This window comes from Streptomyces sp. NPDC050743 (genome assembly GCF_044456925.1).
Classification (GTDB): domain Bacteria; phylum Actinomycetota; class Actinomycetes; order Streptomycetales; family Streptomycetaceae; genus Streptomyces.
The window spans coordinates 1-57,671 of record NZ_JBITGJ010000048.1; the positions used below are offsets into that span (position 1 = coordinate 1).

General features: G+C 71.5%; 39 protein-coding genes, 1 tRNA gene, 3 pseudogenes and 1 riboswitch (1 of these 44 running past the window's edge). Of the genes and pseudogenes, 13 read left to right on the top strand and 30 right to left on the bottom strand.

Going from position 1 to position 57,671, the window contains the following annotated elements; translation table 11 throughout:
• A partial coding sequence (locus ACIBJF_RS33280; RefSeq protein WP_399179336.1) for a transposase occupies positions 1 to 228 on the top strand: 228 nt, incomplete at its 5' end.
• A gap of 640 nt (positions 229 to 868) precedes the next feature.
• Here ACIBJF_RS33280 and ACIBJF_RS33285 read toward each other — a convergent pair.
• The gene (locus ACIBJF_RS33285) at positions 869 to 1,495 is read right to left on the bottom strand and encodes a hypothetical protein (RefSeq protein ID WP_399179338.1); all 627 of its coding nucleotides are present in this window, start codon (positions 1,493 to 1,495) and stop codon (positions 869 to 871) included.
• 1,000 nt (positions 1,496 to 2,495) lie between these two features.
• Between ACIBJF_RS33285 and ACIBJF_RS33290 the strand changes: the two genes are divergently transcribed.
• A complete protein-coding gene (locus ACIBJF_RS33290) occupies positions 2,496 to 3,581 on the top strand; it encodes a glycosyltransferase family 2 protein (protein WP_399179340.1) in 1,086 nt (361 codons plus the stop codon).
• A gap of 204 nt (positions 3,582 to 3,785) precedes the next feature.
• A complete protein-coding gene (locus tag ACIBJF_RS33295; RefSeq protein ID WP_399179341.1) occupies positions 3,786 to 3,911 on the top strand; it encodes a hypothetical protein in 126 nt (41 codons plus the stop codon).
• A gap of 948 nt (positions 3,912 to 4,859) precedes the next feature.
• On the opposite strand, the gene ACIBJF_RS33300 is transcribed toward ACIBJF_RS33295, so the two are convergent.
• The 4 genes from ACIBJF_RS33300 to ACIBJF_RS33315 form a co-directional block, all read right to left on the bottom strand.
• Complete coding sequence (locus ACIBJF_RS33300) at positions 4,860 to 8,735, bottom strand: kelch repeat-containing protein (protein ID WP_399179343.1); 3,876 nt, start codon at positions 8,733 to 8,735, stop codon at positions 4,860 to 4,862.
• A gap of 102 nt (positions 8,736 to 8,837) precedes the next feature.
• Complete coding sequence (locus tag ACIBJF_RS33305; RefSeq protein WP_399179345.1) at positions 8,838 to 9,029, bottom strand: hypothetical protein; 192 nt, start codon at positions 9,027 to 9,029, stop codon at positions 8,838 to 8,840.
• A gap of 102 nt (positions 9,030 to 9,131) precedes the next feature.
• A complete protein-coding gene (locus ACIBJF_RS33310; protein WP_399179347.1) occupies positions 9,132 to 12,065 on the bottom strand; it encodes an ATP-binding protein in 2,934 nt (977 codons plus the stop codon).
• Positions 12,066 to 12,459: 394 nt separating this feature from the next.
• Positions 12,460 to 12,546, bottom strand: a tRNA-Leu gene (locus ACIBJF_RS33315).
• Between the two features lie 424 nt (positions 12,547 to 12,970).
• On the opposite strand from ACIBJF_RS33315, the gene ACIBJF_RS33320 reads away from it, so the two are divergent.
• Entirely contained in the window at positions 12,971 to 13,795 is an 825-nt protein-coding gene (locus ACIBJF_RS33320; RefSeq protein WP_399179349.1) for an ABC transporter ATP-binding protein, read from the top strand.
• On the top strand, positions 13,795 to 16,323 hold the full coding sequence (locus tag ACIBJF_RS33325) for an ABC transporter permease (protein WP_399179351.1): 2,529 nt from the start codon (positions 13,795 to 13,797) through the stop codon (positions 16,321 to 16,323). The genes ACIBJF_RS33320 and ACIBJF_RS33325 overlap by 1 nt, the downstream gene beginning before the upstream one ends.
• A gap of 64 nt (positions 16,324 to 16,387) precedes the next feature.
• On the opposite strand, the gene ACIBJF_RS33330 is transcribed toward ACIBJF_RS33325, so the two are convergent.
• Positions 16,388 to 17,680: a class I SAM-dependent methyltransferase gene (locus ACIBJF_RS33330; protein ID WP_399179353.1), complete on the bottom strand. Its 1,293-nt coding sequence runs from the start codon at positions 17,678 to 17,680 to the stop codon at positions 16,388 to 16,390.
• 267 nt (positions 17,681 to 17,947) lie between these two features.
• Between ACIBJF_RS33330 and ACIBJF_RS33335 the strand changes: the two genes are divergently transcribed.
• On the top strand, positions 17,948 to 18,544 hold the full coding sequence (locus tag ACIBJF_RS33335; protein ID WP_399179355.1) for a hypothetical protein: 597 nt from the start codon (positions 17,948 to 17,950) through the stop codon (positions 18,542 to 18,544).
• 79 nt (positions 18,545 to 18,623) lie between these two features.
• On the opposite strand, the gene ACIBJF_RS33340 is transcribed toward ACIBJF_RS33335, so the two are convergent.
• The 7 genes and pseudogenes from ACIBJF_RS33340 to ACIBJF_RS33370 all read right to left on the bottom strand — a co-directional run bounded on the left by ACIBJF_RS33340 (position 18,624) and on the right by ACIBJF_RS33370 (position 26,389).
• A complete protein-coding gene (locus ACIBJF_RS33340; protein WP_399179357.1) occupies positions 18,624 to 20,003 on the bottom strand; it encodes an NAD(P)/FAD-dependent oxidoreductase in 1,380 nt (459 codons plus the stop codon).
• A 444-nt stretch (positions 20,004 to 20,447) separates the two neighbouring features.
• Entirely contained in the window at positions 20,448 to 21,404 is a 957-nt protein-coding gene (locus ACIBJF_RS33345; protein ID WP_399179415.1) for an exopolyphosphatase, read from the bottom strand.
• Positions 21,405 to 21,608: 204 nt separating this feature from the next.
• A pseudogene (locus ACIBJF_RS33350) lies at positions 21,609 to 22,010 on the bottom strand (DUF501 domain-containing protein); the annotation flags it as partial.
• 28 nt (positions 22,011 to 22,038) lie between these two features.
• Positions 22,039 to 22,515, bottom strand: coding sequence for a septum formation initiator family protein (locus ACIBJF_RS33355; RefSeq protein ID WP_365330918.1), 477 nt, complete (start codon positions 22,513 to 22,515; stop codon positions 22,039 to 22,041).
• Positions 22,516 to 22,633: 118 nt separating this feature from the next.
• The gene (eno, locus tag ACIBJF_RS33360) at positions 22,634 to 23,941 is read right to left on the bottom strand and encodes a phosphopyruvate hydratase (protein WP_351807373.1); all 1,308 of its coding nucleotides are present in this window, start codon (positions 23,939 to 23,941) and stop codon (positions 22,634 to 22,636) included.
• A 335-nt stretch (positions 23,942 to 24,276) separates the two neighbouring features.
• The gene (locus ACIBJF_RS33365) at positions 24,277 to 24,975 is read right to left on the bottom strand and encodes a transglycosylase family protein (RefSeq protein WP_399179360.1); all 699 of its coding nucleotides are present in this window, start codon (positions 24,973 to 24,975) and stop codon (positions 24,277 to 24,279) included.
• Positions 24,976 to 24,979: 4 nt separating this feature from the next.
• A riboswitch (cyclic di-AMP (ydaO/yuaA leader) is annotated at positions 24,980 to 25,151 on the bottom strand.
• 182 nt (positions 25,152 to 25,333) lie between these two features.
• Complete coding sequence (locus ACIBJF_RS33370; RefSeq protein ID WP_399179362.1) at positions 25,334 to 26,389, bottom strand: transglycosylase family protein; 1,056 nt, start codon at positions 26,387 to 26,389, stop codon at positions 25,334 to 25,336.
• A gap of 289 nt (positions 26,390 to 26,678) precedes the next feature.
• Here ACIBJF_RS33370 and ACIBJF_RS33375 point away from each other — a divergent pair, with 289 nt between their 5' ends.
• Positions 26,679 to 27,362 (top strand): DUF899 family protein, encoded by a 684-nt coding sequence (locus ACIBJF_RS33375; RefSeq protein ID WP_399179364.1) that lies wholly within the window; start codon positions 26,679 to 26,681, stop codon positions 27,360 to 27,362.
• On the opposite strand, the gene ACIBJF_RS33380 is transcribed toward ACIBJF_RS33375, so the two are convergent.
• From ACIBJF_RS33380 to ACIBJF_RS33405, 6 genes are all read right to left on the bottom strand, one after another.
• Complete coding sequence (locus tag ACIBJF_RS33380) at positions 27,356 to 28,666, bottom strand: cytochrome P450 (protein ID WP_399179366.1); 1,311 nt, start codon at positions 28,664 to 28,666, stop codon at positions 27,356 to 27,358. The genes ACIBJF_RS33375 and ACIBJF_RS33380 overlap by 7 nt on opposite strands.
• Complete coding sequence (locus tag ACIBJF_RS33385) at positions 28,663 to 29,724, bottom strand: nucleoside triphosphate pyrophosphohydrolase (RefSeq protein WP_399179368.1); 1,062 nt, start codon at positions 29,722 to 29,724, stop codon at positions 28,663 to 28,665. The genes ACIBJF_RS33380 and ACIBJF_RS33385 overlap by 4 nt, the downstream gene beginning before the upstream one ends.
• 149 nt (positions 29,725 to 29,873) lie before the next feature.
• Positions 29,874 to 30,527 carry a SurA N-terminal domain-containing protein gene (locus ACIBJF_RS33390; protein ID WP_399179416.1) on the bottom strand — a complete coding sequence of 218 codons (654 nt, stop codon included), beginning with the start codon at positions 30,525 to 30,527 and terminating at the stop codon, positions 29,874 to 29,876.
• Between the two features lie 240 nt (positions 30,528 to 30,767).
• Entirely contained in the window at positions 30,768 to 32,258 is a 1,491-nt protein-coding gene (locus ACIBJF_RS33395; protein WP_399179418.1) for a protein kinase, read from the bottom strand.
• Positions 32,259 to 32,296: 38 nt separating this feature from the next.
• Complete coding sequence (locus ACIBJF_RS33400) at positions 32,297 to 32,965, bottom strand: hypothetical protein (RefSeq protein WP_399179370.1); 669 nt, start codon at positions 32,963 to 32,965, stop codon at positions 32,297 to 32,299.
• Positions 32,966 to 33,227: 262 nt separating this feature from the next.
• Entirely contained in the window at positions 33,228 to 35,573 is a 2,346-nt protein-coding gene (locus ACIBJF_RS33405; RefSeq protein WP_399179372.1) for an N-6 DNA methylase, read from the bottom strand.
• A gap of 187 nt (positions 35,574 to 35,760) precedes the next feature.
• Here ACIBJF_RS33405 and ACIBJF_RS33410 point away from each other — a divergent pair, with 187 nt between their 5' ends.
• Both ACIBJF_RS33410 and ACIBJF_RS33415 read left to right on the top strand, forming a co-directional pair.
• The gene (locus ACIBJF_RS33410; RefSeq protein ID WP_399179373.1) at positions 35,761 to 36,462 is read left to right on the top strand and encodes a hypothetical protein; all 702 of its coding nucleotides are present in this window, start codon (positions 35,761 to 35,763) and stop codon (positions 36,460 to 36,462) included.
• Positions 36,463 to 36,730: 268 nt separating this feature from the next.
• Positions 36,731 to 37,450 carry a hypothetical protein gene (locus tag ACIBJF_RS33415; RefSeq protein WP_399179375.1) on the top strand — a complete coding sequence of 240 codons (720 nt, stop codon included), beginning with the start codon at positions 36,731 to 36,733 and terminating at the stop codon, positions 37,448 to 37,450.
• Positions 37,451 to 37,475: 25 nt separating this feature from the next.
• On the opposite strand, the pseudogene ACIBJF_RS33420 reads toward ACIBJF_RS33415, so the two are convergent.
• The 5 genes and pseudogenes from ACIBJF_RS33420 to ACIBJF_RS33440 form a co-directional block, all read right to left on the bottom strand.
• Positions 37,476 to 37,652, bottom strand: a pseudogene (locus ACIBJF_RS33420) (N-acetyltransferase); the annotation flags it as partial.
• Between the two features lie 6 nt (positions 37,653 to 37,658).
• Positions 37,659 to 38,372, bottom strand: coding sequence for an HNH endonuclease family protein (locus tag ACIBJF_RS33425; protein WP_399179377.1), 714 nt, complete (start codon positions 38,370 to 38,372; stop codon positions 37,659 to 37,661).
• 254 nt (positions 38,373 to 38,626) lie between these two features.
• A complete protein-coding gene (mfd, locus tag ACIBJF_RS33430) occupies positions 38,627 to 42,160 on the bottom strand; it encodes a transcription-repair coupling factor (RefSeq protein WP_399179379.1) in 3,534 nt (1,177 codons plus the stop codon).
• A 305-nt stretch (positions 42,161 to 42,465) separates the two neighbouring features.
• On the bottom strand, positions 42,466 to 45,048 hold the full coding sequence (locus tag ACIBJF_RS33435; protein ID WP_399179381.1) for an ABC transporter permease: 2,583 nt from the start codon (positions 45,046 to 45,048) through the stop codon (positions 42,466 to 42,468).
• The gene (locus tag ACIBJF_RS33440; RefSeq protein ID WP_399179382.1) at positions 45,045 to 45,833 is read right to left on the bottom strand and encodes an ABC transporter ATP-binding protein; all 789 of its coding nucleotides are present in this window, start codon (positions 45,831 to 45,833) and stop codon (positions 45,045 to 45,047) included. Before ACIBJF_RS33440 ends, ACIBJF_RS33435 begins: the two co-directional genes overlap by 4 nt.
• Before the next feature lie 460 nt (positions 45,834 to 46,293).
• Here ACIBJF_RS33440 and ACIBJF_RS33445 point away from each other — a divergent pair, with 460 nt between their 5' ends.
• The 3 genes from ACIBJF_RS33445 to ACIBJF_RS33455 all read left to right on the top strand — a co-directional run bounded on the left by ACIBJF_RS33445 (position 46,294) and on the right by ACIBJF_RS33455 (position 50,135).
• Positions 46,294 to 47,817: an MFS transporter gene (locus ACIBJF_RS33445; protein ID WP_399179383.1), complete on the top strand. Its 1,524-nt coding sequence runs from the start codon at positions 46,294 to 46,296 to the stop codon at positions 47,815 to 47,817.
• Positions 47,818 to 48,012: 195 nt separating this feature from the next.
• Entirely contained in the window at positions 48,013 to 48,492 is a 480-nt protein-coding gene (locus ACIBJF_RS33450; RefSeq protein WP_399179385.1) for a DUF485 domain-containing protein, read from the top strand.
• Positions 48,489 to 50,135: a cation acetate symporter gene (locus ACIBJF_RS33455; protein ID WP_399179387.1), complete on the top strand. Its 1,647-nt coding sequence runs from the start codon at positions 48,489 to 48,491 to the stop codon at positions 50,133 to 50,135. Before ACIBJF_RS33450 ends, ACIBJF_RS33455 begins: the two co-directional genes overlap by 4 nt.
• On the opposite strand, the gene ACIBJF_RS33460 is transcribed toward ACIBJF_RS33455, so the two are convergent.
• The 6 genes and pseudogenes from ACIBJF_RS33460 to ACIBJF_RS33485 form a co-directional block, all read right to left on the bottom strand.
• Positions 50,132 to 51,019, bottom strand: a complete 888-nt coding sequence (locus ACIBJF_RS33460; RefSeq protein ID WP_399179389.1) for a cellulose-binding protein — start codon at positions 51,017 to 51,019, stop codon at positions 50,132 to 50,134. The genes ACIBJF_RS33455 and ACIBJF_RS33460 overlap by 4 nt on opposite strands.
• A gap of 150 nt (positions 51,020 to 51,169) precedes the next feature.
• Complete coding sequence (locus tag ACIBJF_RS33465) at positions 51,170 to 51,487, bottom strand: EthD family reductase (protein WP_399179391.1); 318 nt, start codon at positions 51,485 to 51,487, stop codon at positions 51,170 to 51,172.
• Entirely contained in the window at positions 51,484 to 52,041 is a 558-nt protein-coding gene (locus ACIBJF_RS33470) for a dihydrofolate reductase family protein (RefSeq protein ID WP_399179393.1), read from the bottom strand. Before ACIBJF_RS33470 ends, ACIBJF_RS33465 begins: the two co-directional genes overlap by 4 nt.
• Positions 52,042 to 52,157: 116 nt before the next feature.
• Positions 52,158 to 53,078: pseudogene (locus tag ACIBJF_RS33475) on the bottom strand (RNA polymerase subunit sigma-70); the annotation flags it as partial.
• A 60-nt stretch (positions 53,079 to 53,138) separates the two neighbouring features.
• Complete coding sequence (locus ACIBJF_RS33480; RefSeq protein WP_399179394.1) at positions 53,139 to 56,027, bottom strand: SUKH-4 family immunity protein; 2,889 nt, start codon at positions 56,025 to 56,027, stop codon at positions 53,139 to 53,141.
• A gap of 10 nt (positions 56,028 to 56,037) precedes the next feature.
• Entirely contained in the window at positions 56,038 to 57,033 is a 996-nt protein-coding gene (locus tag ACIBJF_RS33485) for an SMI1/KNR4 family protein (RefSeq protein WP_399179396.1), read from the bottom strand.
• A gap of 264 nt (positions 57,034 to 57,297) precedes the next feature.
• On the opposite strand from ACIBJF_RS33485, the gene ACIBJF_RS33490 reads away from it, so the two are divergent.
• Positions 57,298 to 57,671: the 5' portion of a YwqJ-related putative deaminase gene (locus tag ACIBJF_RS33490; RefSeq protein ID WP_399179398.1), read on the top strand. It continues 142 nt past the right edge of the window; only the first 374 of its 516 coding nucleotides appear in the window; its start codon is at positions 57,298 to 57,300; the stop codon falls past the right edge of the window.

Genomic DNA, 57,671 nt, shown 5'->3' on the forward strand with positions numbered 1-57,671 from the left:
ATCCAGTCAACCAATCCGCTGGAGCGGATCAACCGGGAGATCAAGCGCCGGACCGACGTCGTCCAGATCTTCCCCAACCCCGACGCCCTCGAGCGGCTCACCACCGCCGTCCTCGTCGAGATGCACGACGAGTGGATCGCCTTCCCCCGCCGCTATCTACCCGAGGGAAGCATGGACACGATCTACAAAGATCAGATCGACCTCGCTACACCACCACAGGGGACATGACCTGTGCCGCTGTCGTCTGGGTGGTACATCCGGCAGTGCCCACCCGTCACTTACTGGTGCACAACAGCCATTCGAGAGGACGTCATACCGATCGCGCTCGCCGTCCCGGACCGCGAACTCACCGGGGCCGAGGCATGTCTGGACTGGTATCTGCAGATCCCGTGCACACCCCGGCTCTGCCTGACCAGGCCTCGGTAACCGGATGCAAAGGTCCGTGCTGCTGCATGATCGTTGATCGTGCACAGATCGGTGCTGAGGCCCATCGGTCGGGAGCCGCCCATCGCCATAGAGTCCTCGGACAGTTGAATCCACTTGCTTCCGACGGCTCGAATCTCGAACATACCGCCATTGATCTCGTACCACTCCCGAACCATGCCGACCAGCGTGGACTTCGTATCGCGTCCGTCAGCGAGACGCCGCTGTCCGGCCGGCGCCTTGGCAAGGATACGAACGATCGCCTCCTCAGCCAGTTTGGCGGCCTGAGAACTTAAAGACGACCTCCCGCGCGGTGAGTTCAACCCGTACCTCCTCCTTCGTGCCCGTGGCACTCGATGGTGTCCCTGTCTGGCCCTCTGCTCGGCGCGCGATTTGAGGACCTACCCCTGCCTGAGCACGCGTACTCACAGCAACGTCCCCACCATCACTCAAGCGGAATGGGAGCAATCGGGAGCTGCTCGCTGTACGGCCACGTGAAGGTACGGTCGGGTTCGAGATGGGCTTCTCCCCAATGGATGACATGGATGCCGCTCTCTACGTCGGCTGTGAAGAACACGCAGACGAGCTTCGTCGAGGCCCCCAGCTCCTCGAACGCCTCGTGCAGCTCTAGGTACTCCTCCGTCGTCAGGTCGTCGTCGAGCTCGAACAGCCCCTCTGGCGACTGCGGGCCATGTGCCCAGAACAGCCGACGGCGCGTAGGGGAAGCGTTGGAGGGCAACCGAGCACGATCAAGGGACCTCGGCCTGTCCGCGTACCTGTAGGGAAAGAGGGCGTGCTCGTTGATCAACGCGTACTCGTATCCGCGCACGTCGCGCACAGACTCGCCAAGCTCCCGCGCCATGTCCGCCAGGTTCTCGCGCACTGCCTCAGCGAGGGTGACACCGTAGGGGCTTCGCTTCTTCAGTCCGGCTGTGAGGTGCGTAGCGTGAGCCTTCGCGTGCGCCCGAGCCAGTTGAACCGGAACGGCCGCAGCAACCTCGCTGGCCTGCTGCCCGAACCGCTCGATCGACCAAGCCGACGGCTCTACCGGATCCCCACCCCACACGGACATGCAGCATCCCCCTCCGTCCAATCACCCCACCTTTCACCTGTGTGGCAGGTACACGAAGGGCGCACAAGGGAGCGATCCGGCCAAGACGGGTGCATCAGTGTCACTTCCCCAGAACAGCCACAACTGATCACAGGCGGCTGTCACCTGCGGCCGCCGAATCGATCAACGCCCTGACCTGCTGCCGAGCTGTCGGCACCTGACGGCGTTGGTTACCGCGGAGCGCCCTTCCGCGGCCCGAGGGCGGCCCGGGAGGGTGCTCGTGCGTGAGCACCGCATTAGGAGTTCAATCAATGGCACCTCGCGCGCCTCGGACGCCTGGGGACAAGAGGGTGTCCCGAGCCGTTCGTAGCTGCTGCCGTCTGCCGTCATTGATGTCAGATGTGGATGTCAGGAAGGAGCTTGACCCAGGTATCCGTCAACTTTTCGTGCCTACAGCACGGTTGGCATGCCGGGCCTGCCGCTGCGGCTACTCGCCGTGATCTCTGTCACTCAAAAAATGGTTGAAGTGGGACAGCCATGCAGGTGTGTCCCGCTTTGCGGTAGGCGGCTCGACCTCTCCGGATCCAAGTCACAGTGCGGCCTCTCATGGAAACTGCGCGTTACAGTACGATTTGTCGGGCGTCATGTGTAGATCACGTGAAGCCTGTGTGGTAAATGAGGGTGGGGCGATCTGGTCGACCGTCTGGTACGACCGTGATCTTCGCCGTCCGCAATGAAGCAAGAGGGGGACATCATGTACGGACTTGCGGCCACCGGCCTGTCCACCGTGGTGAACGGGGCGCCCTGTACGTCGCTCTGACGCGCTGCACTCAGCCACTCGGCATCGCCCACCATGCCGCGCTGCCCACGCCCTTGAACAGGGGCGAATCACTCTCACCGTCGGCCAACACAGCCCTGTGCCTGAGGAGACGACTTCCGCCGTGACCCCGGAACCGGCCACCGGACTCCTTTCCGAGCCCCCCGCCCATCCCATCTCAGAACGACTCCACAGGAAGCACCCATGGGGAAGCATCGAAGATCGGGCCTGAGGCCGGCCAAGATCCGCAACGTGATCGCCCTGATCCCGGCCCACAACGAGGCCGACGCCATCGCGGACTCCCTCCAGGGGCTGTACGGGCAGACCGTGCCCCCGAAGCGGGTCATCGTGGTCGCGGACAACTGCACCGACACCACCGTGGCCATCGCGGACTCCCTGGGGGCCGAGGTCTTCGAGACCCGGGGCAACCGGCACAAGAAAGCCGGAGGGCTGAACCAGGCCCTGGCCGGCCTGCTGCCCGATCTGCACGACGACGACGTGGTTCTCGTGACGGACGCGGACAGCGCCCTGGACCCCGGCTTCGTGGCCTGTGGGGTGGAGCATCTCGCGAAGGGCTACGGGGGAGTGAGCGGCACCTTCCGGGGAGGACCCGGCGGGGGCTTCGTGGGCCACCTCCAGCGCAACGAGTACGCCCGCTACTCCCGGGACGTGAAGCGCCTGGGCGGCAAGTGCCTGGTGCTCACCGGCACGGCGGCCATGTTCCGGGTGCAGGTGCTGCGGCAGATCTCCCAGGCCCGCCTGGAGGGCCGTCTCCCGGCCGGGGACGGGCTCGGCGGCATCTACGACACCTCGGTGCTGACCGAGGACAACGAGCTGACCTTCGCGGTGCTGCACCTGGGCTATAAGGTGCTCTCGCCGGAGGGCTGCACGCTCACCACCGAGGTCATGCTGACCTGGAAGGCCCTGTGGGACCAGCGACTGCGCTGGAAGCGGGGAGCGGTGGAGAACTGCGTCCAGTACGGCCTGACGCGCATCACCTGGCGCTACTGGGGCCGCCAGCTCCTGAGCATGTCCGGCGTCCTCGTGACCGTTGTGTACCTGGCGACCATCGCCTACTCCCTGGCCTCGCACTCGTTCCACGTGCACGAGTTCTGGCTCTGGATCTCGCTCGTCTTCGTGATCGAGCGGGTTGTGACCGTACGGGAGCGCGGCTGGAAGCGGATGCTGCTCGCCGCGTCCATGTACGAGCTGCTCTTCGACTTCCTGCTCCAGGCCTGCCACGCCAAGGCGTACCTGGACTCCGTGTTCCGCCGTGAGCGCGCCTGGTAGCAGGTCGCTTCAGAAACTGTCAGACATCATTTGGGAGGGACCCATGTACAACAACCCTGCAACGACTGTGGGCGGTGGGGCGTTGGCCTCTACCGGTATCGGACTGATGACCAGCGTGTGGCTGGGCCTGGCGGCCTTCGCCCTGGTGGCGCTGGGAACCGCTGTGATGCGGATCGTGCCCCGGGGCCGGAACCACTCCTGATCGTGATCCGCAAGACGGCCGTGGTGGCCCTTCTGCTCCTGGGAGTGGCCACCCAGGCCGCCTGCCACGGCTCCGAGCACGCGCCGGACCCGAAGGACACGGTGGCCGTCCAGAGCCTGGAGGGGTGATGAACGGCCGAGCACTACCTGCAACTGTGTCGGTGGGGCGATGGGTTGTGTGCGGGGGCGTTCACCCGGGTTCATAGGCGGCTGGGCGTCAGCGCTGGGACGGCTTCGGATCTCGTCTGACGACCGTGAACGGCGCTGAATGAGACGGAAACTGAGACGCGTGTTGCCGTCCGCCGGTACTGGTGTTGTCGCGTACAGGCTGCGAAGTGCCTCGTACGGGTCGCGGTAGGCGCTCCAGCAGGTGACGCTGCCCTCGTCGTTCAGGCTGCCCATGCACCAGTCATCGTCGTTGACGGCTTTCACCAGACAGAGTTCGTGGAATCCCAAGACGATCTCGAGGTGGATCCGCTCGTCTTGTGCCGGCCGGTCCATCACGACCCGTTCGGTGCCGGCAAGTGTGGCCTCCCGGTTGCCGGAGACGTTGCGGATCTCCTCCAGAGTCCAACCTGCCGGTAGCTGCCTGCCATCCAATGCTGATGACAGCCACCGCACACGCCGAGTGTGGGACGCACCCTCTCTCGCATCACAGCAGGTCACGGGCTCTTGATGGGTTTGATCGGCCTGGCCTGTCCACGTCGGCAACGCCCTGTGGGGAAAGTGAGGCCGGCAAGGAGCACAATGCGGGCCTACTCACAGTGGCCCGCACCGTGCGTGACTGTTCTGGTCATATCTAGCTGCCCTACGCGCGCGGCTCCGTTGGACCTTAACGCTCGTCGCCCGCCTGTGTGTCGTGATCAGTTCCTCTGTAGCCAAAGAGAGTCTCCAGTACGAGGGTGGGAGCCGGTACACGACTTCTCAGGACGCAACCTGCGCTGCTCCCCGCGCCCGCGGGAAACCCGCCTACGGGCGCGGTATTGATGTCGCGACGGGGCTCCCGGGTTCGGGTTCCTGGGAGCCCCGTCAGGTCGTGCCCCTTCGGTCGGCTGTGGGCCGGTCAGCTGCCCGCGGTCAGTGCGTGCGGGTCACCTGCATCGTGGCGCCGAGCGCCGGGACGGCGTACGGCGAGTCGGTGTCGACGGTCAGCCCGCTCGTGTAGGTGCCGGCCTGGCCGACCTCGCCCGCGTTCAGGGTGACTCGTACCTTCACCACGGCGCCTGGGGCGACGGTGACGGTGTGCGGAGCCGACAGCCAGGTCGCGGCGCCCGAGCTGCCGCAGTCGCCGTACCCCGGCAGCTGCTCGACGCCGGTGACCGGAACGCTGCCCGCGTTCGCGCCGCCGACGACGTACAGACCGCAGGCGCCGCTGCCGCGGTAAACCAGCGTGTTGGCCGCAGGCAGAGCGGACCAGGAGTCGGTGACCGGGTCGTACTCCTCGGCCTGGTTGGTCAGCTGCCCGCCGGTGACGCCGCTGACCACCTGCAGCCGCCCGCCGGAAGAGGCGGAGGCCATCGCCCAGTTCGGGTACGGCAGGTCGGCCCGCGCACTCCACGCGCCGGTGACCGGATCGAAGGCGTACGTCGCCGTCGTCTCCTTGCCGCTGACCGGATCGGTCCCGCCGGCGCACACGACCTGGCCGTCGATGCCGGCGCAGGAGAACCACGAGTCGGTGATCGGGTAGTTCGCCACCTGGCTCCAGGTGTTGGCCTGGGGATCGTAGACGTAAGTCGCCTGCGAGGCCGGGAAGCAGTTGCCGCCGCAGCCGGCGACCACGTAGAGCCGGCCGCCGAGGACCGCCGTGCCGCCGGCGACGACGCCCGTGGGGAGCGACGCCACCGAGGACCACGAGTCGTGCTTCGGGTCGTAGCGGTACGCCGCGGTCGAGGCGTTGCGGTTGCTGTCCCAGCCGCCGACGACGTAGATCTCGCCGTCGACCGCTTCCACGCCGGGCTTCTCCAGCTTCTCCGGCATGTTCGCCAGCCGCTGCCAGCCGCCGGTGGCCGGGTCGTGGACATAGGCCTTGAACAGCAGGTTCGCTCCGTCGGTCCCGCCGAAGGCGTAGACCTTCCCGTCGAGCGTCACCGTGCCGCTGTCCATGACCGGTGTCGGCAGGGCATCGGCAGTCGTCCACGCGGTGGCGCCCGCCACGGTGGTCGCGTCGGTCGAGCCCGACGGTACCCCGGCTCCGAGCGTCTTACCGGCGAGCAGCGACCCACGGGTGAAGTCGCCACCGACGTGCCGGACCGGTGCGCCGGTGCCGGGCTTGGCCGCCGCCGGGTGCGAGTCCGGCGTGTACGAGCCGTCCTGCGGGTTGAGGACGACGTGGACGGGTGCCGTGCCGGTGTTGCGGAGCGTCACGGTCCGGGTCGTCGACCGGCCCAGCGGCTGGGTGACCCGCAGCGAGCCGCCGGAGACGCTGATCCGGCCGGCGCCCAGGCGCCAGTCCTTGCGGGTGACCTGATCGCGGGCGACGGGGACCTTTGCGGTCGAGCCCGTGTACGCGCCGTCGATGACCCCCAGCGTGGTGCCGCCGGAGCTGTCGGCGGCCGAAGCGGGCGCGAACAGCTCGTAGGCGCCGTCGGTCGTCGTGGCCGTCGGGGTGCCGGCCACGCTGACAGTGGCTCCGGAAAGTGCCTTGCCGGTGTTGGCGTCATCGACGGCGCCGGCCACGAGCCCGCCGGCGGCGGCATCGCAGGAACGGTTGCCGATGAAGACGTTGTCGACCTTCCAGAACCACGAGTGGACCGCGTCGTACCGGAACCGGACCCGCACGTCGCTCTTGCCGGCGGCCTGAGGGAGCGCGACGACCTCGGGACCGTAGGCGATCGTGCGGGCCATGTGCCAGACCGAGGTCCAGGTCTGGCCGCCGTCGACGCTGACCTCGACGTAGGCGTTGGAGTTGTAGCGGGGTGACATGAAGGAGTTGTCGAAGGAGACGATCGGCGTGGCATCGCCGCTCAGGTCGAGCGCCGGCGAGACCAGGCTGGTCGTCTCCTCGGTGTCGATGCCGCCGTCGCGGGAGTCGACCTCGGCGAACTGGCCGGTGCCGCCAGTGTCGTTGCCGTAGTGACCCGGGTCGTCGAAGCGCCAGGTGATCCCGGAGCCGCTGTCGTCGGTGACCGTCCAGCCATGCTGCGGCGTGGCGCCGGCCCAGCCCTCGAAGTCGGTCGTGGTGCCGTCGTACCCGAAACGGTAGCCGAGCGCGGTGCAGGCGCTCGCGTCCACGGGCAGCGACACGTGGTGACGTATGTCGCCGGTGCCGACGGCGACGGTGTCGTCCGCCGTCTTGTAGCCCGGCAGGGTCGCCGAGACGTGCAGCTTGTAGTTGCCGTCGTCCGGCAGCCGGACCGCGTACCGGCCGGTGACCGGGTCGGTGTGAACCGCGCCGCCGGGGTAGCCGTCGACGGTGATCGTCGCGGCGAGTGGCCAGCCGTGGCCCGAGGCGTCGGTGACGATGCCGGAGACGGCGTGGGTGGGCAGAGCGCGCAGCGTGAAGGACTTCTTCGCCGTGAGCCCCTCGGTGACCTTCAGCGTGGTGGTGGCCGTCGCGTAGCCGAACTGCGCGACGGTCAGGGTGTAGTCGCCCGGCGCGGGGGCGAGTGTGTAGCCGCCCGACGCGTCGGTCGTGGCGGTGTAGCTGCGGCCGCTGGCGTTCGTGACGGTGACGGAAGCGCCCGGGACCGGCCCGTTGGCCGCTCCCGAGCCGGTGCCGCGCACGGTTCCAGTGATCAGACCGTGCGGGCCCTGGCGGAACGCGCCGACACCGAGGGGCGAGCCGAGCCCCGTCGGGCCGTCCCAGCCCGTGCGGGCGTTGCAGAGCTGGCTGCCGCAGTAGCCGTCGGAGCCGGCGGTGACGTCGGTGAGGTCACCGGCGTTCGTGTCGGCGTACGGGTAGGTCACCGGGTAGGTGCCGGGCGTCGGGGTGCCCGCGAGGGCGTACATCGCGGCGACGAGCGGCGAGGAGAGCGAAGTGCCGCCGACCTGGAGCCAGCCGCCGACCGCGGGATTCGAGTTGTAGATGCCGAGGCCGGTGGCCGGGTCGGCGTCCGCGGATATGTCGGCGATGGCACGCTTGTCGCAGCCGGTGTCGATGCCCTGCTGGTACGCCGGCTTCGGCTCGACGCTCGAGCAGCCCGAGCCGCCCCTGGCCCAGGCCGCCTCGGTCCAGCCGCGGGCGGTGGTGCCGTCGCGGGTCAGCGTCGTCCCGCCGACGGCGACGACGTTCCCGTTCGACGCCGGCCAGTTGACGATGTTGCCGTAGTCGCCGCTGGATGCGGTGACCGCGATACCGGGGTGGTCGTAGTCGTGGTCATACGCCGTCGCGAAGCTCCCCCCCTCGCCGGGGATGCCGTAGGAGTTGGAGATGGCCACCGGGTGGTGGGCGGCGGCGGTGTTCTCGGCCTGGCCGAGGTCGTCGACGCCGGCGGAGTCGGCCTCGACGAGCAGGATGTGGCACTCCGGGCAGGCGGCTGAGACTGCGTCGAGGTCGAGCGCGGTCTCCATGGACCAGTCGGCGTCCTCGGGCGGGAGGTTGTGGCCGCCGTTCTGGTCGAGCTTGGTGAAGCAGCCGTTCGCCGTCGTGCACGCGGGAAGGCCGTAGGTGCTGCGGTAGACGGCCAGGTCTGCCTCGGCGGTCGCGTAGCCGCCGGCGTCGACGATGGCGACCGTCTCGCCCGAGCCGCCCGTCGGCAGGTCATAGGCCGCTCTCACGTCGTTCGGGGTGAGGGCGGTGGCGGGCGGGGTGGACGAGCCCGCGGCCAAGGCGCCGTGAGTGTTGGTCACGCCCATGAGGTCGCAGGTGGCGTAGGGCGCGTCACCCTTCTGCTCGGAGGCAGGTAGGGGGACGGCGCATCCGGTGGGCGTGTAGGTCGCTGTGCTCTGCGGGGTGCCGCTGGCCAGGGTGGGCGCCGCTTGCGCCGGGGCGACGGCCATCAGGCCGGACGCCACCGCGCAAGCGACCGCCATCCCAGCGGCCCATATGCGTATTGGTCTGTGCATCGCTCTTCTCGGGAGTGTGCGTCGGCCGGGCCGACTCCAGTGGGGTGCTGGTCAGACCGGTCGGTACTCCACGCCCGCCTTCCGTCGGTACTTGCGCGGCCGGTCCGCGCTCGCCGTCGGGGCCGGATCGACGGTGGTGTCCTGACCGTCGACGGAATCCTCGGAGGAACCCTCGAGGGAACCGTCGATGGGGCCGAGCGCCGGCTCCTCGCCGGACTGTTCGGCGCCGTTGCCAGAAGTCATCGTGGCTGCTCCGTTCTGTACCAGAGGCAGCAGTGAACGCGGCGCGGCGATCAGGCGGCAATGCGCAGAACTACCCGGGAAACTCCCGTACGGTTACGGTGGCTACCCCGCCGAAGCCGGCGGCTGCGGCACGCTCCCCGGCAGCGGTACGTCACCGGACTCCACCGCGGCGACGGCGAGCGCGGTGCGCGAGGGCGCTTGCCGTTTGCGCATCGCGGAGTGGACGTGCTTCTCGACGGTGCGGGGCGAGAGCCCGAGAACGCGGGCGATCTGTGCGCTGGTCCGACCCTCGACGAGCAGGCGCACCACGTCGAGTTCGCGCGGCGAGAGCTGGTCGCCGTAGCCGGGCCGGCCCGACCGCGCTCCGGCCCGGACCCCCTCGTCCGCGAGGGTACGCCGCACCCGGTCCGCGTCCTCGGTCGCGCCGAGGGCGGTGAGGTCGCCGAAGACCTCGAGGAGCAGGCCGACGGCCCGGTCCCGCTCGCCGACGGCGAGGTGACAGCCGGCCGCCGCCTCACGGGCCAGCAGGGCGTCGTACGGTCTCGGAAGGGCGGCCCAGGCGGCGCCCGCCTCCTCGAAGAGCCCGGCGGCGCCGGTGAGGTCACCGCCGGCACGGGCGAGCAGGGCCGCGGTCAGCCGGCGGGCTGCCGCAGCCACCGGCGCATCCAGGTCGCGTGTACCCGCTGCGAAGGCCTCGGCCGCGCGGACGGCCTCCCCTACGCGCCCGGCTTCGAGCAGGGCGCGGACCCGTAGCGGAGCGATCTCGGCGGCCCAGAGCCAGAGTCCCTTGGCCTCGACGAGCCGCCAGGCGGCATCGGTGGCGGCCAGTGCCTCTCCGGGGCGACCGGCGGCGATCGCCAGCCGCGCGAGTACGGCGGACGGGTCACGCGACCCGTCGGCGGGGCCGCGCGGACGCCCGACCTCGATCGCGGCGCGGACCCGCTCCTGTGCCCGCCGGCGGTCGCCGCGAGCGGCGTCGACCAGGCCGCCCAGCAGCAGTGCGTCCGCGCGCAACACGGGTTCGTCGGCGTCAAGGGCCAAGGGGCCCCACTGCATTGGGGCCGCCCAGTCTCCGGTGAGCCAGTCGAGGTGGGCGAGGGTCGCCCCGACGAGGTCGCGCAGGCGCAGGTGTCGGTGCTCCTCGGCCAAGGCGGCGGCCGCTTCGAGCCGGCGCCGGGCGTCGTCGTAGCAACCCCACAGCATCGCCGCCTCACCGAGGTTGGCGAACCCCCGGGCGCGCTGCAGCACCTCGCCGGGAGTCTCCCCCTTGATGGGCAGGTCACGCGCTGCCGCCCAACCGGCGGGGTCGCCGAGTACCAGGAGCGTGGCGGCGCGGTCCATGAGAAAGGCGAGCCGCTCCTCGGGCGACGGATCGGGCAGGGTCTCGATGAGCCGCCCGGCGTGCTCCAGCCAGGCACGGTGATGCGCCGCCGGCCGTGCGGTACCGACCGGGCGGGCGAGCATCATCATCGCGTGGACCGCGGCGACCGGCCGGTCCTGGACCAGACCCGGCACGGCCTGCTCCATCTCGACCGAGGCGGCCTCCACATCACCGACGTGGAACATCAGCCGGGCCAGCTGCCAGGTGGTCTCGGTCCGCTCCTCGGGCGTGAGGTCGCCGGCGGCGGTCTCTCGCAGCACGGCGACGAGCTCGCGCAGCGGCCCGTCACCGGGTGCGGCGTACAACGGCATGCGCCGCACCAGACGAGGCACCGCCGCGCCGCGGACGGCACCGCCGGCAAGGAGGTCGAGGAGCAGCCCGAACGCCGTACGTGGGTCGCCCGACGAAATCGCGTGGTCCGCCGCTTGCTCGGCGTACGCCGCCCAGCGACGCGGGTCGCCCGCCTCCCGGAAGTGCCGGGCCAGCTCGGCAACGCCGCGTACCCGCTCCCGCTCGAGGGCTTCCCCGGCGCGGCGGTGGAGGCGGCTGCGCTGAATGGCGCCGAGGGCCTGGTACACACTGCGCGCGGCCAGTACGTGACGGAACCCCACCCGGGCATCGCGCTCCTCGTACAGCAGCCCCCCGGCGAGGGCCTCGACCAGACCGTTCTCCGCCTCTTGCACGGGTATGCCGGCGACCTCGGCGACCAGCGCCGGCGCCCGCTCCCCCTCGAGCACGGCGAGCGCGGCCAGCACCGCGCAGGCCGCCGGCCCGAGACGGGAGGTCCGCTCGAGCACGGCGTCACGGATGCTGGGCGGTACGTCGAGCTCCTCGACGTCGCGCCGCAGCCACGCGCCGTTCTCACAGACCAGGTCCGCGCGGTCGTAGATCAGACGGACGGACTCCTCGATCGCGAGCGGCAGCCCGTCCGTGTGGCCGTGGAGGAACTCGGCGAACTCCACCGAGACCGGCTCCCCGCCGAGCATCGAGGACACCAGGTCCGCTGTCCCGGCGGTGTCCAGGGGCCCGGGTTCCACGCGGCTCACGCCGGCCTGCGCGACCAGCCGGCGCAGCAGCGACTCCGGGCGGACGTCCTCGGGCCGGTGGGTGAGGACGAGAAGCGGGCCCCGCTCCCGACGGGCTCGCAGGAACAGCAGGAGCTCAAGCGTGGTCTCGTCGGCCCAGTGGGCGTCCTCCACCACGAGCAGCCCGACGCCGAGGGCGTCGATGAGCTCGACGAGTGCACGCAGCAGACGGTGCCGGGCGGATGCGGCGTCGGGCAGCGGCGCGGGCGCAGGCGGAAGCTGATCCGCCCACTCCGGGAAGACCGGCCGCAGCGCCCCCGCCAGCCCGGTGAGCGGCAGGCCGGCGACACTCTCGGTCAACCGGCGTACGCCGTCGACGACCGGGCCGAGCGTATAGGGCTCCCGGAAAGGCGGGCACACCGCGATCAGCGCCGTCTCCCGGCGCCGCCCCAGGAGCTCGTGGAGCAGCCGGGTCTTCCCGATCCCCGCCTCACCCGCGACCACGACGAGGCCCGAGCACTCGTCGAGAGCCTGGTCGAGCGACGAAAGGTCGCGGTCGCGGCCGACCAGGCGGGGTACGGCGAGGCCGGGTCGGCGTGCCGGCGCGTCGGCACTCTCCGCTGCACTCATCTCCGCCTCCGGTCCGGCCCGCTGGTCCGCCCATTCTGCCGGTCGTCCCTCGGAGCCCTCGTGCAGGTGTTCTGCGCGCTCGTTCCGGGCGGGTTCCTACGCTCGGAGCGACGTTGGTGAACGGATACTTCGATGGGTCGGGTGAGCGTCGCCGTACCACCGGCAGTAGCCCCCTCCGCGTCGAGCCACACAGACTGGGCCGTGCTGCGACCGGTGGACTGTCAGGGACGCTCAAGTCCCACGGTTACCGAATGCGACGCGCAAGCTCACGAGGGACGCCGCGAACCAGGTAGACGACACCCCGTTGGGACAATAATTGCAGCCAGAACTGCAACCAGCGGGCCGCTGTCGGACCACCCCCGAGGGTGGCCCCCGCCCCGCGTCGCAGACGAAGTGGTGCCCGGAGCCGGACTTGAACCGGCACGCCCGCGAAGGGGCAGCGAGGTTTAAGCTCGCCGTGTCTGCATTCCACCATCCGGGCAGGCCATGGGCTCCGCTTCGAGGTTCGAGCCTATCGGGACGCATCCCCCGAACAGCCGAGGGGCGGACCGATGTTGTCTTATTTTATTGATGTCTGAGGGTGCATCAGCCCACGGAACGAGCCATCCGCACTTGCCAACAGCCTGACGTGAGGGGGGTACGCCCGTACGCGGAATGACGGAATTTCACCGTCCGAACGAGGGTGCTCCACCCGTTCTCGACATCGTTCGACAGCGGTTCGACGGCGATCCGGCCAGTGCCGCTCTCGGGGTCCGCCGTCCTCCCCAGGTATGACGCGGTGCTCTCCCGTCCGACCCCAGTCGCCCCCCGGAACCGGAACAGCGACTGACTACACGCGCCCTCGGCGCCGGGACGATGGAACGGTCTGCATGGAACACACGTCGTCCCGACAGGAGCACCGTCCCGTGACCACCACACCCACCGCCGACCGGACCACCGCCGTGGCCGCACGCGCCACGGAGCTGTCGAAGATCTACGGGCAGGGTGAGACCCGGGTGGTCGCCCTGGACCGGGTCTCCGTCGACTTCCGGCAGGCCGAGTTCACCGCGATCATGGGCCCGTCGGGCTCGGGCAAGTCCACGCTGATGCACTGCGTGGCCGGCCTCGACACCTTCTCCTCCGGGTCCGTGCGGATCGGCGAGACCGAGCTGGGCTCCCTGAAGGACAAGCAGCTCACCAGGCTCCGCCGGGACAAGATCGGCTTCATCTTCCAGGCCTTCAACCTGCTGCCGACGCTGACCGCCCTGGAGAACATCACCCTGCCGATGGACATCGCCGGGCGGAAGCCGGACAAGGCCTGGCTGGACCGGGTCATCGCGATGGTCGGCCTGTCCGACCGGCTCGGCCACCGGCCCTCCCAGCTCTCCGGCGGCCAGCAGCAGCGCGTCGCCATCGCCCGCGCCCTGGCCTCCAGGCCCGACATCATCTTCGGTGACGAGCCGACCGGAAACCTCGACTCGCGCTCCGGCGCCGAGGTCCTCGGCTTCCTGCGCAACTCCGTGCGCGAACTGGGCCAGACCGTGGTCATGGTGACGCACGACCCGGTGGCGGCGGCGTACGCGGACCGCGTGGTCTTCCTGGCGGACGGCCGGATCGTCGACGAGATCCACGCCCCCACGGCCGACTCCGTCCTCGACCTGATGCGCAGTCTTCCTGGGGGCGGTAACACCAGCGGCTCGGCCGCGCGGCCCCAGACCCCCGAGTTCGACGCGAAGGGCCGTACCTCCTGATGTTCCGCACCGCCCTGCGCAACGTTCTCGCGCACAAGGCCCGGCTGCTGATGACCGTGCTCGCCGTGATGCTCGGCGTGGCCTTCGTCGCCGGGACGCTCGTCTTCACCAACACCATCTCCGACGCCTACCAGAAGAGCTCCGCCAAGGGCTTCGACCCGGTCGACGTCGCCGTACGGCCCAGGTACCAGGACTCCGAGGGCGACAAGGTCGGCAAGCTGTCCGACCTGACCCAGGCCACGCTCGACAAGGCCGCCGAGGTCCCCGGCGCCGCCTCCGCGACCGGAGTCGTCAGCGGCTTCACCGCCGTCGCCGGCAAGGACGGCGAACTGGCCGGCGGCGACTGGCAGTCCGCCGGCGGCAACTACTGGGGCACCAAGGACGCCCGGTACCCGCTGGTCGGCGGCCACGCCCCGCACGGCGCGGGCGAGGTGCTGCTCGACTCCAGGACCGCGAAGCGGGCCGGCTACCGGGTCGGCGACACCGTGCGGCTGTCCGTGAACGGCCCGGTCCTCACCCCGACCCTCGCCGGCATCTTCACCACCGACGACGGCAACGTCTCCGCCGGCGGCAGCCTCGCCCTGTTCGACACGCCGACCGCGCAAGGGCTGTTCGGCAAGAAGGGCACGTACGACGAGATCGACGTCAAGGCCGCGGCCGGCACCAGCCAGACCGCATTGAAGGCCCGGCTGGACAAGGCCCTGCCCGCGCACCAGGTGAAGACCACCACCGCCAAGCAGCTCGCCGACGACCAGGCCAAGCAGATCGCCGCCTCGATGAGCGGCCTGAAGCAGGCGCTGCTGGTGTTCGCCGGCATCGCGCTGTTCGTCGGCACGTTCATCATCGCCAACACCTTCACCATGCTGGTCGCCCAGCGCACCCGGGAACTGGCCCTGCTGCGCGCGGTCGGCGCCTCCCGCCGTCAGGTGACCCGTTCGGTGCTGTTCGAGGCGTTCGCGGTCGGCGCGGTCGCCGGTGTGGCGGGGCTCGCCGCCGGCGTCGGCATCGGCGCGGGCCTGCGCTCGCTGCTGGGCTCCTTCGGCGCGAGCGTGCCCGACGGGCCGCTGGTGATCAGCCCCGGCACCGTGGTGGCCGCGCTCGCGGTCGGCATCCTCATCACCATGCTGGCCGCCTGGCTGCCCGGCCGCCGGGCCGCGAAGATCCCGCCGGTGGCGGCGATGAGCAGCGTGCACGCCAAGGCCACCACCAAGTCGCTGGTGCTGCGCAACACGCTCGGCGCCCTGTTCGCGGCGGCCGGCGTCGCGGTGGTCCTCGCGGCCACGTCGATGGACACCGACTCCGCCCAGGGCCCGATGGGCATCGGCGCGGTCCTGCTCATCATCGGCGTGTTCATCCTGACCCCGCTGCTGTCCCGCCCGCTGATCGCGGCGGCCGCCCCGGTGCTGCGCGCCTTCGGGGTCTCGGGCAAGCTCGCCCGCCAGAACTCGGTGCGCAACCCGCGGCGCACGGCGGCCACCGCCTCCGCGCTGATGATCGGTCTGACCCTGATCACCGGTCTGACGGTGATGGCGGGCAGCCTGCAGACCGCGATCGACAAGATGGCCTCCTCGGCGATCCGCGCGGACTACGTCGTCTCGATGGCCAACCGCTCGCCGCTCTCCCCGGACGTGGCGACCAAGCTCGCCACCGCCGACGGCGTCACGGCCAGCAGCCCGCTGCGCAACGGCGAGTCCCGCATCGACGGCAAGACCGAGTTCCTCACCGGCGTGAACGGCTCGTCCATCGGGAAGCTGACCGACCTGAAGGTGGACAACGGCACCTTCAAGGTGGGCGGCTCGGACGTCGTCGTGGACAAGGACCGGGCCAAGGAGTACGGCTGGACGCCCGGGTCGCACTTCACCGCGCACTTCGAGGACGGCAAGGCCCGCACCCTGACGGTCGCCGGCGTCTACGAGGGCAACGACATGATCAACGGGATCATGCTCGACGACAAGGTCCTCACCCCGCACCTGAAGGACCCGGCCGACATGCAGGTCATGGTCAAGACGGCGGACGGTGCCTCCGACGCGGCGAAGGCGCGGCTGACGAAGGCCCTGGGCACCAACCCGGCCATCAAGATCCAGGACAAGCAGGACATCTCCAACAGCATCGCGCAGATCTTCACGACGATGCTGAACATGCTCTACGGCCTGCTCGGCATGGCGGTGATCGTCGCGGTCCTCGGGGTCATCAACACCCTGGCGATGTCCGTCTTCGAACGCGCCCAGGAGATCGGCATGCTCCGCGCGATCGGCCTGGACCGCAAGGCGGTGAAGCGGATGGTCCGCCTGGAGTCCCTGGTGATCTCCCTGTTCGGCGGAGTGCTCGGCATCGGCCTGGGCGTGTTCTTCGGCTGGGCGGCCGGTCAGCTGCTGGGCACGAAGATGCCGACGTACGAACTGGTCCTGCCCTGGGCCCGGATGGCGGTCTTCCTGCTGCTGGCGGGCACGGTCGGCGTCCTCGCCGCCCTGTGGCCGGCCCGGCGCGCGGCCCGGCTGAACATGCTGGCGGCGATCAAGGCCGAGTAGCCGTACGGCACGGAAAAGGAGGGGGGCCTCGCAGCCGCGAGGCCCCCCTTCGCCGTACGCGCCGTCAGGTGTTCCAGGTGCGGGTGCGCAGCGGCAGGCCGGACGCGCCCGACTCCGGGGTGCGGACCGCCAGGACCTGGTTGACGCCGATCCGGTTGCGTTCGAACGCGAGGGCGGAGGCGGCCATGTACAGCCGCCAGACGCGGGCCCGGCCGGGGCTGGTGAGGCGGACCGCGCGGCCCCACTCCCCCTCCAGGTTGGCGACCCACCGGCGCAGGGTGCGTGCGTAGTGCTCGCGGATGGACTCCACGTCCCGCACCTCGAACCCGGCGCGCTCCAGCTGGGTGACCGTGGTGCCCAGGGGTGCGAGTTCGCCGTCCGGGAAGACGTAGGCGTCGATGAACTCGTCCACGGAGTACGCCGACTCGTCGTGCTGCGGGCGGCGGGCGATCTGGTGGTTGAGCAGCCGCCCGCCGGGCTTGAGCAGGCCGTGCAGCCGACGGGCGTACTCCAGATACCGCTCGGCGCCGACGTGTTCGGCCATGCCGATGGAGGAGACGGCGTCGAAGGGCCCGTCCGCCACGTCCCGGTAGTCCTGGACCCTGATCTCCACCCGGTCGGTCAGCCCCTCGTCGGCGACGCGCTTACGGGCGTACGCCGCCTGCTCCTGCGAGAGGGTGATCCCGACGACGCTCACGCCGTGCTCGCGGGCCGCGTGGATCGCCATCGAGCCCCAGCCGCAGCCGACGTCCAGCAGCCGCTGACCGGGTCTCAGACCGAGCTTGGCGCAGACGAGTTCGAGCTTGTCCCGCTGGGCGCTCTCCAGGGTGCTGTCGTCCTCCCAGTAGGCGCAGGAGTACACCATGGACGGCCCGAGGACGATCTCGTAGAAGTCGTTGCCGACGTCGTAGTGGTGGCTGATCGCCCGCTTGTCGCTGCGCCGGGTGTGCAGATGCCGGCGCGGCCTGCGGACCTCCTCGCGCGGCGGCGCGGGCGGGACCGGGGGCCCGGCCAGCTTCAGCAGTTCGAGGGCGGCGGCCCGTACGGCGGGCTCGCGCAGGGCCTGCAGGAGGCTGCGGGCGTCCTCACCGCGCTCCCACACCAGTCCCGCCAGCGCGTCGAGCGCGGTGTAGAGGTCGCCCTCGATGTCCAGGTCCCCGGAGACCCAGGCGCGGACGAGGCCCAGCTCGCCCGGTTTGAACAGCATGCGGCGCAGGGCCCGGCGATTGCGCACGACGAGCGCCGGGGTGCCCGGCGGCCCCGCCTGCGACCCGTCCCAGGCCCGGATCCGTAGCGGGAGCGCAGCTCCCAGCCCTTGCTCGGCAAGACTCCTCAGCCGCGATGCGGCGTCGGCCATGGCGCACACCTCCAAGACGAGATCCCGGATGCCGGTAACCACGTAAACACCGTTGGCCGTCCGGCGCAGTCCCGCAAAGGAGTTACAACTGGGCAAAACAGCTGTATGAGCCATGCGGATGGCATGACCGACCGGGGGTGCGGAGTGTGCGCGAGGCCCCGCCGTCGGTCAAGTCACGACTTGCAGGGGCATGACGTGCGCTCGGGGGCCGGGCCGTAATGGATGACGTACCCGGCTCCCCCTTCTCCTCATCGGATGTGCGTTTCCATGGTTCGTCTTTCCAGGTTCCACCGTCTCGCCCTGCTCGCCTCCTCGACGGCGGTCGTCACCGCGGGCGTGCTGTCGCAGGGCAGCGCGTTCGCCGCCACTCAGTGGCAGGAGATCACCGACTCCCCGAGCGGCATCACCGTCCGGCTCCCCGGAAAACCTGTGGTGCAGAGGTACAGCGATCACGGAGTCAACAGCCGCAACTACGTGGTGCCGACCCGCTACGGAGCCCTGGGTTTCTCGGTCTTCGACGGGCCCGCCCACGCTCAGGCCAAGCCGTGGGACCTCAAGACCGGTCTCAAGGCCGCGGTGGACGGCTACAACAGCGCCGACACCGGCGCCGGACTGCGCAGCACCGGCGTCCACGAAGGCACCAAGGACGGCGACCGCTACCTGGAGGCCAAGCTCGTCGGTGCCGGCGGCAGGACGGGGCACATCCGCCTCGTCGACCACGGCAGGCAGTCGATCGTGGTCATGACCGTGGGTCACGACGACCAGCGGGCCACCGTCGACCGGGACTACCGGCAGGTGCTCGACAGCGTCAAGGTCCCGGACCACGCGCCCCGGCAGGTCGCGGGACCCGCCGTGGCCACCTGACCGGTGTGCGGACACGCCGAAGGGGCCGCCCGCACCACGGATGGCAGGCGGCCCCTTCGGCGTGTTCAGCAGACCTGGGTCAGGAGGCCTTGGCCTTCTCCTCGGTCTTGGCGGCGGCGACCGGCGCCGGCTTCGCGGCCTCGTAGAACTCCTCGCGCGGGTTCTCCATGGCGCCCAGGGAGACGACCTCGCGCTTGAGGAACATGCCGAGCGTCCAGTCGGCGAAGACGCGGATCTTGCGGTTCCAGGTCGGCATCGCCATGCCGTGGTAGCCACGGTGCATGTACCAGGCGAGGCGGCCCTTGAGCTTGATCTTCATCTTGCCCATGACGATCATCGCCACGCCCTTGTGCAGGCCGAGACCGGCGACCGCACCCTTGTTGGCGTGCTCGTATTCCTTCTGCGGGAAGCCCCGCATACCGGAGACCACGTTGTCGCCGAGGACCTTGGCCTGGCGCAGCGCGTGCTGGGCGTTCGGCGGGCACCAGGCGTTCTCGTTGCCCGCCTTGCGGCCGACGAGGTCCGGGACCTGCGCGTTGTCGCCGGCGGCCCAGATGTAGTCCGTGCCCTTGACCTGGAGCGTGGGCTCGCAGTCGACGTGGCCGCGCGGGCCGAGGGGCAGGCCGAAGCGGGCGAGGGCCGGGTTCGGCTTGACGCCGGCCGTCCACACGATCGTGTTGGCGTCGACCTCGAGGCCGTTCTTGAGCACCACGTGGCCGTCGACGCAGGAGTCCATGGAGGTGGAGAGGTAGATCTCCACGCCCCGGCTCTCCAGGTGCTCCTTGCCGTACTGACCGAGCTTGGGGCCGACCTCGGGGAGGATCTTGTCGGCGGCGTCGACGAGGATGAAGCGCATGTCCTCACGGGACACGTTCTTGTAGTACTTGGCCGCGTCCCGGGCCAGGTCCTCGACCTCGCCGATGGTCTCCGCGCCCGCGAAGCCACCGCCGATGAAGACGAAGGTGAGCGCCTTGCGGCGGATCTCCTCGTCGGTCGTGGAGTCGGCCTTGTCCAGCTGCTCGAGGACGTGGTTGCGCAGGCCGATGGACTCCTCGATGCCCTTCATGCCGATGCCCTGCTCGGCGAGGCCGGGGATCGGGAAGGTGCGGGAGACCGCGCCGAGCGCGATCACGAGGTAGTCGAAGGGCAGCTCGTACGCCTCGCCCACCAGCGGGGCGATCGTGGCGACCTTGCGGTCCTGGTCGATGGTGGTGACCCGACCGGTGAGGACCTCCGCCTTCGGCAGCACGCGTCGCAGCGGGACGACGACGTGGCGAGGGGAGATGTTGCCGGCGGCGGCTTCGGGGAGGAAGGGCTGGTAGGTCATGTACGACCGGGGGTCGACGACCGTGACGGTCGCCTCTCCGTAGCGCATCTTCTTGAGAATGCGCCGAGCTGCGTACAGGCCTACGTACCCACCGCCTACTACGAGGATCCTGGGACGCTCCGTGGTGCTCATGCCATCGAGTATCCCCCCGCCTCCGAGGGGGTGCTCGTGCGCCCCTTCACAAGGTCTGCCAGGCCCTGTGCTACACTCCGCGACCCGCGTGACGCAGATCATGACCGGCGACGGGAACCGCAGTTCGGCCGGGACCGTTGTCAATGCCGCGTGAGCTGCCTCTCCTGGCCGGCGGGGCGGCGGTGAGGGCGCCGTGACGCGACCGGAACAACCCTTTCCGCGGCCACCCACACCCTCCATCTGAACATGTTCAAACGACCTTTGGGGCCCCGGAAGGGCCAACCGGCACCCTTTCGTAGCTCCACCGGGCCGAATTCCTTGTGAAGAACTTCACGAACTTTCCCGGAGCGGTCGCGGCGAAGGGGCCCCGAAGGGCCCCTCGACACCGCTCAAACGTTATCCGACCTGCTCAGCAGACGACTACCCGCGAGTAACAAAAGAGAGCTACGCCACCGACCAGGCGATGCCGTCGAGGATGTCGTGCTCGCTCACCACGACCTCCTCGGCGCCGATCCGCTCCATGATCGCGAGCAGTACGAGGGCGCCCGCGCCGATGACGTCGACCCGGCCGGGGTGCATGGAGGGGATCGCGGCGCGCTCGGCGTGCGTGGAGCGCAGCAGCCACTCGGTGATCTCGCGGACGCGGTCGCGGGAGACGCGGGAGTGGTGGATGCGCGCGGAGTCGTACTCCGGCAGCTCCTGCGCGATGGCCGAGACGGTGGTGACGGACCCGGCGAGGCCCACCAGCGTGCGCGCCTCGCGCAGCGGGACCGTCTCCTCGGCGAGGTCCAAGGCGGCCTCGATGTCGGCCCGCATGGCGGCGATCTGCTCCTCGGTGGGCGGGTCGCTCACCTTGCCGTCGTGCACCAGGTGCCGCTCGGTCATCCGCACGCAGCCGACGTCCACGGACCGCGCCGCCCGGACGTGCTCCGCGCCGACGACGAACTCGGTGGAGCCGCCGCCGATGTCCACCACCAGGTACGGCTTGGTGAGATCGTCCCGGCCCTTCAGCTCCTTGGTCGCGCCGGTGAAGGAGAACTCGGCCTCCTGGTCGCCGCTGATCACCTCCGGCTCGACGCCGAGGATGTCCAGCACGCCGCGCACGAAGTCGTCCCGGTTCTCGGCGTCCCGGGAGGCGGAGGTGGCGACGAACCGCGCCTCGGCGGCGCCGAGTTCGCGGATGATCCCGGCGTACTCCCGGCAGGCGGCGAAGGTCCGCTCCAGCGCCTCGGGCGCCAGCCGGCCGGTGCGGTCCACGTCCTGGCCGAGCCGCACGATCGTCATGCGCCGGTCCCGCTCCAGCAGTTCGCCGGTGGCCGGGTTGACGTCGGCCACCAGCAGCCGGATGGAGTTCGTGCCGCAGTCGACGGCGGCGACCCGGGAGAAGCCCTCCGGAACCATCGGCCGGTACGCGAAGAAGCCGCTGCGGACCTCGGTCGGGTCGGTGACGGCGCCCTCCTCGCCGGGGTGCTCGTCGGCCGGGTCGGGCGCCCTCAGCGGCTGCACACACGGCCCCTTGCGCCACCACTGCGGAAGCATCGCGATCGCCTCGTCGCCGAGCGGGTTCACGCCCGGACCGGCGGCCAGGGAGTGCGCGACCAGCACGTGCAGGCACTTCACGCGGTCCGGCATGCCGCCCGCGCTGGGGAAGCCCTCCAGGACCTCGATCTCGTCCCGGCGCCGGATGTAGTCCTCGTGCGCGGCCCGGTAGGCGGCGGCCAGTTCCGGGTCGGTCCGCAGCCGCTCCGTCATCTCCTTCATGACGCCGTCCGCCTCCAGTGTCCCGATCGCCGAGGCGGCGCGCGGGCACGTCAGGTAGTACGTCGTCGGGAAGGGCGTGCCGTCGGGCAGCCGGGGTGCCGTCTCCACGACGTCCGGCTGACCGCACGGGCAGCGGTGCGCGATGGCCCGCAGGCCCCGCGGCGGGCGGCCGAGTTGCTGCTGGAAGGCCTCGACGTCGGCGTCGGTGGGCTCGGTGCGCTCAGTGGGCGGCGGGGGCGTTTCCATGACTGCTTATCGGAGACTTTCTGTCAGTTCACTGGTCGGAGGCGTCGGACTTGTCGACGCCGTCCCAGACGTTCGCGTACCAGGGCCGGCGGGCGGCCCCGAGGTCGGCGCGGGACTGCTTGGCCGCGCCCGGGTCGATCACCACGTACCCGGTCTCCCCGGGCATCACATAGTGCAGCCGGCGCCGGATCTGCTGCTCGGCGTAGGAGTCGTCCTGCCAGCGCGCCTTGAGGTCGCGCAGCTGCTCGACCCGTTTGCGGGCCTGCTCCTGCTGCCGCTGGAGGTCGGAGATCTGCGCGCGCTGGGAGACGTACTGGCGCATCGGATAGGCGAGCGCGACGATCAGCGAGCACAGCACCAGCGCGAGCAGCGCCGCGCGGCCGGTGAGGCGGGAGCGGCGGGCCTGGCGCCTGGTCTGGGAGCGGTACACGCGGGCCGCCGTCTGCTCGCCGAGCAGCCGCAGCCTGGTCGCGGTGGAGAAACGGTCCCGGTCCTTCACGGCCATCTGGCTTCTCCCGCCTCCCCTTGCCGGTGTGCTTCACACGTGCGTACGTCCCCGGACACGGTACGGGACCGGGTACGGGGACGTACGTACGACTGGCTAAGACTTAGCCCGGGTTGGCTCAGCCCTTGGAGATCTCGTGGTTGCCCTTGAAGCGCGGGAACGCGCTGCGGCCGGCGTACACCGCGGCGTCGTCGAGGATCTCCTCGATGCGCAGCAGCTGGTTGTACTTGGCGACGCGCTCGGAGCGGGCCGGGGCGCCGGTCTTGATCTGGCCGCAGTTGGTGGCGACGGCGAGGTCGGCGATGGTGACGTCCTCGGTCTCGCCGGAGCGGTGGGACATCATGCACTTGAAGCCGTTGCGCTGGGCCAGCTCGACGGCGTCCAGGGTCTCGGTCAGCGAGCCGATCTGGTTGACCTTGACCAGCAGGGCGTTGGCGGTGCCCTCCTCGATGCCGCGGGCGAGGCGCTCGGGGTTGGTGACGAACAGGTCGTCGCCGACCAGCTGGACCTTGTCGCCGAGACGGTCGGTGATGACCTTCCAGCCGGCCCAGTCGTCCTCGAACAGCGGGTCCTCGATGGAGACGAGCGGGTAGGCCGCCACGAGCTCCTCGTAGTACTCCGTCATCTCGGCGGCGGAGCGCTCCTTGCCCTCGAAGAGGTACTTGCCGTCCTTGTAGAACTCGGAGGCGGCCACGTCGAGCGCGAGGGCGATCTGGTCGCCGGGGACGTACCCGGCCTGCTTGATCGCTTCGAGGATCAGGTCCAGGGCGTCACGGTTGGAGCCCAGGTTCGGGGCGAAGCCGCCCTCGTCGCCGAGGCCGGTGGACAGGCCCTTGGACTTCAGGACGGACTTGAGGGTGTGGTAGACCTCGGCGCCCCAGCGCAGGGCCTCGGAGAAGGACTCCGCGCCGATCGGGGCGATCATGAACTCCTGGATGTCCACGTTGGAGTCCGCGTGCGAGCCGCCGTTCAGGATGTTCATCATCGGCACCGGCAGCAGGTGCGCGTTGGGGCCGCCCAGGTAGCGGAAGAGGGGGAGGTCGGACGCCTCGGAGGCGGCGTGGGCGACGGCGAGGGAGACGCCGAGGATGGCGTTGGCGCCGAGGGAGCCCTTGTTGTCGGTGGCGTCCAGGTCGAACATGGCCTGGTCGATCAGGCGCTGCTCGGTGGCGTCGTAGCCGACCAGCTCCGGGCCGATCTGCTCGATGACGGCGAGGACGGCCTTCTCGACGCCCTTGCCCTGGTAGCGGTTCGGGTCGCCGTCGCGGAGCTCGATGGCCTCGAAGGCACCGGTGGAGGCGCCGGACGGGACGGCGGCACGACCCGTGCTGCCGTCGTCGAGGCCGACCTCGACCTCGACCGTGGGGTTGCCTCGGGAGTCCAGGATTTCCCGGGCTACGACGACGTCGATGGACGGCACGAGCATCTCCTTCTTGGATGTGACGCTGGAAGTGCGGGGCTGTCTGCCTTACGGCTGTGCCTTGCGACTAGAGCCTAACCGTCCCCGGGGCGTCGGCCACCGACCGACCGTCCCGTGGACAGGAGAGACACGCAGACGGTACCTATTGTTCACCCACGGAACAAAGGGGGCTGCCGGTGAGCCCCTGCTGAAGAGTGGGGAAACGAAAGACCCCGCCCCGGCGCGTACGGGGGAACACGCGCCGGGGCGGGGAGCCCGTGGGGACGGGGGTGGCCCTCACGAGGCCCTCAGCATGCGGGCCGGGGATGTGAGGGCACTGTGAGCCCGTACGGAGCCAGGTGTCACTTCAGGTGCAGCTGCTGGCCCGGGTAGATGAGGTCGGCGTCCTGGACGATGTCCTTGTTCAGCTTGAACAGCTTCTGCCAGCCGCCGGCCACGTGGTGCTTCTCGGCGATGGCGCTGAGGGTGTCGCCCTTGACGACCTTGTACTCGCCGTCGCCCTTCTCGACCTTCTTGCCGGTCGGGGTGGTGACGGTCTTGCTCGCCGACGGGGCCGTGCGCGTGGTGGAGCGGGTGGCGGCCTGGCCGGTGGAGCGGGTGGCGGTGCTCTTGGTGGTGCTCTTGGTGGTGGTGCTCTTGGCGGCCGCCGGGGCGGAGCCGCTGTACGGCGTGCTCGACAGGCCCGTGCCGCACACCGGCCAGGCGCCCTTGCCCTGGCCCGCGAGGACCTTCTCGGCGACGGCGATCTGCTGCGCCTTGGTGGCGAGGTCGGCACGCGCGGCGTAGGCGGTGCCGCCGTACGCGGCCCAGGTGGAGTTGGTGAACTGCAGGCCGCCGTAGAAGCCGTTGCCGGTGTTGATGGACCAGTTGCCGCCCGACTCGCACTGGGCGACCTTGTCCCACTCGGAGGCGGTGGCGGCGGAGGCGTTGCCGGCCACCATCAGCGGGGCGGCGACGGCGGCGCCGGCGACACCGGTGAGCGTGATGGCGCGAACGGCCTTGGACGGGCGACGGTGCGTGCCCTTGCCGGAGAACAGCATGGATCGATCCCCTCACCGACGCCTGCGAGGTGAGCTGTCGGGTTCGGGCCGGTTGAGTTGCCCGGCCGCGCACTCGTCATCCGAGGCGCGGCTTCACCCCAAGCCGGTCCAGCGTCAACCGCTGGGCCCGGCGCTTACCTTGGGTCCCCCGCTCCTGCCTACGGCGCTTGACGCGACGACTGTTCCCGGGCATCCGCTGGCAGGATTCGGCGTTGCGGCTGCCGGGGCTCGTGGTGACGAGCGGTCCTGACCGTAGACATGCGATCGTCGGATTTTCAAAGACGATCAGGGCTTCTGAGACTCATCCCACACTTTCACCAAACCGGACATCAGCCGCGAAGTGGGGCGTCAATTCCCGCTAGCCGTCGCCGTTTTCGCCATGGACTTCCAGGGTCTGACCGGCGGCGATGTGGTCCGGGTCGGCGCCGATGGCCTTCTTGTTGGCGGCGTAGAGCGCATGCCACCCGCCGTCGACGTCAAGGGAGTCGGCGATGGAGGCGAGGGAGTCGCCCTCGCGGACGGTGTAGGTGTCCGGTCCGCGGCCGGCGTGACGGCCGGAAGGTGTGGCGTTCTGACCGGTTGTCACGCTTTCGTCCGCGCTCTCGCCGCGGTGACGTCCGCCACTGCCGAGTGCGCCGGTGTCGACCAGGCTCCAGGAACCGGCACTCTGCTGGTAATTGTCCGGGTTGTCGGCGCTCGGGGTTGCTGTGGGAGAGCTGTCGCCTTCCTGTGAACCTCCGCCGTCGTGCGAGCCGGACTTGTCAGTCTTGTCGGACTTGGGCGCGCTGGTCCCGGTCGAGTCGCCGGTGCCGTCCGGGGTTTCGGTGGCGTGCTTGCCCGCACCCGGGGTCGGCCCGGTGCTCTCGTCGGAGGACGAGCCGGTGGAGTCCGAGCCGGAGTTGGAGCCGGAACCGGAGTCCGAGGAGGACGAATCCGACAGACCGGACGAGCCGGAGTGGCCGGCCGAGCCGGACGCGTCACCCGAAGCACCGCCGCCGCCGGAGCCGCCGACGCCGGGGTCGACGTCGACCGAACCGGAGTGGGAGGTCAGCCCGGCGGTCAGCGCGCACATGGCCCACGGCTTGGTGCCCTGGTCGGCGAGGATCTTCTCGGCGACGGCTATCTGCTGCGAGCGGCTGGCCTGGTCGGCGCTCTCGGCGTACTGCGTGCCGCCGTACTCGTCCCAGTCCTCCTGCGAGATCTGCAGACCGCCGTAGTAGCCGTTTCCGCTGTCCGCGCTCCAAGAGCCGCCGCTCTCGCACTCGGCGACCTTGTCCCACGTGGTGCCGTCGGCCGCGTTGGCGCTCGCGGCGCCGAGCAGCGGGATGGCGATGGCGGAGCCGGTCACCCCGGCCGCGACGAGGAGGGCCGGAGCCTGACGGGGGCGACGGTGACGACCGTTCCCGGAGAGCATGCGGAAGCCTTTCGTGCGACAGCAAAACCGGCGGGCGATGCAGTGCCTCTCGCCACGCTGATGGGTGAACGTATCGGCAGACGATCACTTGTCACAAGTTCATGCCGCGCAGATCACGTGAAGATCACAGTGTTGAATGTTTGTCATCTCCTGCTGTGCGGCGGCCGATCGTCCCCTCCTGCCCGCTTTGTCACCCGTCGGGAACGGCAACGCCTCACGCCCTGCGCGCGGGGCGGCCGCGACCATGGACTCGACATGACCCCGGGGGCTTCCCGTCCAGGAGGACACGATGGCGCGGCACACCCGGCTGTCCGGCGAGTCCGCGGACTACCTCGCCGCACGCGAGGAACTCCGCGACGCCGAGATCGAACTCATGCGCCACCGCGAGAGGGTCGCGGCCCTGCGCCGGGCGCTCCCGCAAGGCGCCGAGGTCGACGACTACGTCTTCCTCGAAGGCCCCGCCGACCTCGACGCGGGCGACACGCCCGTCCGCGAGGTCAGGCTGAGCGAACTGTTCACCGGCCCCGGCCGGCCGTTGATCGTCTACCAGTTCATGTACGGCAAACGGCAGACCGACCCGTGCCCGATGTGCACCCTGTGGATCGACGGCTTCAACGGCGTCGCCCACCACGTCGCCCAGAACGCCGACCTGGTCGTCCTCGCGGCCGCCGACCCGCCCACCCTTCGCCGGCACGCCCGCGCCCGCGGCTGGTCCCGGCTGCGTCTGCTGAGCGCCGGGGACAGCACCTTCAAGTACGACCTGGGCAGCGAGGACCAGGACGGTGCGCAGGACTCCACCGTCTCCGTCTTCACCCGGGACGCGGACGGCACGGTCCGCCACTTCTACTCCGCCCACCCGCGCATGTCCGAGGACATCGACCAGCGCGGCATCGACCTCCTCAACCCCGTCTGGCACCTGCTCGACCTGACGCCGGGCGGCCGCGGCGACTGGTTCGCCGGCCTGGACTACTGACCGCCGCTTCCCGCCCGGACCGGCGTGAACTCCACGGGCAGGGTGCGCAGACCCCGCATGATGAGCCCGCCGCGCCACCGCAGGTCGGCCGGATCGGCGGCGAGCCGCAGGTCGGGCAGGCGGGTGAGCAGGGTGGCGAGCGCGGTCTGGCCCTCCAGCCGGGCGAGGGGCGCGCCGAGGCAGTAGTGGATGCCGTGGCCGTAGCCGAGGTGCTGGTTGTCGCGGCGGGCGAGGTCCAGCACGTCCGGGTCGGCGAACCGTTCCGGGTCCCGGTCCGCCGCCGCGAGCACCACGAGGACCGGGTCCCCCGGCGCGATGTCCTGTCCGCCGATGCCGAGCGGCTCGGTGGCGAACCGCCAGGTGGCCAGCTCCACCGGGCCGTCGTAGCGCAGGAGTTCCTCCACTGCGGTCTCCAGCAGATCCCTTTCCCTCCTTGCCAGGGAGCCTTGGAGGCGCTCGCGCTCCTCGGGATGGGTGAGCAGGGCGTAGGTGCCGTTGCCGATCAGGTTCACGGTGGTCTCGAAGCCGGCGAACAGCAGGATGAAGGCCATCGCCGCGGCCTCGTTCTCGGTGAGGTGCTCGCCGTGGTCGGAGGCGCGGATGAGACCGGAGATGAGGTCCTCGCCGGGCGCGGGCTCGGCGGGCAGCGCCTCGCGCTTCTTGTGGATCAGCTCGGCGAGGTAGCCGCGCATCTTCTTCACCGACCGGGCGACCCCGCCCCGCGGCCCTCCACCGTGCCGGATCATCATGCCCGCCCAGTCCCGGAAGTCGTCCTGGTCCTCGCGCGGGACGCCGAGCAGGTCGCAGATGGCGTAGATGGGCAGCGGGAAGGCGAACTCGTGGATGAGGTCGGCGGATCCCCGCGCCGCGAACCGGTCGATGAGGTGGTCGGTCAGCTCCTGCACCCGGGGCGCGAACTCGGCGACCCGGCGCGGGGTGAACGCCTTGCTGACCAGCCGGCGCAGCCGGGTGTGGTCCGGCGGGTCGATGTTCAGCAGATGGGTCATCAGCTCGGCCTTGCGCTCGCCGGGGATGCCGGTCTTGCCCTTGGCGTGCGCGGGCTCGTCGTGATGCGCCGGGTTCTTGCTCAGCCGCTGGTCGGCGAGGGCCTGCCTGGCATCGGCGTACCGGGTGACCAGCCAGGCCTCGACACCGCTGGGCAACCGCGTCCGGTGCACCGGCGCGTGCTCGCGCAGCCAGGCGTACGCGGGGTAGGGGTCGGTGGCGAACTCCCAGGTGAACAGGGCGGGAGCGGAATCCGGGGCCGGGTCGGGGGCGGACTGGGGGTGAGGCTGGTCGGTCACTCTCCGACCGTATCCGGATCCGGGTGGGCCTCCGCGTCCCGGTGGCCGCCGGAAGCCGTGGGTATCGCCTCGGGGGCGACTCCCTCCGCCTCGCGGATGGCGTCCCGGTACGCGCGCGCCGCAGCGCGCAGGGCGGCCTCCGGGTCGACGCCCTCCGTCTCGGCGCGGGCCGCCAGGGCCAGCAGCTGGTAGCCGACGCCCTCGCCCTCGGGGAGCGGCACGTCGAGGCCCGCCGTACGCGCGCGGGAGGCGAGCTTCGCGGCGAGGGCCAGGCCGGGCTGGCCGAGCGGGACGCCCTCCGTGACCGAGGTGCGCCGCTTCTCCTCGGCCTTGGTGCGCAGCCAGTGCGCCTTGACGTCCTCCGGTGTCTCGGCCTTCTCGTCGCCGAAGACATGCGGGTGCCGGTGGACGAGCTTGGCGACGATGCCGCCGGCCACGTCGTCGACGGAGAACGGCGTCTCCGGGTGCTCCTCGGCGATCCGGGAGTGGAAGACGACCTGGAGCAGGACGTCGCCCAGCTCCTCGCGCAGCTCCTCGCGATCACCGGCCTCGATCGCCTCGACCAGTTCGTACGCCTCCTCGATGCCGTACTTGGTGAGGCCCTGGTGGGTCTGCCGGGACGACCAGGGGCATTCGGCGCGGATGCGGTCCATGACCTGCACGAGGTCCAGCAGACGGGCGCCGGGCAGGTCGTAGGAGGCCGGGAGCAGTTCCAGCTCGGGCATCGCGACGCGGCCGGAGCCGGCCAGCCGGGCCAGGCCGTCAGTGAGCGCGGGCTCGCCCTCACCGGTGGCCACGACCACCACCGTCCGCCCGCCGGCGCAGGTGTCGACGAGCTCCTGCGCGGTGGGGGACGCCTGAGCCACCGCTATGCCGGCCTCGCGCAGATACGGCAGCTGCGGATGGGCTGCGTCCGCGCACAGCACGGCGTCGGCGGCGCGCAGGGCCTGCCAGGCGGGCCAGGACAGCAGGCCGGGCGCGACACGGTGGCTGGTGGTGAGCAGGACGATGCGACCGGGGTCGGCGGCGGGGGTGAGGTCGGAGCTGGATGCGTTCACGATCCGAACGTAACCCACGGCGGCGAGGAGCGGATTTGGTTATCCACAGGGCGGGGACGATCGTGTGATCGTACGACCGCAACTCGGTCGGTTGCCCGAACCCGGCCGGTCCCCCGCCGTACCGTTCCGGCGCCCGGCCGGGCCGCTCGCTACGCCGTCACCGGCTGCCCGCCCGACGCCGTCGTGACCTCCCGTACCCACGGCGTCTTGGCGTCCACGCGGCTGCTCTTCTGCACGTCCCAGCTGCCGTAGCGCGGGTTGAGGTCGATGTGGAGTTCCTGGGACGCCTTGGACAGCGCCTTCCAGAAGGCGGGCTGGCTGGTGTCGGTGCCGAGCTGCCTGGCCAGCTTCTGCGCCTCCAGCTGGAGCCGGAGGTTGTCGTCGAGGCGGGCCGGGGCGATGCCGTACTTCTGCAGCCAGGCGATCTGCAGCCCCTTGAGGCCGCCTGCCTGCTGCTCAAGCCCCGCGCGCATCTGCTGGACCTCCTCGCGGCTGACCGTGATGCCCGCGTCCCGCGCGGCACGGTGCAGCACCCGGTCGAGGACCATGTTGTGCAGGGTGTCCCGGGTGAGGCTGCTGGTGGAAGCCAGGACCTGCTGGTACTGGGTCTCGTCCGGCACCGCGGCCCGCTGTGCCCTGCGGACCTCGTCGACCCGGCTCTCCAGCTGCGCGACGGTGATCCGCTGTCCTCCCACGACGGCCGCGGCGCCCGGGTGGGCGTTGTTTCCGCAGGCGGTCAGCAGGGGTGCCGCGGCGGCGATCGCGGCGGTGAGGACGAGCGCGGTGCGACGGCGGCGGTGCAAGGAAACCTCCAAGGGGAGATTGTGCGGCGGTGCACAAAGTCTTGCGGTGATCGATGTTAGGCAGTGGGGAGGCCTGGGCCAACCCATTCGACCAACGATTCGCGCGCGCTTCGGGCACCGTCGCGCCGCCGCCGAGGGCTCGGCGCACGTGACTTCCGTCCCCGGCACGTGTCCGACGGCGATACCGATGCCGTCGCCGCGCCACGGGAGTTCACAGGACCCTCCCGGGCAGCGGCATGGTCAACCGCGCACCTGCCCCAGCCATTGCAGGGTGCGCCGGATCTCCATGGCCATCGGATAGCCGGGGCCGTGCAGCCGTTCCACGTCCATCAGCAGCCGGGCGAGGGTGTCGAGGGCGGAGGGCCGGTCGCCGAGGGCGAGCAGCAGATGGCCGATGCGCCGGCGGACGTCGTGGGCGAGCTGCGGGTCGCCGGAGACGTACTGGTTCTCGTAGTACGGCAGCAGCGCGCGGTACTCGGCGAGCGCCGCCGCCGGCTGGCCCAGCTGCTCCAGGCACTGCGCGGCCTCGTAGCGGTAGCGCAGGGACTGCGGGTCGGCCTGGCCGGCCTCGGCGGCGCGTTCGTCGGCGAGGCGGCGCAGTTCGGGCAGCGCGCGCCGGTACTGGCCGTCGTCCATGAGCGTGGCCGCGTACTGCTTGCGCAGGGTGCGCACGACCGGGGAGTGCTCGCCGTGCTGCTCGGCGGCGGCGGGCAGGATCGCGCCCAAAATGTCCACGGCCTGGGTGATGCGCCCCTCCCCGAGCAGCCGCTTGACCTCGTCCACGGCGGCGGCGACGTCGGGCTTCTCGGCCATCGGCGGCGGCGCGACGGGGGCGGGCTGGGGCGCGGGGGTCCGCGCGCGGTCCGGCCACGGGGCGTGCGGGCGCAGGAAGGGGCGCGTGGGGTCCAAGGGCGCCCCGGTGGGCATGCCGCGCGCCGGCAGGAGCGCCGCCAGGTCCTCGTAGACCTCCTGCGCGGACGCCGGCCGGTGCTGCGGGTCCTTGGCGAGCAGGCGCAGGACCAGCGTCTCCAGCGCCTCGGGGACCTCGGGGCGGATACGGCGCACGGGCAGCGGGGGCTCGTACAGGTGCCGGTGCAGCACCCCGAGCGCCGTCGAACCCGCGAACGGCACGTCCCCGCTGAGCAGTTCGTGCATCAGCACGCCGAGCGCGTACAGGTCGGTGTACGGGCCGACCGCCCCGCCCATCGCCTGTTCCGGCGCCATGTAGGCGGGCGAGCCGATCGGGGAGCCGGTGTGGGTCAGGCGGGTGGTGTCGGTGTCCATGACGGACGCCACGCCCAGGTCGAGCACGGTGACCGTGCCGTCCTGCTTCACCATCACGTTGCGCGGCTTGAGGTCGCGGTGCACGATCGGCACGGCGTGCACGGCGCTCAGCACGGCGCACAGTTGCGCGGCCACCGCGACCGCCCACTGCCACGGGTACGGATCGTGCTCGGCGAGATGGTCGGACAGGTCGGCGCCGTCGACGTACTGCATGACGAGGAACAGCTCCTCGCCCTCGCTTCCCGCGTCGTGCACGGTCACCAGGCCGGGGTGGTCCACCTGCGCCGTCACCCGGCACTCGCGCATGAACCGGCGGCGCAGTTCGTCCGCCTCCTGGCCCGCCACCTTGTCCGGGCGCAGCAGCTTGACCGCCACACGCCGGTCCAGCCGCCGGTCGTACGCCGTCCACACCTGGCCCATGCCGCCCTGTCCGATGAGCGTGGACAGCTCGTACCGGCCGGCGACGACACGTCCTGTCGCCACGGTCACCTTCCGCCCTCATGGCCGTCGGGCCGGCCGTGCTGCTGCCCGTCGTGCTTGCGCAGATAGTCGCTCAGTTCGTCCAGTTCGGCGCGCACCTGGTCGATGTGGCTGGGCGCCGGGCGCCGCGGCGGCGGGGTGGTCGGCGGCGGCTGGGGCACGGGCGTGTGCGGCATCGGGGGCGGGGTGTGCGGGGCGATCGGGGCCGGCGGGAAGGGCGTGTCGTGGCCCGCCCGGCCCATCGGCACGGTCGGGACGGTCGCCGCGGTGTAGGGGTTCGCGGGGCCTGGATAGGCGTACCCGGCCTGCCCGGCCCGCGACGCGTACGCCTGCTGCCAGCGCGAGTAGTGGCGGATTTCCGCGGCGAGGTAGTACGCGATCGTGCCCACCAGCGTGCCCAGCAGCAGGAACATGCCGAAGTAGCCGGCCGCGGTGTGGATGTCGTCGCCGGGCTCGGTGCCTATCAGCACCAGGCTGAGGATGTCGGCGACCAGCGCGGCGACGAACAGGCACCAGTCCAGCGCCCGTCGTGTGACGATCGCCAGCCGCAGCAGCATCGCCCAGGCCATGAGGCCGATGCTGAAGAACCCGATCACCACGAACAGCACACGCAGCAGAACCAGCCACGCGGTGTGCGGCGGCTGCTTCACCGGCTGGTAGCCGAGGCCTTGCATGACTGCTCCTGATGCCTGATGTGGGCGTGCGTGTCCGACCGGCGTGCTCCGTCGGGCGGAGAACGCCGGTCGTCCGATTGTCGCTTCGAGCATATGACCCGACGCCGACAAGGACACGGACAAGCGTCCCTGTTGTACCGAACCGTTGTCCGCCCCACACCGCGAACCGGCGACCGGCACGGCCGCCGGTGAGCACTCCACAGCCCGCGGGACGCCGTCGGCCGGCGACAGTACCAGGGCGCGAACGGCCCCCGGCCCGCCGTCAGTCGGGCGCCACCGTGCCGTCGGTGAGCCCGTCGTACATCCCGCGCACGAGTTGTTCCCCGAGCCGGCTCGCGTGGCGCAGCGCCCGCTCGAACTCGTCGAGTGCGCGGAAGCGTGCGCCGTAGCGCCGCTGTTCGTCCAGCGGGAGCCGGGGCAGCTGCAGACGGCGCACGTCGAGCCGGGTCGCGGTGGAGGCGTAGCTGCTGGCCTGCCGGTTGTTCGCGGTGCCGCGCAGGAACCCGGCGAGGAACCACGGGTCGAGCGCCGTGCGATCGGGGCGCAGCAGGACGAGGTTGCGCCCCAGGGCGGCGCCCCCCGTCGCGTCGTCGATCACGCGCGCCACCGAGCCGCCGCCCAGCACCGGTACGACGACGTCTCCCGGCTCGGTCAGCACCGCCTCCTCCTCGCTCTCCGGAAGCGCCCCGGAGGGCGCCGTGCCGACGAGGACGTCGTGGTCGGTGAGCACGGGCACGCGCGCGTGGCCGCCGTTTCCGCCGGTGCGCATCAGCAGCGCGCCCCCGCGCGCGAGTTCACCGATGGTGGTGAGCGGCCAGCGCGCGCCCGGCGCGGGGGCGGCGGGCGGCGGAGTGAGCTCGCCGGTCAGGCGCAGGGTCGTGCCGAGGCGCTCGCGCACCGCCGTGAGCTGCTCCGCGCCGTCGGCCACGGCGGCCGGCGGCAGATGGCGGGCGGGCGCGAGGTCGACGTCGTCGTCGAGGAGCTCGATGACCGGCACGGAACGGGCGAGCCCCGGCCGCTGCGCCAGCCGCCCCTCGCGTTCGAAGGCGCGCCAGGCGTCCAGTACGGCCTCCCGCACCGCCGGCCAGTCCGGTCCGCCGCGTCCCTCCCCGGCGAACCTCCCGGTGTCCACGAGCAGCACCTCGGGCGACGCCGGCGTCCGTTCGGGGCGGCGCAGCACCCATACGTGCAGCGGGATGTTGTACGGCGGCGCCGCCCCGACCGGCAGCGCGGCCACCGCCCTGAGCGCGCCCCGGCGCAGCAGGTCGGCGCGGATCCGGCGCCCGGAGCGGCGGGAGGCGGCGGCCGGCGGCATGAGCAGCACGGCGGATCCGCCGTCGGCGAGCCGGGCCAGGGCGTGCTGCACCCAGGCGAGTTCGGACTCGGTACGGGCCGGGAAGCCGTACTCCCAGCGTGGGTCGTAGGCGAGCTCGTCGTGGCCCCAGTTGCGCTCGTTGAACGGCGGATGGCACAGCACCGCGTCGGCGCGCAGCTCCGGGTAGGCGTCGGCGCGCAGGGTGTCGCCGGCGGCGCCGCGCACGCCGGCCCGGGAGTGCAGTGCGAGCCGCAGCGCGGTGAGCGCGGCCAGGCCGGGCGCGCTGTCCTGGGCGTACAGCTCTTGGTCGGGGCGGGTGTCGACGGCTCGCAGCAGGGCGCCGGTGCCGCAGGCGGGGTCCAGGACGGTACGGGCGGGGCCGGCGAGGTCGGCCATGAGACCGGCGAGTTCGGCCGGGGTGAGCGTGTACTGGCGGGGGTTGGCGTCCAGGTGCCGGCCCAGCAGGAACTCGAAGGCCTGCCGCGCCCCGATCTCGGCGGCCAGCTCGGCGGCACCGCGCAGGAGAGTGGCGGAGGGAAGGAGTTGGGGGCCGGTGGGGGTGCGGGGGGTGGGGGTGGCCGGGGTGGAGGTGGGGGAGCCGGTGGCGGCTGCGGGGGTGCCGTGAACGGCGGCGGTGTTGTGAACAGCTGGTGGGGTGTTCACAGCCTGGCCCGTGGGTGAGGGGTTCACAGCGGCGGTCGGGAGCGCATGGTTCACATCCGGCGCCTTCGGGTCCGGGTTCACATCGGGCACCAACGGATCCGACTTCACGCCCGATGCGATGGGGCCTGCGTTCACACCAGGCCCGGCGGCCGCGCTGTTCACACCCTCCGCACCGCCGGACTCATTCACACCCGCCCCCGCACTCCCCCCGGCGCGCCCCTCACGCCCCGGCACGCTGCCGAAACGTGCCGTCAGCACCTGTTCCAGCGCGCCCGGCAGGATCGCGGCGAGGCGCGCGTCGGAGCCGGCGCTCGCGTCGAGCCAGACGGTGGGGCGCTCGTGGATCAGCAGCAGGGCGCAGCCCGCGTGGACCAGGGCGGTCAGCGGGCCCTCGGGGTGCCCGACGAGTTGCTGCCAGACGCGTTCCCGCAGCGGGACCTCGGCGAGTTTGCCCTGCTTGCGCAGCCAGGCCTCGACCTCGGCGAGCGCGAAGGACGGGCTGGTCTCGGTGCCGCCGACCGGTTTGGGGAAATCGGCGTGCCGGCGGCGCCAGTTGCTGACGGCGGCCCGGCCCACTCCGGCGAGCCGGGCGATCCCCGCCGCGGTCACCTCTGTCGCGTTGTCCTGCACCGGCCCCGCTCCCCTCGTCCCGTGTGTGCGCCGAGCATACCGGCGTACACATGATCCGCACATTCACGCCGTGTACTCCTCCAATCCTGTGAATCGTGTTGACTCGGTTCACAGACTCTGGTCTTATTGACCCAGCGAACGAGCGGCCACCGGAGGGGGAGGCCGCCGCTTTGGGGAGGGATTCGCCATGGGCATGAAAGCCAAGGTCTCGCTGGGCGCCGTCGTGGGGATCGTCGTCATCGCCGCCGTGTCGGCGAACGCCGGCGGCAACGGCAAGGACGGCGGTTCCGGCGACAGCGGCAAGGGCTCTTCCGCCTCCGCCGAGCACACCCCCGGCGGCACCAAGGACAAGAAGGGCTCGGGGGCCGGGCAGGCGTCCGGGAAGAAGAAGGCCGCCATCGCCGGCGACGGCGAGTACCAGGTCGGCTCGGACGTGAAGCCGGGCACGTACCGCACGACCGGCAACTCCGACGACATGTGCTACTGGGAGCGCGCCAAGGACGCCAAGGGCGAGATGGACTCGCTGCTGGCGAACGACAACGTCACCGGCACGAGTTACGTGACCGTCAAGCCCACCGACAAGATCTTCAAGTCCAGCGGCTGCGAGGACTGGGAGGCCGTCGACCCCAAGTCGAAGGGCACGCCCGCCTCCTCCATGGACGGCGACGGCGGCATGTTCAAGGTGGGCACGGACATCGCGCCGGGCACCTACAAGTCGACCGGCAACGCCGACGACTCCTGCTACTGGGAGCGCACCAAGGACGCCGAGCACGGGCTGAACTCGATCATCGCCAACAACAACGTGACCGGTACGGCCGTCGTCACCATCAGCCCGAGCGACGCCTACTTCAAGACCACCGGCTGCGGCGACTGGAAGAAGGCGGCCTGAGCCGGCCCTTCCCACCGCCGCTCACCGAACACCGCTCAACCAAGCCACGCACCGCGCACCACGCGTCAACCGCTCACTCACGCACGGCGCACCCACGTACCGTGCACCACGCACCACGCACTCTCACCGCTCACCGCTCACCGCTCACCGAACCTGTCCCACCGGCTCCGGCTGCCCGGGCCCGACCCCGGGCGGCCGGACCGGTTCCGGACGCCGTACGGCATGCCGTAACCCACGTCCCCGTAACACCCAGCTCTGAAGGACTGTCATGCGCCTCACCCCCCGTGTCGCCACGCTGCTCGCCGTCGCGGCGCTCCCGCTGGCCCTCACCGCCTGTTCCTCCGGCTCCTCCGCCGACACCGGCGGGGCGAGCGCCAAGCCGGCCAAGGCGAAGGACCCGAACGCCCATCTCGCCACCGGCACGCAGTTGAAGAAGGCGCTGGCGCCCGCGTCGGTCTTCCCGGCCGGGTTCACCTCCGAGGCCGACGGCGCCTCGGACAGCGGCGGCCAGTTCCTCTCCCCGTCCGCCCGGAGCACCGCGAAGCCGGACTGCACGAGGCTTGAGAGCACGTCCTGGATCCAGGTGACCGGCTTCAAGGGGGGCGTGTCGTTCGCGCAGAACGACTACGTGAACCACGACAAGACCGAGGAAGTGGCCCAGGAGATCGACGCGTTCCAGGGCACCACCGCGAGCGCGGTGCTCAAGCAGCTGCAGACGGTCGCCGGCGAGTGCGCCACCTTCACGGACACCGACGCGCACGCCAAGGTGAAGCTCACGGGGAAGTCCACGGCCGGGCTCGGGGACGAGGCCTACACGATGACGCTGACGAGCGGCGCGTGGGAGAACGGCTCCACGCTCATCGCGGTTCGTTCCGGCAACTCCGTGATCACCGTGCTGTCCACGGCGGGCACCGACGACGGAGCGGCCACCGCGAAGAAGGTGACGACGCAGATCCTGGGCAACCTGAAGGGCCTGAAGACCGCCTGACCGGGGGGGTGGATGCGGCACCCGCTTACAGCGGGTGCCGCATCCACACGTTGGGCTCGACGCAGACGGCGTATCCGCGCTCCGGTTCGCAGCGGACCGGGACCGGTGCGCCGGGCACCTCGCCGTCGGCCGCGGTGTCGAACGGCAGCCCGTTCCAGCGGCGCCACTCCTCCAGCGAGGCGCCCACGGTCATGGAGGCCGGCCCCGTTCAGCGGGCGCGGAAACGGTCCGGTGCCTTGGTGGGGTTGCCGCCCGTGGGGAGTTTCTGGTCGGGGCAGCCGTTGAGGACCTTCTTCATGGCGGCCTTCTCGGCGGCGGTGACCCACAGGTCGTACTTCTTCTTCACCGCGACCTGGGCCGCCACATAGGTGCAGCGGTACCCCTTGTTGGGCGGCAGCCAGGTGGCCGCGTCGCCGTCGCCCTTGCCGCGGTTGGTGCTCGCGTCGACCGCGATGAGGTTGAGGGGGTCGTTGGCCAGGGCTATGCGCTTGCCGGCGTCCCAGTACTTGGCGCCCTTCTGCCAGGCGTCGGAGAGGGGGACGACGTGGTCGATGTCGACCTGGCTGCGGCCGCGCCGGTAGGTGATGTCCTTGCCGGAGTAGGGGTCGGGCTCCAGCAGGCCGTAGGAGACCTTGCAGGTGCCGCCGGCGAACCTCACGGCCTTCAGATCGCGCTTGAGTATGTCGTCGCGGGTGTCGCAGGAGTTGGAGTCGGTGTCCGCCCAGGCGGTGCCGAACCGGGCCCGCGCATAACCGGTCTTCGGCGCCCGGCCCTTGACGGCCAGTGAGTCGACGGCGGCCAGGACCGCGCCGTTGCCGCCGCCCTGGGATCCGGAGGTCCCCTTGCTCTGCCCGGACTTGCAGCCGGTCACCGCGACCAGCACGGCCACGGCGGTGACCGCCCCATCCCTCAGACGCGCCACGATGCGTCCCCCTCACTCGCCCGGGTCCGCCCGTCGGACACGGGCGGAATCGTTCCGTCCCTTACGGTAACCGCCGCGAGGCCTCCTTCAGAGGGGGACCAAACGGTGCTTGCGGGCGGACGGCGGGCCGACCGCGGTCGAGTCGGGGCATGGCGGTGCCGTACGGGGGAGCACCACCGGCACGCGCGTGAGCCCGCTCACGACATGCCGCCGGGGCGTGCGCCGCCCTACGGCTCCTACGACTCCTAGAACCTCTAAGACCCCAGGACCGAGGCCAAAAACTCGCCTACCCAGCCGAGCAGTTCGCGGCCGACCAGCGGCTTGCCGCCGACCTTCGCGGTCTTCGGGCGCGGGACCAGCACCTGGTTCACGGACGGCTTGATGACCGTGCCGGGGTAGAGGCGCTTGACCCGCAGTTCCTGCGACTCGCGCAACTCCACCGGCGCGAAGCGGATGTTGGTGCCCTGCAGGACGATCTCGCCGACGCCGCACGCGCGGGCGAGCATCCTGAGGCCGGCCACCAGCAGCAGGTTCTCCACGGGTTCGGGCAGCTTGCCGTAGCGGTCGGTGAGTTCCTCGCGGACGGCCTTGATGTCCTCCTCGGAGTTGGCGGAGGCGATGGCGCGGTAGGCCTGGAGGCGCAGGCGCTCGCCGGGCGCGTAGTCGTGCGGGACGTGCGCGTCGACGGGCAGCTCGATCTTGACCTCGAGCGGCGGCTCCTCCTCGATCTCGCCGGTCTCCAGCTGGCGCCGGTAGTCGGCGACCGCCTCGCCGACCATGCGGACGTACAGGTCGAAGCCGACGCCCGCGATGTGCCCGGACTGCTCGCCGCCGAGCAGGTTGCCGGCGCCGCGGATCTCCAGGTCCTTCATCGCCACGTACATGCCCGCGCCCATCTCGGTGTGCTGGGCGATGGTGGCCAGGCGCTCGTGCGCCGTCTCCGTCAGCGGCTTCTCCGGCGGGTACAGGAAGTACGCGTAGCCGCGCTCCCTGCCGCGGCCGACGCGGCCGCGCAGCTGGTGCAGCTGGGACAGGCCGAAGGTGTCGCCGCGCTCCACGATGAGGGTGTTGGCGTTGGAGATGTCGATGCCGGACTCGACGATCGTGGTCGAGACGAGGACGTCGAACCTCTTCTCCCAGAAGTCGACGACGACCTGCTCCAGCGCCGACTCCGACATCTGGCCGTGGGCGGTGGCGATGCGTGCCTCGGGGACGATCTCGCGGAGCCTCGCCGCCGCGCGGTCGATGGACTCCACACGGTTGTGGATGTAGAAGACCTGGCCCTCGCGCAGCAGTTCGCGGCGGATGGCGGCGCCGATCTGCTTCTCCTCGTACGGCCCGACGAAGGTGAGCACCGGGTGGCGCTCCTCCGGGGGCGTGGTGATCGTGGACATCTCGCGGATGCCGGTGACCGCCATCTCCAGGGTGCGCGGGATGGGGGTGGCGGACATGGTCAGCACGTCGACGTTGGCGCGGAGCTTCTTCAGCTGCTCCTTGTGCTCGACGCCGAAGCGCTGCTCCTCGTCGACGATGACGAGGCCGAGGTCCTTGAACTTCGTCTCGGAGGAGAACAGGCGGTGGGTGCCGATGACGACGTCCACGGCGCCGTCCTTCAGTCCCTCCAGGACGGCCTTGGCCTCGGTGTCGGTCTGGAACCGGGACAGGGCCTTCACGCTCACCGGGAACTGCGCGTACCGCTCGGAGAACGTCCCGAAGTGCTGCTGCACCAGCAGGGTCGTCGGCACCAGGACCGCGACCTGCTTTCCGTCCTGTACGGCCTTGAAGGCGGCCCGCACCGCGATCTCGGTCTTGCCGTAGCCGACGTCGCCGCAGATCAGGCGGTCCATGGGGACGGTCTTCTCCATGTCCTCCTTGACCTCGGCGATGGTGGTGAGCTGGTCCGGGGTCTCGGCGTAGGGGAAGGCGTCCTCCAGCTCGCGCTGCCAGGGCGTGTCGGTGCCGAAGGAGTGGCCGGGGGCGGCCATGCGCGCGCTGTAGAGCTTGATCAGGTCGGCGGCGATCTCCTTGACGGCCTTCTTCGCGCGTGCCTTGGTCTTCGTCCAGTCGGCGCCGCCGAGCCGGTGCAGGGTGGGGGCCTCGCCGCCGACGTACTTGGTGATCTGCTCCAGCTGGTCGGTCGGGATGTAGAGGCGGTCGCCGGGCTGGCCGCGCTTGGCGGGTGCGTACTCCACGACCAGGTACTCGCGGGTGGCGCCCTGCACCGTGCGCTGCACCATCTCGATGTAGCGGCCGACGCCGTGCTGTTCGTGGACGATGTAGTCGCCCGACTCCAGGGTGAGCGGGTCGATGGTCTTGCGGCGGCGGGCCGGCATCCGGGCGCCCTCGCGGCCGGTCGCGCGCTGGCCGGACAGGTCGGTCTCGGTGAGCACGGCGAGCTTGAGGGCCGGGTCCACGAAGCCGTACTCGATCGAGCCGCAGGAGACGTGCACCACCGACGGGCTCAGCTCGCCGAGGTCGGCGTCCAGGCGGGCGGCGATGCCCTCGTTGCCGAGCACCTCCGCGGTGCGGGCGGCCGGGCCGTGGCCCTCGGTGACGAAGACCGCGCGCCAGCCGTCGGCGAGCCAGCCCTTGGTGTCGGCGAGGGCCCGCGCGGTGTCGCCGCGGTAGGTCTCGGGCGCGTGCATGCCGAGCTTGAGGGTGTCCGCGTCGAGTTCGAGATCGGCCGCGAAGGGCGACACCGACCACCACATCATGTCCAGCTCGCGCGCGTGGTCGCGGACGTCGGCGATGGACCACAGGGAGGCGGCGCCGACGTCGATCGGGGCCTCGCCGCCGCCTGCGGTGGCCGCCCAGGAGGCCTGCAGGAACTCCTGGGAGGTGGCCACGAGGTCGGCGGCGCGCGTACGGACCCGCTCCGGGTCGCAGACCACGGCCATCGCGCCCTTGGGGAGGACGTCGAGGAGCAGTTCCATGTCGTCGACGAGGACGGGGGCGAGGGATTCCATGCCCTCGACGGCGATGCCCTCGGCGATCTTGTTCAGGAGTTCGCCGAGCTCCGGGTGCTCTTCGGCGAGGGCGCGCGCGCGTGCGCGGACGTCGTCGGTGAGCAGCAGTTCGCGGCACGGCGGCGCCCACAGGCCGTGCTCGGCGACTTCGAGGGAGCGCTGGTCGGCGACCTTGAAGTAGCGGATCTCCTCGACGTCGTCGCCCCAGAACTCGACGCGCAGGGGGTGTTCCTCGGTGGGCGGGAACACGTCCAGGATGCCGCCGCGCACGGCGAACTCGCCGCGCTTCTCGACGAGCTCCACGCGCGCGTAGGCGGCGGCCGCGAGGGCTTCCACGATGTCGTTCAGGTCGGCGGTCTGGCCGGTCCTCAAGGACACCGGCTCCAGGTCGCCGAGGCCCTTCACCTGCGGCTGCAGCACGGAGCGCACGGGCGCTACGACGACGGAGACGGGGCCGGTCTCGGGGTCGTCCGGGCTGGGGTGGGCCAGGCGGCGCAGCACGGCGAGGCGGCGGCCGACGGTGTCGCTGCGCGGGCTGAGCCGCTCGTGCGGGAGAGTCTCCCAGGAGGGGTACTCCACGACGCCCTCGGCGGGCAGCAGGGAGCGCAGGGCCGCCGCCAGGTCCTCGGCCTCGCGGCCCGTGGCCGTGACCGCCAGCACCGGGCGGCCGGCCTCGCGGGCGAGCGCGGCGACCGTGAAGGGGCGGGCCGCCGGGGGGCCGACGAGGTCGACGTGCATGCGGTTGCCGTCCGCGGCCGCCGTGATCGCTTCCGCGAGGGCGGGGTCCTTGACGACGGCGTCGAGCAGACCGTGCAGGCTCATGGGGCTTTTTCCGTCCAGGGGTGGGCAACGCAAGCAGCCCGGCGCGGGTGGCGACCGGGGGTGTCCAGCGTACGACTCCGTCGGGGGTGGCGTCGGAGGCTGTGGACAACTCCGCTACCTCGGGGCCGGTGCCGCGGCCGGCGCGCCCACCCGTCTCGGCCGGCCTAGAGGTGATCCCACGGGGTCCCGGCTCGGCCCGCCGCACAAAGACCCGGTGCCGGGGAGTCCCCAGGACTCCCCGGCACCGGGTCTTTCCCCCGCAACCCCCGTATGCGGTGGTCGTACCGTCGGCCCGGCCTGCGCGGCTAGTCCGTGGCGATCGCGTTCAGCACGTTCATCCGGCCCGCCCGGAACGCCGGGATCAGCGCGGCGAACAGGCCCACGAAGGCCGAGGCGATGAAGACCGTGATGATCGTCGGCCAGGGGATGTCCAGGACCTTCAGGCCCTCCAGCGCGAGGAGCTGCTGGGCGGTCGCGCCCCAGCCCATGCCCAGCCCGAGGCCGAGCAGGGCGCCGAAGACGGCGATCACCACGGACTCCAGGCGGATCATGCGGCGCAGCTGGCGGCGGGAGAGCCCGATGGCCCGCATGAGGCCGATCTCCCGGGTCCGCTCGACCACCGACAGGGCCAGGGTGTTCACCACACCCAGGACCGCGACGATGATCGCGAGGGCCAGCAGGCCGTAGATCATGTTCAGCAGCTGGCCGATCTGGTCCTTCAGCGCCTTCTTGTAGTCGGTCTGGTCGCGCACGGTCAGGGCCGGGTCGTCGCGCAGCGTCGATTTCAGCGCCTTGTAGGCGGCCGCCTCCTGCCCGTCCTTGGCGGTGGCGAAGACCAGCTGGTCCAGCGGCATCCGGTCGGCCGGCACGTACTTCGCGGCGGTGGCGATGGAGGCGTACATCGCGCCCTTGTCGACCACGACGTCGTCGCTGGTGATCGCGCGGACCGTCAGCTTGGCCGTCGTACCGTCCTTGAAGTCGACCGAGACGGTGGAGCCGAGCTTGATGCCGTGCTTCTTGGCGAAGCCCTCGAAGACGGACATCGAGTCGGGCTTGTAGGCGTCGGCGAGGTTGCCGGCGACCGTCTTGGTGCGCAGGTCCTGCGCGTAGGTCGGGTCGGCCGCGTTGATGGTCTCCTTCTTCGAGACCCGGCCGTCCGGCGTGGCCAGGTCCGCGTCCAGGAGCTTGTACTCGGTGACGCGCTCCAGGCCGGGCGTGGCCTTGATCCTCTGCACCATCTGCGGGTTGATCAGCGTGTACTCCTGGTCGCCCTGGATGATGAAGTCGGTGCCGACGGTCTTGTCGAGCTGGTCGGTGGCCGAGGCCACCATGGAGGAGCCCACCACCGACAGGCAGGCCACCAGGGCCAGGCCGATCATCAGGGCCGCGCCGGTGGCGCCGGTGCGGCGCGGGTTGCGCAGCGCGTTGCGCTCGGCCATCCGGCCCACGGGACCGAAGACCCGCAGGATGATCGCGCCGAGGACACGGACCAGTCCGGCGGCCAGCAGCGGGCCGATGACGACGAAACCGATCAGCGTGGTCACCACGCCCAGGCCCAGCCAGCCCGAGCCGGCCTTGGCCTTGTCGGCGGTCGCGGCGACGTACAGGCTCCAGCCGCCGGCGGCGGTGAGGAGCAGGCCGATCACGGCCCGGACGGCGCCGGCCCTGGCGTCGGCCGGGGCGCCGGCGTCGCGCAGGGCGGCCATCGGGGAGACCTTGCCGGCGCGGCGGGCGGGCAGATAGGCGGCCAGGACGGTGACCACGACACCGAGGAGCAGGCCGACGGCGGGGGTCGTCCAGGCGACGGTCAGATCGTCGGTCGACAGGTGCATGCCCATCTTGCCCATGAGCTTCATCAGGCCGACCGCGATGCCGACGCCCGCGCCGACGCCGAGCACGGAGCCGATCACGCCGAGCAGCAGCGCCTCGATCAGCACCGACCGGTTGACCTGCCTGCGGGAGGAGCCGATGGCGCGCATCAGGCCGATCTCGCGGGTGCGCTGGGCGACCAGCATGGAGAAGGTGTTGATGATCAGGAAGATGCCGACGAGGAAGGCGATCCCGGCGAAGCCGAGCATCGCGTACTTCATGACGTTCAGGAAGCTCTCGACGCTCTTCTGGTTGGCGTCCGCGACCTCCTTGGCGGTCTGCACCTTGTAGCCGTGGCCGAGGGCGGCGGTGACGTTCTTCTTCAGCTGGTCGTTCGTCACGCCGTGGGCGGCGGTGACGTTGACGTTGGTGTAGACGCCGGTCTTGCCGACCAGGGTCTGCTGGGCGGTCTTCACGTCCAGGTAGAAGATCGCCGCGCCGGGGTTGGTGACCTGGAAGGCGGCGATGCCGGACACGCGCGCGTGGTGCGTGCCGACGACCGAGATCATGCCGATGTCGTCACCGAGCTTCAGGTGGTGCTTGGCGGCGGTGTCCTCGTCGACCATGACCTGGTCCGGGCCCTTGGGCGCCGTACCCTTGGTGATCTTCATGGTGCGGGCGTCGTTGCTGTTCCAGCTGCCGACGATGGTCGGCGCGCCGCTGCTCGGCGACAGCTTGTCCCGGTGGGCGTCGATGACGGTCATCGAGGTGGAGCCCACCGTGCCCTCGGCCTTCTCGACGCCCTGGGCGCCTCGGACCTTGCCGACCACGGAGGCCGGCATGACCGGCGGCTTCCCGGTGCGGGAGGTGGTCTCACCGGTGTCGGAGGAGCCCTTCGCGCTGACCGTCACGTCCGAGGACGTGGCCTGGAACAGCTTGTCGAAGGTGGTGTTCATCGTGTCGGTGAACACCAGGGTGCCGCACACGAACGCCACCGACAGCAGGACCGCGATCGCCGAGAGCGCCATGCGGCCCTTGTGCGCGAAGAAGTTGCGCAGCGAGGTCTTCAGGACGGTCATGACGTACGCCCCCGGGCGTCGAAGTCCTTCATGCGGTCCAGGACCTGATCGGCCGTCGGGTTGTACATCTCGTCGACGATCCGGCCGTCGGCGAGGTAGAGCACGCGGTCGGCGTAGGAGGCGGCGACGGGGTCGTGGGTGACCATCACGATGGTCTGGCCGAGTTCGTCCACGGACCGCCGCAGGAAGCCGAGGACTTCCGCGCCCGCGCGCGAGTCGAGGTTTCCGGTCGGCTCGTCCCCGAAGATGATCTCGGGGCGGGCGGCGAGGGCGCGGGCCACGGCGACGCGCTGCTGCTGGCCGCCGGAGAGCTGGGCCGGCCGGTGCTTGAGCCGTCCGGCGAGCCCGACGGTCTCCACCACGCGGTCCAGCCAGGCCTTGTCCGGCTTGCGCCCGGCGATGTCCATGGGCAGCGTGATGTTCTCGAGGGCGTTCAGGGTCGGCAGCAGGTTGAACGCCTGGAAGATGAAGCCGATCCGGTCCCGGCGCAGCTGGGTGAGCTTCTTGTCCTTCAGGCCGGTGATCTCGGTCTCGTCCAGGTAGATCTGGCCGCCGGTGACGGTGTCGAGTCCGGCGAGGCAGTGCATGAGCGTGGACTTGCCGGACCCCGAGGGGCCCATGATGGCGGTGAACTGGCCCCGCGCGATGTCCACGTCGACGTGATCGAGGGCGACGACGCGGGTCTCGCCGGCCCCGTACGCCTTCACGACCTGCCGCGCCCGCGCGGCAACGGCCGTACGCCCTCCAGTGCCCCCGTGCCTGGGAATGGTCACAGCCGATGTCACGGTATGTCTCCTATGTCGGTCGGCATGTCGGTGAGTTGTGCCCTGGCACGCCAGGGCCTCGTTCTCGGGTACGTCGTCGAGTCTCGCGGTCGGCGGGGCCCTCGCGCGCTGGTGCGAGGCCCCCTCTTTCCCGGGGGAAAACCCCACCCCGCCGGTGCGGTCAGCCGCCCCTCGGCGGCGTAAAGCCAGGTTAAGGACCGGGCCCAGCCACTCTCGTCCTCCGCCGGAACGAACCCTTCCCGGGCCGAAGTAAGGAGGTACCCCTAGGGGTGCTCCACCCGCGGGCGGAGTTCTCCTCGGGGTCGTCTCCACCCTTCGGTGCGCAAAGCCTCCACCCTGCCGTCGCGTCAGGGTCAAGCCGTCGCGTCGGAGGCAAGGCGTGCGGCGCGTGGGAAGCTGTCGTACCGGAGATGGATGCACGGGGCACGGGAGTGCCCGGCGGGAGCACGGGAGGGGTCCGGTGGGGAGTACGACACCCGCGATACGCGGCGGCGCGGTGCGGCGGCAGGACACCCGGCGGCGGGGCGCGGTGGTCGCCGCGCTGATGCTGGCGATGGCGCTGGCCGCGCTCGACGCCACCATCGTCTCCACGGCCGTACCGCAGATCGTCGGCGACCTCGGCGGGTTCTCCGTCTTCTCCTGGCTCTTCTCCGGCTATCTGCTCGCCGTGACCGTCACGCTCCCCGTCTACGGCAAGCTGTCCGACACCTTCGGCCGCAAGCCGGTGCTGGTGACGGGCGCGGCCGTGTTCCTGCTGGGCTCGCTGCTGTGCGCGGGCGCCTGGAACATGGCGGCGCTGATCGCGTTCCGGATCGTGCAGGGGCTGGGCGGCGGGGCGTTGCAGGGCACCGTGCAGACGCTGGCCGCCGATCTGTATCCGCTGGCGGAGCGCCCGAAGATCCAGTCGAAGCTGTCCACGGTGTGGGCGGTGTCGGCGGTGGCGGGGCCAGGGCTCGGCGGGGTGCTCGCCGCGTACGCCGACTGGCGCTGGATCTTCCTGATCAACCTGCCGATCGGCGCCGCCGCGCTGTGGCTGATCGTCCGTCATCTCCACGAGCCCGAGCGGGAGAGGCCGAAGGAGCCGGAGAACCCGGAAAACGCGGTCCACGCGCGCGTGGACTGGGCCGGCGCGCTCGCGGTGTTCGCGTGCGGCGGGGTGCTGCTGACGGCGCTGGTGCAGGGCGGGGTCGCCTGGCCGTGGCTGTCGGCGCCCTCGCTCACGCTCTTCGGCACCGGCCTGGCGCTGGCCGGTGTGGTGGTCGTGGTGGAGCGGCGGGCGACGCAGCCGATCATCCCCGGGTGGGTGTGGCGGCGCCGGACGATCGCGGCGGTCAATCTGGCGCTCGGCGCGCTGGGCCTGCTGATGGTGGCGCCGAGCGTGTTCCTGCCGACGTACGCGCAGTCGGTGCTCGGACTCGCGCCCGTGGCCGCCGGTTTCGTGCTGTCGGTGTGGACGCTCAGCTGGCCGGTGTCTGCGGCGCTCAGCCAGCACGTCTACCGGCGCATCGGCTTCCGGGACACCGCGCTGCTCGGCATCGGGCTGGCCGCGCTGATCCTGTGCGCGTTCCCGCTGCTGCCCTACCCCGGCTCGTGGTGGCAGCCGACGCTGCTGATGCTGCTGCTGGGCGCGGCGCTCGGGCTGTTCCAGCTGCCGCTGATCGTCGGGGTGCAGTCGACGGTGGGCTGGTCGGAGCGGGGCACCACGACCGCGTCCGTGCTGTTCTGCCGGCAGACCGGACAGACCCTGGGCGCCTCGCTGTTCGGCGCCGTCGCCAACGGGATGCTCGCCGCACGGCTGGGCGGGGCGGGCGATCTGGACTCCGTCACGCGCGCGTTGGACGCCGGTACGGCCCCGGAGGCGACCCGGCGCGCGATCGCCGACGCGGTGCACGCGGTGTACCTCGGGGCGGCAGCCGCGGCGGCCCTGGCCTTCCTGGTGCTGCTGCTGGTGGCACCGCGGCGGTTCCCGGTGCGCGACGAGTGAGCGCACGAGGGGCCGGTTAACGCGGGTAACACCCCAGGCCGGCAAGGCTTCTTCCGTAGTAAGCGCATACCGACTGGCCAGTTTGGTGAAAACGCCGCGCGCCCCGGACTCCGCGAGTAGCGTGCGTGGCTCCGCGCCCCCCCCACCTCCCTGCGGTCCGCCGCCACGGACCCGAGCCACGCAAGGAGCCCCGGGATGTCCTACGACCCGCCGCACTCCTCGTACCACCCGCCCCAGCCGTTCTACGACACCTCCCCACCGCCCTACGACCGGCCCCGTCCCCCGTACGACCCGCCCCCTCTCACCTACCCCTGGCAGCCCGCTCCCCCGCCGCCACCCGGCCCGGACCGCCGGCCGCCCCGTGAACCCGTCGGCCACCACAGCGACCTGCGGGTGCTGCGCAGCGCCTACCGCTGGCAGCGGCGTACGGCCACGCTCACCGCGCTGGGCTACTTCACCCTGTTCCTGGTGCTGTCCGCGACCGCGCCCGGCGTGATGACGCGCACGGTCGCCGACGGCATCCCCGCCGGTCTGCTGCTCGCCCTCGTCCAACTCCCGGTCACCTGGCTCGCGATCGCCCTGTACGAGCACACCGCGCGCCGGCACGTCGATCCGCTCGCGGACCGCATCCGCAAGCAGGCCGAACTGGACGCACGCCGGGGAGCCGTCCGATGACCGCCGCCGCCGGCACTCCCGCCGTGGGAGGCTTCGCCGGTTTCAGCGGCTCGGCCCAGTCCATGTCCCTGGTCGCCTTCTCCACCGCCGCCACGGTGACCCTGCTGCTGTGCGTGATGACCGGCCCCGACCGCGACGACCTCGACGAGTTCTACACCGGCTACGGCTCCCTGTCCCCGCTGCGCAACGGCCTCGCCATCGCGGGGGACTACATCTCCGCGGCCACCGTCCTCGGCACCGGCGGAATCATCGCCCTGTGCGGCTACGACGGAGTCGTCCTCGCCCTGAGCACCGCGCTGTCGCTGATGCTGCTGATGTTCCTGCTGGCCGAACCGCTGCGCAACGCGGGCCGGTTCACCATGGGCGACGCGCTCGCCCGCCGGCTGCCGGGGCGCTGCGTGCGCGTCACGGCCTGCGCGGTGACGATCGCCGCGCTGCTGCCGCTGATGCTGGTCCAACTCGCCGGAACCGGGCAGCTGATGGCCTTCATCCTGGGCTTCACCGACGAGTCGCTGAAGACCGCGTGCGTCGTCGCGCTGGGCGCTCTGATGATCGCCTACGCGGCGATCGGCGGCATGAAGGGCACCGCGCTCATCCAGATCCTGAAGATCGTGATGCTGGTCGGTTCGGGCGCCGTGGTCGCCGTGCTGATCCTGCGCCGCTTCGACTGGGATCCGGGCGCGCTGTTCACCGCGGCCTCGCGGCAGAGCGGCGCCGGGCCGGCCTTCCTGCGCTCAGGGCTGGAGTTCGGCACCTCGGGCAAATCCCGCCTCGACATGGTCGCCTCGGAGCTGACGGTGGTACTCGGCGGCGCCTGTCTGCCGCACATCACCATGCGCATGTACACCGCCTCCAGCGCCCGCCAGGTGCGCCGCTCGATGTCCTGGGCGGTGTCGATCGTCGCGCTGTTCGTGCTGGTCATCACGGTGGTCGGGTTCGGCGCCACGGCGCTGGTCGGCCGTGCCGTGATCGCCCGGGCCGATCCGCAGGGCAACACCGCGTACCTGCTGGGCTCACGGGCGGCCTTCGGCACGGACGTGTCCACGGCGGAGACCTTCCTGTTCACCATGGTGACGACGGCGATCTTCCTGACCCTGCTCGCCTCGGTCGCCGGGATGATCCTCGCCTGCGCCAACTCCCTCGCCCACGACGTGTTCGCGGCCCGTGTGCAGGAGATGCCGGCCCGGCGCGAGATGGCCCTCGCCCGCGTCTCGGCGCTCGCCACAGGCGTGCCGACGATCCTGCTCGCCACACTGGTGCAGCACCACAGCCTGCAGCCCCTGGTGACACTCTCCTTCTGCCTGGGCGCCTCGGCCATCGCACCGGCCCTGGTGTACGGGCTGTTCTGGCGCCGCTACACCCGCAGCGGGCTGCTGGCGACGCTCATCGGGGGCACGCTGACCGTGCTGCTGCTCATGCCGGGCACCAACCTGGTCTCCGGCTCACCCGTATCGGCCTTCCCGCACGCCGACTTCAACTGGTTCCCGTTCACCACCACCGGCATCGTCTCCATCCCGGCCGGCTTCCTCTTCGGCTGGCTCGGCACGATCGCCTCGGGCCGGGCCAAGGCGGAGCAACAGCGGCACCAGTACGAGGCGGTGGAGGGATGGATTCTGGCGGGGGCGGTGCGCAAGGGCCGTTAGTCCAGGGTCGCTCTGCCGGTCAGGGAGATCAGGCTGCTGCGGACGTGGTCCATGTGCTCCCGCACGACGTCCCAGGTCTCGCCGTGTTCGCGCAGCACCTGTTCCGTCTCCAGGGCGATGCGTTCCTCGCGCACGCGCGCGCCGGCGATGATCTCGGCGGCACGCGCGTGTGCCTCCTCCTGGCTGCGGCGCGCGTACTCCTCGGCCTCCCTAAGAGCCCGCTCGGCGTCGGACAGCGCGGTCTCGGCCCGGATCACCCGCTCGGCGTGCCGGGCGTCCAGCGCGGTGATCCGCTCGGCCGCCTCGCGCTCGGCCTCGGCCCACCGCTCGGCGTGCTCCCGGGACTGCTCGGCGAGCATGCCGGCGGTGCGCTGCCGTACCTCGCGCAACGCGGAAAGCGCCTCCGAGCGCCCTTCCTTCACCTCGCGCCGCGCGCCGACGCGGATGTCGTCGGCCTCGGCGCGCGCGGCGAGGAGCAACCGGCGGGCGCGTTCGTCGGCTTCCGCGCGGAGCGCGTCCGCCGTTTCCTGCGCCTGCCGTCGTACGCCCTCGGCGTGCGCCTGGGCCTGCGCGAGGAGCCGGTCCGCCGCACGGCGCGTGCGCTCGCACAAGTCCGCCGCCTCCTCCTGCGCGAGCTGGAACACCCGCCGTGCGCCCTCACCGAGCGACTCGTACGCGTGCGGCGCGAGCCGGGCGACGGCCTCGCGCATCCGCGCGGCCTCCGCCTCCATGTCCTTGGCGAGCACGGTCAGCCGCGCGGCCCGTTCCCACGCGGCGTCGCGGTCGCAGGACAGCTGCTCCAGGCAGGCGTCGACCTGCTCGGGGCGGTAGCCGCGCCCCCGGACGGTCACGAAGCCGTGCGGCGACACCGATGCGCTGCTCACCGTGGGAACCCCTCTCCGCCGGACGTACACGGCAGGATGATTTCCCGCATATCCTGATGGATCAGACGTAAGTGTTCATAATGCGACACTCCGCTGCCACGTCACGCCCGAAACCCCGCACTCCGCGATCGGTACGGCGAGCGGGGCCGGTTACAGCACGTCCTCCTCAAGGGTGACGATCACGCTGTGAACAGGCGCCAGGTCCGCCAGGCGCGCGGCGTCCGCCGCCGTGGCGCGCCCCTCGGCCGAGGCGAACGCCGCGCGCAGCTCTGCCGGCGATTCCCACTCCAGCGTCGCGACCAGGTAGTACGGCGCGCCCCCGCGCACCGGCGCCGTCTCCCTGCCGACGGTGTAGCGGCGCAGACCGGGCAGCCGTCGGCCCAGCGGGATGTGCACCTCGCGGTAGTGCCGGTCGAACGCCTCCGGGTCGGCGGGGGTCTCGTACAGGGCGAGGAAGCGGGCCGTCATCGTGCGGCCCTCCCGTGGCGTGTGAGGACGGCGGCGCCCACCCGTTCGGCCGACAGGCACTCCAGCTCGACCGGCTCGCTCCCGGCCGGGAACAGCCGCCGGCCCTGCCCCAGCACGACCGGGAAGGTGAGCAGCCGGTACTCGTCGACCAGGTCCTCCTCCCGCAGCGCGGCCACGACACCGAGGCTGCCGGTGACGACCACGTCCCGCCGCTCGGCGCGTACGGCGTGCGCCAGGTCACCTTCCAGCAGGCGGGAGTTGGCCCACGCGGACACGTCCGGGGCGCCGCGGGAGACGACCAGTTTCGGCACAGCGTTCATCCGCGCGGCGAACGGATCGTCCCGCCCCGGCCACAGCCGCGCGAACAGCTCCCAGGTGGTACGGCCCAGCAGCAGGACCCCTTCGTCCAGCACACGGCCGAGCCGGAACTTGTCCCCCGCGACCGCCTCCGGGCCGTGCCGGAAGGCCCAGCCGCCGTACGGCGTACCCGCGGACCCGTCCGGGTCGGACACGATCCCGTCCAGGCTGATGAACTCGATGACGACGACACTCACGACGACGGCCCCTTCGCTTGGCTCGGTTGCTCACCGGTACCTACCGGCGACACCGGCCGGACTCATCGCTCCAGCCGAGAAATCGCGTGACGGTCGCCGTCGGGAGCCGTGCCGTCTCAGGGGGCGGCGGGCGCAGGGGGCGCGAACGCGGTCAGGACGCGCGGGTCGGCGAACACCACGTTGCGGGCGACCCGGCCGCCGGTCACCGTCAGGACCTGCACCGTGTGGAGCGCATGACCGCCGCCGGGCACCGGCGCGTACGCCGCGAGCGCCGGCTGCCCGTTGGCTGCCGCACGCTCCACCCGCCAGCCCGCGCCGCGCATCGCGAACACCCGCTCCATGAACAGGCCGTAGTCCCGCCTGCCCCGGTACCACAGCGGCACCGGCGGCATCTCCAGGACCGCGTCCTCGGTGAGCAGCCGCACCAGCGCCGGCACGTCGGCCGCCTCGAAGGCGCGCATGTAGCGCCGCACCACCGCCCGCACCTCGGGATCTTCCGGCTCGCCGACCTCCCCGATCGCGCCCCCGCGCGCGAGCGCGGCGCGCGCCCGCTGCAACGCGCTGTTCACCGCGGCCACCGACGTCTCCAGCTGCTCGGCGACCTCGGCGGCGGAGAACTCCAGCACCTCGCGCAGCACCAGCACGGCCCGCTGCCGCGCCGGCAGCCACTGCAGCGCCGCCACCAGCGCCAGCCGCAGGTCCGCGCGCGCCTCCACGTCGAACCGCGCCTCGGGGAACGGTTCCAGCCACGGCACCTCAAGTGCCGGCATCAGCGGCGCGCCGGGATCGTCCGAGGGCGCTCCCAACCCGGACGGCAGAGGGCGGCGCGAACGGCTCTCCAGCGCGCTCAGACAGGCGTTGGTCGCGATCCGGTGCAGCCACGTCCGCACGGACGCGCGCGTGGCGTCGTAGCGGTCCCGCGCCTTCCAGGCCCGCAGCATCGTCTCCTGCGTCAGATCCTCGGCCTCGTGGAACGAGCCCAGCATGCGGTAGCAGTACGCCACCAGCTCACCCCGGTACGGCTCCAAGTCCACCGGCCCATCATGCCCTTCACGCGCGCGTGAAGGGCATGATCCGGCAACGTCCGGCCGGCGCGCCTACAGCAGGCCGTCCCACATCTGCTCCAGCAGCACCGACCACCAGCTCTCCGGCGAACCGAGCGCCGCCGGGTCCAGGGAGGCCAGCTGCGCCTGGAAGTCGACGGTCCAGCGGCCCGCCTGCTCCTGATTCAGCCCGAACCGCAGCCGCCACATCCGGCCCAGCAGCGCCAGGCAGCGCGCGAACTCCGGCAGCCCGGTATTCACGAACTGCGGCGGCACGCAAGCGCCGCCCGGCCCCGCCTCGACGGGTACGGCCACGATGTTCGCCGTGCCGTACTGCACACAGATCGCCTTGCCGAAGTCGGTGCCCATGACCAGGTACGAGCCGGCGTCCGAGGCCGGCTGCACCCCGCGCTCGGCCGCCAGCTCCGCCAGCGTCGGCACCGGCCGGCCCGGCTGGGCCTGCGCCCAGAAGAACGGGCCCATGTCCACCGGCAGACCGGCCACCACCAGCGTGTGCGCCACGATCGGCGGCACACCCTGCCGCGACACCGCCTGCTGCTCGAACCGGAAGATCCCCGGCCCGAACGCCGCCGCCAGCTCCTGCGCGATGCCCTCCGGCGGGACGGGCGGCGCGGCCTGCACCGGCGGCAACGGCGCCCGCACCGGCGCGGGCCGCGCCGGACCGTCCGCCACCTGGTGCAACTCTCCCTGATGCGCCAGCAGTTGCCGCATGCCCTGCTGCCGGCTCGCATGGTCCGCGCCGTACGGCGCGATGCTCGTGATCCGCGCCTGCGGCCACTGCTCCCGGATCATCCGCGCACAGTAGGCGCCGGGCAGCGCGCACGACTCCAGCTCCGTGTGCAGCTCCAGCACCTGGTCCGGCGGCACGTTCATCGCCCGCAGCTCGTGGAAGATCTGCCACTCCGGATGCGGCGTACCCGGCGCCGAACGCCGGATCAGCTGCTGCTCCGAACCGTCCTGCGCGCGATAGCGCAGCACCGCCTGATAGCCCGGCCCCACCGTCGGCTGCCCCTGCTGCGGATACCCGTACGCCGGCGGCTGCCCGGGCGCGCCCGGCGGCGGCATCGCACCCGGCGGCATCGGCTGCGGGGCACCCGGAACGCCCGGCGGCATGCCGGGGGCGCCCGGCGCACCGAGCGTGCCGGGGGCGGGCGGCGGCGGGGGTGCGCCCGGTCCGGTCACCGGGGGCCCGGCCAGCACGGTCTCCGCATGGTGCACGGCCTCGCGGCCGCCGCCCGGGGCGCCGGGCGGGTTCGGCGCACCCGGAGCGCCCGGAGGCTGCGGCGCGCCCCCGCCCGGCTGGCTGGGGTCGGCCAGCACCGTGGCCGCGTGGTGCACGTTGCCCGGAGGCGCAGCAGGAGGCTGAGGGGCACCCGGAGCATTCGGCGCACCAGCGCCACCGGGCCCCTCGGGCCCCTCTGGCCCGAGCGCCGACACCAGCTGTGTCGGCACATACCCGCCGGCAGGCGCGCCCGGCGCGGGAGGCGTCGGCGCACTCCCCGGGCGCGCGCCCGGCGTACCAGGGGCACCCGGCGGCGGAGGCGGCGCACCCACACCGCCGCGCGCCTTCTTCGGCGGCGGCGCGGCCTTGCTCGTCGCGGCATCCGCGATATCCCCGGCGTTCGGCGCGAGCCGCCGCGCCGAGGCACCCGTGTCGGCCGGAGGCTGCGGCGCACCCGCCACACCACCCGGCGGCGGCGCCTGCGGGTAGCCGTAACCCGGAGCACCCTGCGCAGCGCCGGGACCCTGCGGATAGCCGTAGGTCGGCGCGCCCGGGGGCGGCGGGGGCGTGCTGCCCTGCGGAGCGCCCGGCGCGCCGGGAGCCGCGGGGGGCGCGAGCGGAGTGCCGGGCGCCGGCGGGTAGGCGGGGGCGCCCGGCGCAGGCGTACCGGGCGCCACCGGCGGCTGCGGGTAGCCGTACGGCGGCGTACCGGGCGGGGGCGTACTGCCCTGCGGAGCGCCAGGCGCACCAGGGGCAGCGGGCGCCCCGGGCACACCGGGGGCGGACGGGGCACCCGGCGCGCCCGGCGAAAAGCCCTGCGCGCCCGGCGCGTTCGAAGAGTCGAGAGCCGGCGCGACCGCCGTCGGCGGCAGCTGGCTGCCCCCCGACATCAACGCCGTCTTCGCATCCGGCGCGCTCACCGGCGGCCGCGGAGCCTCGTCGTCGGCATCGCCCAGCGGCGGGGCGAACACCGTCGCGGGCAACGGCACCGAACGGTCGTCCTCGGCGGAGTCCGCGTTCGTGTCCGTACCGGCCCAGGGCGTCGCCCCCACCGGCACATCCGCCGAAGGCGCGTTCACAGGAGCGGGCGCCCCGGGCACGCCCGGCGCACCGGACCGACCCTGCGCCCCACCAGACGCCCCAGACGCCCCGGACGCCCCCGCCGGCACCCCGGCCTGCGTCTGCGCCGGCCCCGCCCCACCGGACGAAGCCCCACCACCGACACCGACACCGGAACCGACGCCACCGGAAGCACCGGCACCAGACGCACCAGCCCCGGCCCCGGCACCCGAACCGTCCTCGCCCCCCGACCGCCGGTCCCCGATGCCCAGCTTGTCCGCCGCCTCCTGCAACCACTCCGGAGGAGTCAGCAGGAACGACGTCTGATTCAGATCCATCCGCGCGGCAGCCGGCGCCGGAACCGCGTCCTGCGGCTCGTCCGCACGCCCGTACTCCTCCTCGTACCGGCGGATCACCTCACCCACCGGCAGCCCCGGCCACAGCGTCGCCTCCCCGCTGTCCCGGGCGATCACGAGCCGCTGCGCACCGGCGTCCGAACGCGGGCCCTCCGCCCGGTCCTCGCCCCACACCACGAAACCCAGCTCGAACTCCCGCACCCGCACCTCACGATGCTGGTACGCGGGCACGTCACCGTTGATCCACTCCTCGGCGCGCTCCTGCGCCTGCGCGTAGGTCACCATCGCCTGAAGCTCACTCCCCCACCGAGCCGGAAGACACCGGAACGACACGCGCGAAGCCGCCGTCGACCATCAGATTCGCCACCGTCTCCAACTCCGGCGGACTGCCCGCCAGCCGCGACAGAAAGGCGTCGAAATCATCACCGCACGGCAGCAGCAGACGCTCCACCCGCTCCGCCGGCGGCCACGACGGATCCACATCACGCACGTCGTCGTACGCGCAGAACCACACCGAACCCGGCCGCTCGCCCTTCACCTTCACCGCGAGCAACCCGCCCTGCACGAACGCCACCCCGAGGTAATCCTTCGTCAGATGGTCGCGCAGGCACTTGTTCACGTACACCAGGTCATTTGCCGCTGCCTCCTCACGCACCGTGAAGAACGGCTGGTCCAGCAGCAGCCCCAACTCGGCGTCCAACGCCGTGCCCACCGGCGCGCACCCGCCCGCCGCCTTCAGAAACGAGCGATACGCGCCCGGAAGCCGGTAGCCGAGATCCTCCTCGACACCCTGAACCTGCGCCTCCGACACCGCCACACCCGACTTCGGCAGCCCGAAATGCGCCGGCCGCGTCTCCTGCAACGGCCGCGTCCCCCGCTTGCCGTGGTCCACCGCCGCCGTCGCCACCCCACCGTGATGCCGCAACAACGCCTTCACCTCGACCGGGATCAGCTCCAGCCGCCGCGTCCCGGCCACGTGATGCCACGTCCAGCCGTGCGGCGTCGCCACATCCGGCACCGTGTCCCACAACTCGTGCCGCTCCGCGGCCAACGCCGCGTTCGCCGACACATAGTCTGTCAGCCGCAACTCGTCGACACCGAAACCCTCCGGCGGCTCGGCGATCTCCACCGCCACGCGCGCGTACGGGGAGAAATCCGGGTAACCACGCTCATCGACCCGTACCCCTCTCGGGTGACGCGCCGCCCGGACCGGATCCGGAAAGTGCACGACCTGCCCGGCGTAGGCCGCGTTCGGCGGCGCGGCTTGCTGCCCGAGCCGACCTGTCGTCATGGCGGTAGCCCCCTGCGGCGTTCTCTCTGGCCTCAAATCGGCGGTGTCGATCGCGGATGCCGACAGCCTATGCGGTACGCGAACCCCGGTCACCGGCCCACCGCATGCACGGGGAAACCACCCCTCCGCTTCCGTGACCAGCCGTCACCCCACCGTGACGACCAACCCCGACCCTGGCGTGTCGCACCGCCCCAGCTTCCGCAGCGGCCACGGCATTTGGCACCCTGTGTCCTTCGGGGGGATGCCCGGGGAGGGGAAACGATCATGAACGCCTTGCGAACCGGAGGTACGGACGTGCGGTCCGGCGACCCACGCATCGGCTGGAGCGGCACCGACACACCCCCCGCCCCCACCCTCCGCCACCGCCGCGACGGCATCCTGCCCACCGTCGCCGCCGCCCTCTCCGTCCTCGGCGCCACCCTCACCGGCACCGCCGCCCGAGGCGACCAGCCCCCCACCCTCCACCCCCTCGTCCAGGACTTCCTCGACACCCTCACCAGCGGCGAACGCGACCGCTTCACCGGCCGCTGCGCCGAAACCATCCTCATCTCCCGGCACCTCACCGCCGCCGACGCCGCACGCAGCAAACGCGCCGCCCGTAAACCCATGACCAACGGCGAAGCCCGCAAAGCCCTCAA

Coding starts and splice junctions, on each gene's coding strand:
- ACIBJF_RS33285 (WP_399179338.1), bottom strand. CDS start 1,495: ATGTCCGTGTGGGGTGGGGATCCGGTAGAGCCGTCGGCTTGGTCGATC.
- ACIBJF_RS33290 (WP_399179340.1), top strand. CDS start 2,496: ATGGGGAAGCATCGAAGATCGGGCCTGAGGCCGGCCAAGATCCGCAAC.
- ACIBJF_RS33305 (WP_399179345.1), bottom strand. CDS start 9,029: ATGACTTCTGGCAACGGCGCCGAACAGTCCGGCGAGGAGCCGGCGCTC.
- ACIBJF_RS33310 (WP_399179347.1), bottom strand. CDS start 12,065: ATGAGTGCAGCGGAGAGTGCCGACGCGCCGGCACGCCGACCCGGCCTC.
- ACIBJF_RS33325 (WP_399179351.1), top strand. CDS start 13,795: ATGTTCCGCACCGCCCTGCGCAACGTTCTCGCGCACAAGGCCCGGCTG.
- ACIBJF_RS33330 (WP_399179353.1), bottom strand. CDS start 17,680: ATGGCCGACGCCGCATCGCGGCTGAGGAGTCTTGCCGAGCAAGGGCTG.
- ACIBJF_RS33335 (WP_399179355.1), top strand. CDS start 17,948: ATGGTTCGTCTTTCCAGGTTCCACCGTCTCGCCCTGCTCGCCTCCTCG.
- ACIBJF_RS33340 (WP_399179357.1), bottom strand. CDS start 20,003: ATGAGCACCACGGAGCGTCCCAGGATCCTCGTAGTAGGCGGTGGGTAC.
- ACIBJF_RS33345 (WP_399179415.1), bottom strand. CDS start 21,404: ATGGTTCCGGAGGGCTTCTCCCGGGTCGCCGCCGTCGACTGCGGCACG.
- ACIBJF_RS33355 (WP_365330918.1), bottom strand. CDS start 22,515: ATGGCCGTGAAGGACCGGGACCGTTTCTCCACCGCGACCAGGCTGCGG.
- eno (WP_351807373.1), bottom strand. CDS start 23,941: ATGCTCGTGCCGTCCATCGACGTCGTCGTAGCCCGGGAAATCCTGGAC.
- ACIBJF_RS33365 (WP_399179360.1), bottom strand. CDS start 24,975: ATGCTGTTCTCCGGCAAGGGCACGCACCGTCGCCCGTCCAAGGCCGTT.
- ACIBJF_RS33370 (WP_399179362.1), bottom strand. CDS start 26,389: ATGCTCTCCGGGAACGGTCGTCACCGTCGCCCCCGTCAGGCTCCGGCC.
- ACIBJF_RS33375 (WP_399179364.1), top strand. CDS start 26,679: ATGGCGCGGCACACCCGGCTGTCCGGCGAGTCCGCGGACTACCTCGCC.
- ACIBJF_RS33400 (WP_399179370.1), bottom strand. CDS start 32,965: ATGCAAGGCCTCGGCTACCAGCCGGTGAAGCAGCCGCCGCACACCGCG.
- ACIBJF_RS33410 (WP_399179373.1), top strand. CDS start 35,761: ATGGGCATGAAAGCCAAGGTCTCGCTGGGCGCCGTCGTGGGGATCGTC.
- ACIBJF_RS33415 (WP_399179375.1), top strand. CDS start 36,731: ATGCGCCTCACCCCCCGTGTCGCCACGCTGCTCGCCGTCGCGGCGCTC.
- mfd (WP_399179379.1), bottom strand. CDS start 42,160: ATGAGCCTGCACGGTCTGCTCGACGCCGTCGTCAAGGACCCCGCCCTC.
- ACIBJF_RS33435 (WP_399179381.1), bottom strand. CDS start 45,048: ATGACCGTCCTGAAGACCTCGCTGCGCAACTTCTTCGCGCACAAGGGC.
- ACIBJF_RS33450 (WP_399179385.1), top strand. CDS start 48,013: ATGTCCTACGACCCGCCGCACTCCTCGTACCACCCGCCCCAGCCGTTC.
- ACIBJF_RS33455 (WP_399179387.1), top strand. CDS start 48,489: ATGACCGCCGCCGCCGGCACTCCCGCCGTGGGAGGCTTCGCCGGTTTC.
- ACIBJF_RS33465 (WP_399179391.1), bottom strand. CDS start 51,487: ATGACGGCCCGCTTCCTCGCCCTGTACGAGACCCCCGCCGACCCGGAG.
- ACIBJF_RS33480 (WP_399179394.1), bottom strand. CDS start 56,027: ATGGTGACCTACGCGCAGGCGCAGGAGCGCGCCGAGGAGTGGATCAAC.
- ACIBJF_RS33485 (WP_399179396.1), bottom strand. CDS start 57,033: ATGACGACAGGTCGGCTCGGGCAGCAAGCCGCGCCGCCGAACGCGGCC.